This is a genomic window from Paenibacillus zeisoli (assembly GCF_003994465.1).
Lineage (GTDB): Bacteria > Bacillota > Bacilli > Paenibacillales > Paenibacillaceae > Fontibacillus > Fontibacillus zeisoli.
In genome coordinates this window covers 1-57,160 of sequence record NZ_RZNX01000013.1, presented here as the reverse complement: position 1 = coordinate 57,160, position 57,160 = coordinate 1, and the positions used below count along the sequence as shown (strand labels likewise).

The window sequence follows — 57,160 nt, the reverse complement described above, 5'->3', positions numbered from 1 at the left end:
TTCCGCCCAAATCTCTGGGCTGCCGAACGCTAGGGGATCAAATATCCGATCACGGAACTTTGAGGCATAAGGGGTGGACAAGCACACAATCAGCACGGGTGCACCCGAGAAGGCCGTGGCATAAGGGCCGAATGATTTAACCAGGAGTTTGGCTTCACGTCCAAGCCCTTGCTTCTCAGCTTCGGCCGCTTTTAAATGCAGCTGCTCCCATGTAAACTCTTCGATTTGTTTGATCTTGTCCCGATTGACAACGGCAATAAATTCCCAGGTCTGAGAGTTGGTGTCGCTAGGTGCGAATCTGGCACAGTCAATAATTTCTTCAATATCCTGGGTTGAAACGTTGTCTTCTGTAAAATCGCGTATGCTGCGACGGGTTTGGATAATCTCCATAAACTCCTTGAATTCCATTGGTTTCCCACCTTTTTAGGACTAGGTACTATTCTTCTTGATTTCTCTATTATAGCGGATTCAATCTCTCTTTGGATAGCTCGGGTCCTTTTAGATGCTTTTGCCTACATCTTTACGGCCGGAAATCCGGTTCAGATATTTGCTCGCAAACCCTAGAAACGCAACGAGGCTGAAGGTCATGGCAACCAGGTAGAAGTCCTTGCGGCCGAGATGCTCATAAATGACACCGCCAAATGTACCGCTGATGAGACCTGATGCACTGGACCACATTACAGTGAACAAGGCAAGCCCGGTAGCCCTGTAGTGATCAGGAATCAGCCTGGTCAAGTATCGGACAGCAGTTACAAAGAAGATTCCGAAGGTGACACTATGCAGAGTCTGAATTGCAATGACACTGGCAGCCGAATCGGTAAGGCTCATTAACAGGAACCGAAGTGCGAACATCAAGCAGGCGAATAAGAGAAGCGGGAGCTCCTTGAGTCGGTCCCCATAGATGCTTAACAGGAAGAAGACAGGGATCTCCGAGAGGGAAGAGGCAAGCACACCCCAGCCTACCAGATTATCACTGGATCCCATTTCTTTCATCGCAATCGTAAGGAAGGCGTCATTCATGCGGTGGCCAATGGCCAGGCAGAAGACGCAGCCGAAGAACCAGAGCAATTCCTTTTGCCGAAGTATTTTCCATAGTCCAGAAGTATCCATCTTATTCGCAGAAGACGACTGGTCACGAATGAAGAAAGTCAGGAATAAAGCAATCAGGGTAAGTATGATGCTAATCCGTATGGTCCAGGAAGTACCGAGCGCGGTCAGGACATAACCTATCACTATCGCAAATGTGGCAAAACCAAGAGAACCAAAAATCCGGATAACCGTGAAGCTCTTGCCATACTCTTTGGCCGTGTTTATAGCCATCGTATCTGCAAGCGGGTAGATCGGGTAATAAAAGAAATAGAACATCATGATAACGATCAGGATGCCGAGGAAAGACCCGGAGACCGACAATATCATGGAGAGTACTAGCTGGCCAATTAAGAGTAGAATAAGGATCCGCTTTATCGTTCGGTAACGGTCGCTGATCATACTCCACAGCAGATTGGAGAATAGGGAGATCATCGGCCCGATAGCGTAGAGATAACCAATCTGTGCATTGCTAAATCCCAGGCTTCTATAGAAGAGGGGAAAGAAAGAGAAGACAAGAACACTGATACCGTACACAGTAAATGTAAAAGCCCGAAGCCAGTTAACGTCCCGCTGGATCTGATGTTGAGTATTCATGCTTAGGAGGCTCCAATCGGTAGTTTTTGATTAAAATTCATTAAACAGCCATCGTTAGTATAGCATAACGAGACACCAAGTTATCGGATTTCCGCTATAATATGGGGTATCTAATACCTCTGGGAGGGATTGAAATGGACGTTTTTGTATATGATAGCCGGCTGGGAATCAAGGTTCCCGAATTTGAGACTCCGTTCGAGGAGCTGCCTTTGATGGAGAGACGGGGGATTATCGAGACCTGGGAAGACATCCGCGGGCAAATCCCTACCCGGGTTATGCAGCTGGAGAAGGTTATCGTTACCAAGCTGGGAGAGCTGGGTGAAGAGAATAACTTTGCAATTTCATGCAAGATTAACAGTGATATTGCAGAACTTGCGAGTATTATTAATGATCTTCATATATGGTATAGAGTATCGGCTGAAGAGTCAGACGGGAAGAGACATTCCTGAGCTGTCTATGATATTGTTTATTTGTAGAAAGAAGCGGATCATACTATAATAAAGAATGGTTCAAACCAGTGATTGATGACTACCATGTGGAGGCAAGCCTTTGATTGATCTTGAAGAACGCCCATATCAGATACCCCGTGATCCGATCAGGCTGATGAGCCGGGTATATAAGTTTTTATTGCCAGACGTGCGTTCCGAGCTGGACCAATGGAGGGTAAGGGCCGAAGCCATACCGGATCCTGAGCTTAGACGGCAAGCCCTTGCCAGTATTGCTACCAAGGAATTTCATTGTCAGGGAGGCTCAGTCTACGCGGCTGCCCGCCTGGACCAGAGACACGTGCTGATTCCGTTAATCGTAGCCTTTCAGACCATAAGCGATTACCTGGATAATTTGTGTGATCGAAGCACTTCAATGGATGCGGATGATTTCCGTCTGCTGCATCAATCCATGCTGGATGCTGTTGATCCGGATGCACCCTTGCACGACTATTACGAACTACGCGACGAGAAGGAGGATGGGGGGTATCTGCACCGCCTTGTCGCCACGTGCCGTAACTGTATCGCTAAGCTTCCCGGATATGAAGCGGCTAAGCCGCAGATTCTGATGCTGGTTAAGCTGTATACAGATTTGCAAGTGTACAAGCACATTAAGCCCGAGCTGCGCGAGCCGGCCCTGCTTCAGTGGCACGCGGAGCATCAAGACCTGGCACCAGGGCTTGAATGGAATGAATTCGCTGCCGCTACCGGATCTACTCTGGGGGTATTCATGCTTTTCCTGGCAGCAAGCCATAGGGATCTTGATCAGACAAGCGCAGAGGTAATCAGACATGCTTATTTCCCGCATGTATGCGGATTACATATTATGCTTGATTATTTAATTGATCAGGATGAAGACCGGATCGGCGGCGATCTGAATTTCTGCAATTATTACGATAATACAGAGATGATGCTGAACCGGATATCCCTGATTGTTCAGTCTGCTAGGCAGGATGTTACTGTACTGCCTGCGGCTTCTTTTCACCGGATGATTATTGAGGGTCTGCTTGCCTTGTATTTATCTGATCCCAAAGTAAGCCAGCAGCAGGAAATTCGCAGCGTATCCAGGAAATTAATGAAGAAGAGTCCTCTGACGAGGTTATTCTTCTTTGTGAACAGCCGCTGGATCCGAAAGCATATTTAAGCAACCATTTTGAGGAGGCAAACATTATGACACAAGTTAAAAAAATTGCCGTATTAACCAGCGGTGGAGATTCTCAAGGAATGAACGCAGCAGTGCGTGCCGTTGTGCGAAGCGGCCTATACTATGGACTTGAGGTCTACGGCATACAGCGCGGTTACCAAGGCCTGCTGAATAATGATATTTTTGCGATGGATATCCGCAGTGTGGGAGATATTATCCAGCGTGGGGGAACCATTCTCCAGTCTGCACGCTGCCTTGAGTTCAAGACTTTGGAAGGTCAGCAGAAAGGTGCTCAAATCCTGCGGGATCGCGGCATTGACGGCCTGGTTGTAATCGGCGGAGACGGGTCCTACCAGGGTGCTGAGAAGCTGAGCCGTCTAGGGATCAAGACAATGGGACTTCCAGGAACGATCGATAATGATATTTCCTTTACGGATTATACAATTGGCTTTGATACGGCTGTTAACGTGGTCGTGGAAGCCGTGAATAAGCTTCGTGATACCATGTCATCACACGAGCGTTCTTCAGTAGTAGAGGTTATGGGACGTCACTGCGGAGATATTGCTCTTCATGCAGGTCTAGCTTCCGGAGCCGAGACGATTCTCGTGCCTGAAGTATCCTACGATCTGAATGAAGTTGCTGACCGGATGAAGGCGAACTTTGACCATGGTAAGAGACATAGTATCGTTATCGTTGCTGAAGGAGTAGGCAAAGGCGAAGATGTGGCTACAGCTTTGAAAGAGCGTTATCCTTCCATTGATCCGCGTGTTACGGTACTTGGACACATTCAGCGTGGTGGATCCCCAACTCCATTCGACCGGAACTTGGCGAGCCGTTTGGGTGACTTCGCAGTACGTAAACTGATCGAAGGCGAATCGAACAAAGGCTGCGGCGTTCTCAAGGGTGAGCTTGTGCTTACGGATATTGAGAAAGTAGTCAATACCAAGAAGCCGTTCAATATGGAATTGTACGAGCTCGCTTCACGGTTGTCTCAATAATTGTTATAAATTAGCTGCAAAAAAGGAATCCTGCCGGTAATGGCTGTGGATTCCTTTTTCTTATGCACTGGATTTCCGTTATCCGGAAATCCGCTTGAGTACATTCATGATTTCCTCGGTTGGCCTTAGACCTTTTTCCGCAAATGCGATCCTGCCTTCCAGATCGATCACAATGACCACGCGCTGCTGCGTCAAGAATCCGAGTGTCTTCCCGATCTCGTACTGGCTGCGGATCTCTCCGTTCGTATCCACAACAAGCGGGAAATCATAGCCATGCTTGGCCGCAAATTTCTCATGGCTTTCCTTCGATCCGGGATTCACACCGAGCACGAGAGCATTGAAGCCGGAATACGAAGGTTCTGCATCTCTAACTGCACAAAGCTGTTTGGTACATCCAGGTGTATCATCCATGGGATAGAAAATAAGTACAATAGGCCGTGTGCCTACATACTCAGCTAAATCAATCAACCCTTGTGTGCTTTCGGCGCGAAACAGCGGCGCCTTCGTTCCTTTGCTGAGCATTGAACAGTCACGCTCCTAATTTATCAAGTCATATGATGGCAAATGCCTGCGTTCACGTCTATTGTAGTACGTTGAGTTAATGGTTGCAAAGTGGGTATGGACAATATTACCAATTAAGTTTACTATTATACATAGATTAACTATGCATAGAATTAAGATGTATATGTGTAGAGTTCTTGAGCGAGGAAGGAGGCTGGGTCATGAAGATTAGCAAAGAAATGATTAAAGGAAGCACTGGCACATTAATATTAACGCTATTATCGCGGGAGCCTTTGTACGGGTATGAGATTATCAAGCAGCTGGATGCAGGTTCAGGGGGGATTTTTACGCTGAAAGAAGGCACCTTGTATCCGCTGCTTCATAGCATGGAGAGCGAGAAATGGGTGGAATCCTTCTGGACCGAGACCGGGGGCAGGAAACGGAAGTATTACCGCATCACAGATAGCGGGCTTAAGCAGCTTGAAGAGAAGAGGACAGAGTGGAGAGTATTCCGGCAGGCCGTTGATACAGTACTTGGGGAAGGAGGGGGGAACTGAGCATGGATGATCAAAGACGTTTTTTTCTGGATAGAGTATGTACACAGGTAAAGGCCAAGGAAGTACATCCTTCGGTTCGGGAGGAGCTGGACAACCATCTGGAGGAACTGATTGAGGCTAGGTTAGACCAAGGATATGAGGCAGATGAGGCCGTCAATTGGGCGGTAGCCCAGATGGGCGATCCTGATGTGCTCGGTAAGCAGCTTCATCAGGTACATAGACCGCGGATTAACTTCGGACTCATCTTGATTGTGCTGTTTTTTGCAGCAGTCAGTATCATTTCGATGTGGTCGGTGGTGGAGAGTTATACAGCTAACGCGAGTAAATTTGCTTCCGCAGGGATCTTGGAGAAACAGGTGTTTTTCTTGCTACTCGGCATTGCTGTAATGATAGGGGTATATTTTTTGGATTACCGCAAGTTGTATAAGGCAGCTTGGTACTTGTATGGTTTTGTTATGTTGGGGTTTATTTTTACGTTTAACAGTCCATTTATGGCTGGTCAGCACAGGTATATTATCCTGGGTTCTCTAGCTTGGGATTGGGCTAACATTAGTACTTACTTTCTATTAATTGCCATAGCGGGGATCTTACAGCAATTGTCAAAGTTTAAGAAAGGATTAATGAAGCGTAAATTTGCCGAGTTAATCATCGTAGGGATACCGATTCTCATATTTATACGCCTTCCAGCCCTTGCAGAGCTTGGATTCTATCTAATTGGATGTACAGGATTGTACGCTTGGATGTATCGCCGAAAAATTAGTGTAGCTGTAGGAATTGGGATTGGAGCTTTGATTAGCCTGGCGAGTGGATATCTTTATCTTAGTAATGGCCGATTTATTCATATGCGAGATACAATTGCAGGAGCATTTAATCCTTACATTGATCCCAATGGCTACGGGTATGTCTATGTCCATACCCGAGAAGCTGTTCAATCCGCAGGCTGGTGGGGCAGAGGACTGGGCGCACCGCTTAAAGAACTTCCTTTCCTTCAGTCAGATTCCATTGTGACCTATCTGCTGTACAGCTTTGGCTGGGGTGCTGGAATCATTCTGGCGATAGCTGTTCTGATGCTGATTCATCGTATGATAGCTGCCTACAAAAGGGTTGATGACAAGTATGGCAAATCATTGATCCTGGTCATAATAATGATGCTTGGAGCCCGGCTTGTGTACGGGCTGGGCATGTCCATAGGTTATGCTCCTATTATAGGGGTGACCTTCCCATTAGTAGGCTATGGCGGTTCTCATCTGCTGATTGAGTTCGCGGCTGTAGGATTATTGCTGTCTATTTATCGGAGAAAAGATATCATTAGAGCAGCTTCATCCTCAGTCTCGACCTCGTAAGGAGCCGGCTTATACTGTTCACAGATTAAAGAACGCCGCCATATCCTTGTTGGATATGGTGGCGTTCTTTAATCTATATAAGTTGAATTTAAGAAATACTTATAGGCAAGAGTGTGAAATGATGAAAATTATTAAAGAAGTCTGAGAACAACAGCGATCGTAGGAACATTTCACACGGCAGCCTACCATGTAAATCATTAGTTCAACTTATATAATTATTGCGAAGGCAGGCCCAAGTCCTTGGCATACTTTTTCTGCATATAGGCCAGCCGCAGGAATAGCGATACGGCGGCAACCGCCAGACCGCTGATCAATCCCAGCCAATAGCCGTAAGGTCCCTGGCTGGTGTAATTAGCCAGCACATATCCCAGCGGGAGGCCGATGACCCAGTAAGCTACAAAAGCAAGAAGGAACGGTGAATTTACATCCTTATATCCTCGAAGGGCTCCCTGAATCGGAGCGGCAATCGCATCCGAGAGCTGGAAGAAGATGGCGTAGATCAGGAAGTGCTTGGTAAGCTCAATCACAGCAGGTTCATCGGAGTACAGGGAAGCCACACCGTTCTGGAAGACCAACAATATGATGGCAGTAATTATCGACATGCCAGCTGCAGTACCGATTCCAAGCCTTGCATACTGCTTGGCGTCCCTGAGTCTGGCTGCTCCGGCCTCGAAGCCTACCAGAATCGTCAAAGCAAGACAGATACTAAGCGGGATCATATACAAGGTTGAGGCAAAGTTTAGCGCGGATTGATGTGCTGCAATGGTCTTTGTATCATACCTGCTCATGAACAAAGTTACGGCTGCAAAGACGGCTGTCTCGAAGAAGATGGCGAAGCCGATCGGAACGCCGATCTTGAGCAGCTCCTTCCACTTAGCGAAGGAGATCTTATACCATTTTCGCAGCATTTGGTACTTCGTGAATGCCTCGCTTTTACGGACAATGACAAAAGCTAATATGAATATGCACCAGTATGTGAAGGCGGAAGCGACGCCCGATCCAATCCCCCCAAGCCGTGGAAAGCCCATTTTCCCGAAAATAAGCAGGTAATTCACAAGTACATTAATCGGCAGGGACAAGAGGGTAATCGTCATCGATATCCGGGTCTGTCCAATAGAATCAATGAAAGAACGCAGTACAGTATAACCGAACATAGGAATGATGCCGGTTCCGATGGCAACCAGGAAGTAGTGGGCAACATGCTGGACCTTTGGCTCAAGTCCCATGCCGTCAAGGATAGGATCAAGCGCAATACCCCCTCCTACAATAACCACGATAGATACCGTAAGAGACAGCAGCAAAGCTTGCATTACATTAAAGTCAACCTGGTCCCGCTCACCCCGGCCGACAAGATGGGAGACAATGGGAACGATGCCCATGAGAATACCGCTTAGCCCGGTCTGGACAGGAAGCCAGAGACTTGATCCAATTGCCGCTCCCGCAAGATCAGCTGGACTTGAATGCCCTGACATCACGGTATCGAAGAAGGTCATGAGGGATAATGTGATCTGCGTGACCAGGATTGGAATAAGGATATGAATAAACTGGATATATTTCTGTTTCAAGCTGAATGTCTGCTTCATTTCAAATCTCCGTTTCAGTAGCTTTACTTTGAGCGGTAAGCCGCTTCACACAAAGAAAAAGCCCATTAATGGGCTTTTCTTGGTCCACACTAAATACTTATTTGTAATCTACACCGGCTGTATACCGATTATTCGCATTCCAGAGCAGGTATTCGTCAACCTTCATATCCCTCAGTGCTCGAATCTGCTCTTCAACTTCGTGTTTGCCATATTTCGAATAATGTCCGCTTCCAAGCCAACTTGCCGTGAAATCCTGTATCCACGGGCGAATAATAGGCTTCTTATCACCCAGGGGGTCAAGTTTCTTGTGTGTATCGGCCATTGAACCCTTGATGGTCTGGTAAGGAGCTTTATCCGGATCCTTGGTACCGAACCAGCCTGTTGTGTAATGGCTTGGATAGATCATGGGTGAGATCACGTTCACGTTCTTGGAAATCTTCGTGAAATCTTGCCCGATTCCCTCTGCTGCAGGAACTGAAGCGGCATAGCCAAAAATATCTACGGACACGCGTACGCCGAGCGGCTCAAGTTCCTTGCGCGCATAATCAACAAAGGAGGATACCGCATCAACACGGCTTTTATCATCCTTGATGTATTTCAAGGTATTTGCCCGTTTCTCAAATCCTTCGGGGAACCGTACATAATCGAATTGAATTTCTTTGAACCCGAGAGCTGCCGCGTCTTTGGCTATAGCAACGTTATATTCCCACACATCTTTGCTGTAAGGATTGACGAAGCTGTCTCCTTTGCCGTTGCTCCATACTGTGCCATTACTTTGGCGGAAGGATAGCTCAGGATGCTTCTTCGCAAGCACAGTGTCTTTAAAGACTACAACCCGGGCGATCGGATATACTTTGTGCTTCTTTAACCGCTCCATCAATGCATGAATATCACGGATAAAGGACTGCGGCTTGCCGTATTTAAGAAGTTCCTGATTCGTCGTCGGGTAGGTTATGTAACCGGAATCGTCTTTAATATCAATGACCATGGCATTCAGGTCTGTAGTGTCCGTCAATTTGAGCAGCTGCTCCATTCTAGATCCGCCTGCACTGTAGGCCGTAACATAAATCCCTTTTACCTTGGGAGCCTCTTCCTGTGGATCTGACTTAACCGGTGAAGTTGAAGTGGATTCAGTGGGTGTCTTGCCATTAGCAGCCTTCTGGGTATAGGTAGCGATAGATTGATAGGATGATTTCAGTATACCAGCAAGGCTTCCTTTCTGAGGTTGATCCGTCTGATGGCCAGAGGAAGTACTCACAGCCAGCATTAGCAGTGTCCATAAGATGTTCATGTGAAATTTCTCTCCCTTGTTTGCACTCTCTATAATTATATCGGATAAGATAAATGCCTGAAAGAACAGGATTGTCATTTCTGATGGCAGTTGTTGGGTATATACCGATGTAACCTCTTTAAACTTAAAAATATGTGGTTAAACGTCCATTAATTAGTAATTTCAGAAATTTAACAAATGTCTATATAAAAACTATAAGCCGCTTCTTAGACAAGAAGCGGCTTAAGGTGTTCTTGATTAATGTAAAAGCGCGGAACTTTGGTGTTCGCAAATGCTGTAGTGAATAATCTCTAATGCATCCTCGGGTTCCAGAACAGTAAAGCCATCCCGAAGCAGAATTCTGGAATTCAACTCCTCGGTATTGAAGAATGGCATCATATCGGGGAACCATTTCATGACGATTTGAGAAAGTTTTACCGTTTCCATATCCACAATAATCATCCTTTCCTCCGGAATCATTCATTTAAAGAATCATTCATCGTACCGGAAAAGCTATTAACCTGTGAAGATAAAGGGTAAAGCTCCATTCTGCATAAAAATCATGAATTTGGCAAAGATCCGTGCTTCAATATCATAACATATTACCCCTGGAGGTGCACCAGAGGTAATTAACTACGTCGGAACGAACCCATGACGCCAACCGTTTCGACAATATTGACGAAGGCCGCAGGGTCAGTTGATTTGATAATCTCTCTAAGCTCAGCCAGTTCGTACTTGGTAGTAACGGTCATGAGCATGTCTTTTTCCTTATGGGAGAAGGCTCCCTCGGTTTTGATCAGCGTTACCCCACGTGGCAGACCCAGCAGCTTCTCAAGCATGGCATCTGTCTGGTTCGTAATGATGAATAGTGTGACTTTAACGTGGCTGATGTGAATATAATCGACGACCTTGCCGCTTAAATAAATGGACACCATGGAAGCCAGGGCCAGGTTCCATTCTCCATTTAAGTACCCCATCGCCAGAACGACCAAGGTGTTCAGGACGACGAGGACACTCCCGACAGGAAAGTCGCGATACTTGGTGACAATGGAGCCCAGAATATCGAACCCGCCGGACGAGCCTCCTGCCCTGAAGGAGATTCCTGCGCCAAGGCCTACAAGAACCCCTCCGAATACGGAGGCAAGTAGAGCGTCTTGGGCTAGCATTTTGGCAGGTACCGGGATCAAGGCGATGAACCAGGTTGTTGTGACAACCGAAAGAATGCTGAGACCGATGAATCTTTTACCTAGCAGGAACAGACCTGCAATCAGTAACGGAATATTATACACCAGATACATCGTACTGATGCTGAAGCTGGTGAAGTATCCTGTCAGCATGGATAGACCGGACACCCCGCCGCTCAGGAGCTTGTGAGGAATCAAGAAGAGATTGAAACCGGCGGCAATAAGAACAGCTCCGAAGATAACCGCCAGGCTGCGACTAACAAGTTTGTACAAAGGTTTCACCTCGCGTAAATGGGTTCTTGGTATGTAACTGGTGTTTCAAGAATGTTTTGTGCTATAATGTTTGAGATATTCTTGAGTAGGGATGGATTTCCATTTGAATGAATATATGTGTTACTGTTACATGGTTCAAAAGAAACGGTAAAGTTTAGATAACCCAAGGTTTATTTTCCAGCTTTACCCTACCCCCTGTAATGAAACATTTTTGCAGGATGGGACAGCCTAATAAACGTTTACCGCTACTTAAGAATAACGTCAAGATTGTGGATTTGTCCACCATATCCACCATATAGAAGGAGCATGAATAAATTTGAGTACATTTACAGAATTCGGCCTTGAGCCAAAGGTTTTACAAGCGATTACGGAGCTTGGCTTCGAAGAGGCAACCCCGATTCAAGCAAAATCCATTCCATTTGCAATGGAAGGAAGAGACTTGATTGGACAGGCGCAGACAGGTACAGGTAAAACTGCTGCTTTCGGCCTCCCGCTAATCAACAAAATTCAAAGAGAAGAAGAGCGTATCGTTGCTTTGATCATGGCTCCAACTCGTGAGCTGGCCATCCAGGTAGCTGAGGAGATCAGCAAGCTTTCCCGCTTCAAAGGAATCCGTTCTCTCCCGATTTACGGCGGTCAAGATATCGTTCGCCAAATTCGCGCTTTGAAGAAGAAGCCACAGATCATTATCGGAACCCCGGGTCGTCTCCTTGACCACATTAACCGCAAGACAATCAAGCTGGACGATGTACAGACAGTCATTCTTGATGAAGCGGATGAAATGCTCGATATGGGCTTTATGGATGATATTCAATCCATTCTGAAGCTTGTCCCCGAAGAGCGCCAAACAATGCTATTCTCTGCAACTATGCCAACGAATATCCAAAAGCTGGCTCAACAATTCTTGAAGAATCCAGAACATGTCTCCGTGATCCCGAAACAAGTTAGCGCTCCACTTATCGACCAAGCTTATATCGAAGTTCATGAACGTCAGAAGTTCGATGCTCTTACACGCCTGCTTGATATGGAATCTCCTGAGCTGGCTATCGTCTTCGGTCGTACGAAGCGCCGGGTTGATGAGCTTGCTGAAGCCTTGTCCAAGCGTGGATACTCGGCTGATGGACTCCACGGTGACTTGTCACAGAATCAACGTGATACCGTGATGCGCAAATTCCGTGACGGCAGCATCGATGTGTTGGTTGCAACTGACGTGGCTGCGCGTGGTCTGGACGTATCCGGTGTTACACACGTAGTTAACTTTGACCTTCCGCAGGACCCTGAAAGCTATGTTCACCGTATTGGACGTACGGGACGTGCCGGAAAGGAAGGCGCTGCATACTCTTTCGTAACGCCGCGTGAGCTCGATCATTTGCACTTTATTGAGCGTGTAACTCGTCATCGCATTTCCAAAAAGCCGCTTCCAAGTATCGCTGAAGCGATTGAAGGCAAACAACGGATTACAGCTGAACGCCTGATTGAGCTTGTAGAGAATGGTGAATTGAACGAGTACAAAGGTATTGCAATTCAACTTCTAGAGCAGTATGATTCCGTGAATCTTCTCTCCGCAGCGATCAAGCTGGTAACTGGGGACAAGAAAGAAACTGGAAACATCGAATTGACTCCGGAAGAGCCTATCCGCGTGAAACGCCGCAAGCCGGACATTCGTTCTAACGGACGTAAGCCATCCGGTGGTTATGGCAACCGCAGTGGCGGTCGTGACGGTGGAGGATCTTACCGTGGAAACCGTGAAGGTGGCGGTAACCGCAGTTATGGAAGCAGCAGCTACGGAAGTGGCAAAGGCGGATATAGCAGTGGCAGCAGAGAAGGCGGGCGCGATAATTCTTCCCGTTCTTATTCTGACCGTAAGCCGCGCTCTACTGGTGGCGAACGTCGTCCTTCGACACGCAGCGATAACGAATAAATATTTCGTACTTCAAGAAGACGAAGCGGCTCGCCGCTTCGTCTTCTTTAGTTAGTTCATGTACCATTATATTTAGATAAAGGTACGGCTAACGATGACAAGCAAAATAAACAATACCAGAATTGTGCCAGTAGAAGTAAAAATGTTGCTGTATCCACCTACTTGGGACATGGTCGGGTACCCTCCTTTAATAATGAAAAGTTTAGGCTTACAAGGTATCATATGGCATCAACCTTGGTCATGATAAAGACATTAACCCATGTGAGGTAAAATAGGCGCTGGAATGCGGATTACTGATAGAGTATAGTAATAATTACAGATACTCGTATTTATAGAGGGGGAGAAGGATTGGAAACAAGAGGAGTAATGGGTGGATTATATAAGATTACAGAGTGGATCACACGAATTGCGGCAAGCAATTTATTATGGCTGTTATGTTCGATCCCATTCTTTTTCGTCGTAGTTAATAAGATCTTGCTGCTTCAGACTATGCCGAATCAGCCCGAAACCTTGACCTATTGGTTAATGGCTGTATTGGCACCGGTTACATTGTTCCCGGCTACGTCGGCGTTATTCTCGGTTACGCGCAAATGGATCATGGGAGAAGCGGATGTGTCGGTGTGGCGTACGTTTTTTAGAGGTTATAAAGAGAACTATAAGCAAAGTCTTCTCGGGGGCATCTTCTATACACTGCTTTGCGTGATTATGATTGTGGATTATAAAGTCTATATGAATCAGATCCCGGGTGCGCAGACGATCGGTTATGTAATGCTGATTTTCCTGTTTATCCTGTTTATTTCCTTGTTTAACTTTTTCTCCATGGTTGTACATTATCATATGGGAATCAAGCAGATTATCAAGAACTCGGTTCTCTTAACGATGGTACGTCCGCTGCGCATGCTTTCCACCTTAATTTGTGCGGCAGCTTTAGTCGTGATTACTTATAAGTTTCCTTTCCTGATCCTGTTTGGATTTGGAAGCTTAATGGCTTATGTCGCATTCTTCAACTTCTACGGTACCTATACGAAAATGCAGCAAATGGCCGAGAAGCAGCAGCCCGAAGAAGACAAGCTGGATGAAGAGACAGATTCACTGCTCTCTGAAGAAGTGAAGACAGATAAATAACTGTACAAGTGGCTTAGGGTACTCCGGGGAAAATTACCAAATATTTTGCTTGCCCGATGAGTTTACTTTTCGGATGTAAGCGTCTATAATAGCAATACATCCTGCGATGTGCGTTTCGATTATACTTTGTTTTGAACCAATGAAGATGTCTTGGGAGATCAATATTGCAGCGCAGCTGATAAGCCCTATCTATATGATTAGGGGACTTCAAAAACGCTTCTGAGGTCACCCACCTGCCAATGCAGGTTCTAAGACAATGTGATCGGACGGCATAAGCGGGATTCCTAATGTTCCTAAATGAGCATCTCCTATTCGAATGAATAGAGGGGTGCTTTTTTGTGCGATCCCTAGTGTGCTCAAATGACTTTTGTTTGCTGACTAACAATGTTAAACTATAGAGAGCGTATACAAATTTCAGATTTGATCCGCACGGACTGAAGGAGGAAATCTATTGTCACTCAAGAGAACGCTGGCAGGGCTGCTGCGAAGCCAGGAAGGAAGCAGCGATCGAGCGAAACTGCCTGAACTAAAAACACGCTATTATCAATTATCCAAAGAAAAAGCATGGGAAGAAATATCCTCTACCATTAAGAAAATTCCAGGGTACAAGCTGCTTCATGAGGTTCCTTCAGTAGGGGAAATTCTGCTTGAGAAGCGCAGCCCGTTCGGACGCATGACGGATATTACCATATCCGTAATCCAGACAGGGCCGATGAGAGCTGCTGTTGATATTTACTCAGCTTCACGCGGATCTATGGGGGATCTTGGATCCAATTACCGGAATATCGTTCAAATATTCGAGGTGCTTGACAAGAAACTTAGTAAATACAAGACTACGGGTGGATAAATGTGAACAAAAAAACGGGCCAAGGATAAGCATTCCTTGTGCCCGTTTTATTTAGATCAGTTCTTTGACAGCCGCCAGGGCTTTGTCATAATCCGGATGCTCGGTCATCTCGTTCAGATACTCGACATAACGTATCTTGTTGTCTGCATCTACCACGAAGATGGCGCGATAATCGATTGCGAATTCCTTGATCAATACGCCGTAAGCTTTGCCAAAGGAATTGTCCTTGTAGTCGGACAATGTAATTACACCCTCAATACCTGAGGCACCGCACCAGCGGGCTTGAGCGAAAGGGAGATCTGCACTTACTGTAAGGATAACAACGTTATCTCCCAGGCTGTCAGCTTCCTGGTTGAAGCGGCGGGTCTGGGCGTCGCATACGCCTGTATCAAGTGAAGGGACAACACTGATCAGCTTGATTTTGCCAGCATAATCTTGCAGAGAAGCTGTCTCCACTAGGTTCTTGTTCAATGTGAAATCCGGTGCTGTATCGCCGACTTTCAGCTCTGGACCTACCAAAGTGATCGGATTGCCTTTGAATGTAGCCGTTTGACGTTCTTGTGCCAAATAAATCTCCTCCTTAATTGGTTTTACATGCCAAAATACATTATAATCTTTTTAAAAAGCGCTTGTCCAATGTTAGGATATTAATTAGGCAAAGGGTGATATAAGTGATCTTCATCCGCTACGAGAACTTAAAGAGTTATTTGCGCTATTATCCCGTGACTTCCTTAATTTTATTGATAAATATCGTTATGTTCCTCCTCGTGGCCTTTAATGGGAATGATCTGCTTAGATTCGGGGCGCTTACTAATGATGTGTCATATGAGCATGAGAAGTGGCGTTATCTAACGGCCATATTTTTGCATGATGGCTTCGATCATATCCTGTTCAACAGCTTCGCCCTTATGGTATTTGCTCCTCCGATGGAAAGGCTGCTCGGTTCCTGGAAATATGCCGTGCTCTATGTAGGGAGTGGTCTGCTTGCCAATGCGCTGAGTATGGCCTATTACAATTATCAAATGGAACCCACCCTCACGGTCGGTGCATCAGGAGCGATCTATGGGGTGTATGGAGCGTTTCTATATGTTGCCTTGTTTCAGAGGCAGTTTATGGATGATGCCTCCCGCAAGACGCTCTATGCTATTCTAATGGTAGGTCTTGTTTTCTCGGTCATTGTAGATAACATCAACTGGACGGCTCATTTGGGTGGGCTGATTACGGGGTTCTTCATCTATGGGATTCTAATTCGGCTATCAAGAAGTCGTTGAACCTGTCTCAGAGTCCGTGGTAGAGTAAGTCTGAATTAGGATGTTTTATTTAGTGGATTGCGTAAAGAGCAGAATGGAGAGGTTAGGGAAGTGGAGTTAAGACAACTGCTGTACTTTGTGAAGGTAGCCCAGAAGGAGCATGTTACGAAGGCGGCGGAAGAGCTGCACGTGGCTCAATCTGCAGTTAGCAGGCAAATTCATCAGCTTGAACAGGAGCTGGGTGTAGATTTATTTATACAAAAGGGGAGAAATGTCCACCTGACTGCGGTGGGTCAATTATTTTGCAGCAGGGTTGAGGCGATCATCAAGGACCTGGAGCTTGCTGTGAATGAAGTACATGAATTTCTGGATCCAGAGCAGGGCGAAATCAGACTGGGGTTTCCGCATAGCCTCGGCATTCACTTAATACCCAGCATTGTAGCTGAATTTCGCAAATTGTATCCCAATGTGAAGTTCAGGTTCAAACAGGGCATGTTCCCATCTCTGATACGAGATGTGACCATGGCTGAGGTAGACCTTGCCTTCATCTCGCCATTTCCGGAGAGTCATGATCAGGTTGTGGGCAATCTTGTCCTAACTGAAGAACTGGTAGCTATTCTACCGCCTAGTCATCCGCTCGCACAAGAGGAGACGATCCATCTGAGTCAACTCAAAGAGGATAAGTTCATCTTGTTCAGCAAGGGCTACTCACTTAGGCCGATTGTCTGGCAAGCTTGCCTGGAGGCGGGGTTCTCGCCCAAGATCGCTTTTGAGGGAGAAGAGACGGATACCATCCGCGGCCTGGTTGCTGCGGGTATGGGAGTCAGTCTTTTGCCTGAAATGGCCTTGTTCCAGACCAACTTGCTGCAACCCGCAAGAGTAAGGATCTCGAACCCGAGGGTGACGCGCACCATTGGACTGATCCATCGGTCAGATGACAAGCTGCCGCTTGTGGCTCAGTCGTTCCGCAAATTTTTGCTGGAGTATTTTGCGTCAGCTTCCAAGTAGAATATACACAAAAGAACCTCCCCGTAGGGAGGTTCTTTTGTGTGTCTATGGTTAATCGCGATTGCTGGTGAAGATAAGAATGTAACGAATCAACTCAAGCAGAGCAACAAGGGCGGCAGCTACATAGGTAAGTGCAGCTGCGTTGAGGACCTTAGCGACGCCGCGTTCTTCTTCATTTGTAATATATCCTTGTGATACCATGACTTCGCGTGCCCGGTTGCTGGCATTGAATTCAACAGGCAGAGTGACGAGCTGGAAAGCTACCGCTGCCGAGAAGAAGATAATGCCTAGACCGACCAGATTCATGAATCCGAAGATAACTCCCGCCAGAAGCAGGATTGGAGCGAATCCGGAAGCGAAGTTGACGACCGGAAACATTTTGTGGCGAATAACCAGCATAGGGTAATGAACTTTGTGCTGTATAGCGTGACCTACCTCATGACAGGCAACGGATACAGCGGAAATGGATCTTTCGTAATAAACGGGCTCAGACAGGCGGACAACCCGTGCGATTGGATCATAATGGTCTGTGAGCGATCCTCTTACGGGTTCTACAGGAACATCGTAAAGTCCGTTGGAGTCAAGCATGTGTCTGGCTGCCTCCTGGCCGGTCATCCCACGTAAGTTAGGAACCTCAGCCCATTTCTTGAAGGTCCCGGATACCCGGAATTGAGCCCATAAGGAGAATATAAAAGCAATAATAATAAGAATATACATACCGTCAAAATACATTGTTCATTCCTCCAACCGTGAAATTAGGTAAATGGTCCATGATTAAGCAGAATACGGATGGCTTCTATACAGGCCATGCTTTGAGGCATTAAATGAGTAAACGCGCGGTTGAGCTGATTAGGCTGAAGCTGGGAGATAATAGGCTCCAGTTCTTTGACTTCACGCTCAAGCTGCTGCATATGGATCTCCAGCGCGGTTAGCTTCTCGGTAACCTCTTCCTCACTGCTGATATGATTCCACAGATCCAGCTTCGCCCGTATTTCTTCCAACGTATATTTCTCCTGTTTCATTTGGTTAATACGCTCAAGTCGGACCAAAGTTTCATGATTATAGAGACGGTAGTTCTTAAGTGTGCGTGACTCCGGTGTAATGAGTCCAATCTTTGTATAGTAGTCAATCGTTCTTTCACTCACATTGGCCTGTTTGGCCAATTCTCCTATGCGGTAAAGCTTCATATCTCCAATAGAATCACTCCCTAAATTCTCATATCCAATTCCTCTATATAGATTGTTCTTTCTGCAAAAAAATGATGGAATGAACGATCCTCGTATAAAAATATAATACACGATTCAAAAGTATACAGTCAAACGTTACGCTTTCGAAAAAGTCAGCAAAAAATGATAAACTTAACACATATATAACATGATAAGTTATACATTACTTATTTTTTAGCCTAATTTAATATTTTTTATTGTATTTTTTGTATAGTTAGCTTTATAATCACATTAATAAATGAAAACATGTTAGATAACATGACATTAAGGAGTGGTCTTCGATGAAGAGGAAGTGGATCGTTGGTTTAATTACAGCAATTATGATTATGGCATTTCCGGTATCTGCTTTTGCAGCGGATGAAGTTACAGCACCGGTACTGGAGATCGGCCTTAATACGATGTTTGTATTCTTGGCTGCCCTGCTTGTATTCTTCATGCAAGCTGGCTTTGCCTTATTGGAAGCCGGCTCGGTAAGGATGAAGAATGCAGGTCACGTTGCCGGTAAAACCGTACTCACTCTTGGTATATCCGTCATCGCCTTCTGGGCGGCAGGCTTCGCATTTGGATTCGGGAACGGGAACAGCTTCTGGGGAACAACCGGGTTTCTATTCAGCGGAGATAGTGCTGCAGGATCATTCGCATCTCTGGCAGCTTCGGATGTCTCCTTGAACGTGAAGTTCCTATTCCAGCTGTCATTTGCAGCTGTCTCTCTTGCTATCGCGTGCGGCGGGATGGCAGAACGTGCGAAATTAAGCGTATATATTATTTTCGGAACATTGTTCATGATTCTTATTTATCCTGTAGTGGCTCACTGGGTGTGGGGCGGCGGATGGCTGGGAAGCTTGGGAATGCAAGATTACGCGGGATCTACAGTAGTCCACTTGACAGGTGCAACGGCGGCGCTGGCTGCGACATTCCTGCTTAAACCGCGTCTCGGTAAATACAACAAAGAAGGTAAACCTAACGTAATTCAAGGACATAATCAAGTGTTGACCGTGCTCGGTGTTATTATTATTTGGATCGGGTGGTTCGGCTTTAATCCTGGTAGTGCTCTTACACCGCTGGCTGATGGATTCTTCGGTTATGTAGCTCTTACCACCAATATTGCAGCAGCTGCAGGAGCCATCGCAGCATTATTCATCTCCTGGGTATTTGCAGGCAAGTCAGACATTCCAAGTATGCTTAATGGAGTACTTGCTGCATTTGTAGCTATCACCGGATCTTGTGCATTTGTAGATGCATGGGCAGCGGTAGTGATTGGTGCTGTAGCAGGAATTATTGGATTCTTGTCTGGAAAATGGTTGGAGCGTGCAGGCCTTGATGATCCCATCTCGGCAGTATCGGTGCACGGTATCGCCGGCGTTTGGGGAGCGGTCTCCACGGGCTTATTCGCTACACCAGAGCTGGTAGCGGCGACTGGCGTGGGCAAACCCGGCTTGTTCTATGGCGGTGGATTCGATCAACTCGGAGTGCAGATTCTTGGAGTAGCTGGAACCTTCGCTTTTGTACTCGTAGCTTCATTCCTGGTGTTGGCCGGTATGAAATGGCTGATCGGTATTCGGGTTACTGAGGAAGAGGAAATGATGGGCCTCGATATTAGTGAACATGGCTCGTATGGTTACCCTGAGCAAATGCAAGCTATTGCAGGAGATACAGGTAAAGAGCCTGCATTAACCCGCAGCACATCGGAGCTTGGATCAATTAGTGTAATTAAATAAGGATACTATTAGGGAGAGGGAGTGGGGCAGATGTCAGAAGCGCTGGCCTATGAGAATAACTATGCGGGCATACGTGCAGCTTCCTCCCCCCGTACATTACGGGCAGAGAGAATTAAAGAACAAAGCCGTCTGCTAGAGGGCTTTAGCACCCTGCCTACACCGGATTGGAACCGTGCCGTCAATCGAATGCATGATGAAGTGATGATTCGTTCTGCCTATCTGGCCGAGCGGGTGATGGAGGCTGAGGGAATTGGCGCGCCGCCAGTCCCTTATGCTTTTGTTGCATTCGGCAGTGGAGGACGCGCTGAGCAGACGCTGTGGAGTGATCAGGATAATGGCCTGATTATCGGTGAAGGCGGGGGAGAGCGAAGCGAGATTTACTATAAATATTTTGCCGCCACATTATCTAAGATATTGGAAAAGGTCGGTTATCCGCCGTGTCCGGGTAATGTTATGCTCTCTAACCCGGTATGGCGTCACACCTTGGGTGGGTGGGAGAGACAGCTGCAGGGTTGGCGTGATGAGCTTCAATGGGAGCAAATGAGGTATTTGAACATTGCCTCGGATATGAGATTTATAGCAGGAAGCAGCGGGCTTGTAAGTGAGTGGAAGAGAATCTTTCAAGAAATAATGGAACCCGGTGATCGGCTGTCGGCTGCATTGCTTCGCGGGACAGTTAGGCATAAGGCAGGATTGAACGTTCTGGGGCAGGTCATCACCGAGCCTTTTGGGGAGCATGCCGGAAGCTTCGATATTAAGTATGGACTTTACATGCCGCTCGTGAACGGACTTCGCTGTATAGCACTTCAATATGGCATTCAAGAGACGTCTACGATGGAGAGACTGCGCATATTAATTCAGCTGGAAGCAATCCCTGGCCAATGGCTTGAAGCCTGCCGCCAATCTTTTCATACCACGCTGAAGTTAAGGTCCCTGACCTCCTATTCGGTCTATGAAGGCATGCTTCAAGGAAGTTCATATTTGAGTCCTTCCTTAATGAAACAGAAAGATGTCTTGCGGGAGCTTAGAGAGAGCCTTGGTACGGTAAAACTGCTGTACAGAACTCTACAGAGACAGCTGCGGTTCTCGGAAAGGAAAGGTCTATGAGAGAGCCTGTGAAGAAAAGCGGAGGCTTCTGGGATGCACTGAGAACTCGCACAGTCCCAACGTCGACGGCATCAATGATAGGGACCCACAGTGCTCAGCAGATTGCTTTTATCAGATCCCTCACCAAAGGACAGCGGAGGCCAGAGACGCTGCATATCCCGCTAACTGAGCTCAAGACAGCTGTATTTGATCTGGAAACTTCAGGTTTCCACACCCGGTATGGGGATGAAATCCTATCTTTCGGGGCTGTGAAAATGGAAGGTGACCGAGTTACCAACGAGACGTTTCATGCACTCAGCAGATCTACTCAGCCCATTTCTAAATCAATTATCGATCTAACCGGTATTACCCAGGAAATGTCTGACCAGGCCCCTCCGCTTGTTGATTCTCTTCATGACTTCATGACTTTCATTGATGACAGAGTTCTTATTGCCCACGGGAGCGCGCATGACAAGTCATTCCTTGACAATGCGCTCTGGAGAACGACAAGGACGCATCTGGGACACCGGGTTCTGGACACGATGATGATCGCAGGCAAACTCGAGCCGGGCAGGGGGATCACAAGTCTAGATGATTGGTTAAATGTCTACGGTATCGAGATTACTGTACGCCATCATGCATTAGAAGACTCCAAGATGACCGCCGCCTTATGGGCGGCGCTTATCCCGAGACTGAGATATAAGAATATACTAACTCTAGGCGACTTATATGTTTTTCTAAGCAAGGGTTAGGGGTTCCAAAGTGAATAATCCATTAGGTTGACGGTGAACGGTGTAGGCGCCAATTTGGGCATCCGGTTCACCGTCTATTGTTGTTCTCGAAGCAATCAGGTAAAGCGGCACCATTTCTCCAAAAAGCTGCAGCTGTAACAAGTCCTCCGCAGAAGGCTCTGGAGATGAGGTAGGATGGGTATGAAATATTCCAAGCAGCCTTGGATTGAAACTGGAAGTAATCCATCCAGTCGGATCCAGAGTGAATTTATGCTGCGGATTGCTTGCGGTGTTGCGGATCGGCTGGAAATGATCAATGATCCATCCATCTTCCGTACGACTTCCAAGCAGTGCCCCGCAGCCCTCCTCAGGAAAGACACGGTATAAATGAGTGACTAATAAGCGGCGTGTTTCTGGGGTAATGACACATTGCTGTTTGGATTGAAGATGCATGGTATTCGCTCCTTTTGAATCTTTATGGAATGAACTGAAGAATTGAACGTTTGGATTCTGGTAACCGTCTGTTTGACAAGGAAATTGGCCACGCAGTCTTTAGTTCAATCCATCTATCTATAGGATATCTGTAACAAATTGCGCTTTAAGGGTACAATAATAGATATGTAACCATATACCCCAATGCAAAGGAAAGAGATCAATGAGACGAAATGGCCTAATCCTGCTGGGAATTGCTCTGCTTCTCGGTGTGGCTCTATATCAAAATTCGGACAATGGAACCCTGTCCTGGTTCAGCTCTTCAGACAAACAGCAGCCCTCTCTAAGTGCTACAGCATTAGCCAAGAGCGGCCTAGAGCCGGGTGCGGAAGCTCCTTCATTCACATTAACAGGCCTTGACGGGAAGACCTATCATGTAGGCGGGAAACGAGATAAGCCGCTGCTTGTCAACTTCTGGGCGTCATGGTGTGATCCCTGCAAGGAGGAAGCGCCTGATCTCGTCAGGATGGCTGACAAGTACAGCCAGAGCCTGGATGTTTATAGTGTAAATGTTACCATGTACGACAAGCTTTCTAAAGCTAAGGAGTTTGTCCAGCAGTACAAGATGACCTTCCCGGTCCTTCTCGATGAGAAGGAAGCCGCTTATCGTAAGTATAACGGGGTGGCATTCCCCACAAATGTATTAATTGACCGAAACGGTGTCATTCAGGATATAATTATTGGCACATTATCTGCAGAACAACTGGAACAAAAAATAAAGGATTTGGTTAAATTGTAATAAAATGTAACGCGATTTGTAAAGAAGGCCCGACTTTTCCTTAGAGAGGATTAGCCGGGCCTTTGATGTCAGTTATACATTTTATATGATGTCCCCATCCCAAATCAATGGTTCACTAGGCCGCCTCGCTGAGATGAGACTTCCTGGTTCTCAAGTTGGGTCTCCCCAAGAAGAGCATAGCGAATACTATCAACAAGAGCTTCCCAGCTGGCTTCGATCACGTTCCCGGATACGCCGACTGTGTTCCAGGAGGTTGAGAGGTCTCTCGACTCGATAAGAACCCGTACCTTGGAAGCTGTAGCATCCATTTCATCCAATACACGGACTTTATAGTCGGACAGATGCATTTCGTTCAGGCGCGGGAAGTAAGTGACCAATGCTTTACGCAGGGCGTTGTCCAGTGCGTTAACAGGTCCGTTACCTTCTGCAGCCGTATAAACGCTGGAGCCGCCAATGTTGATTTTGACGAAGGCTTCCGATACAACGGGTCTGCCTGCCGTCTTCTCTACTAGCATTTTGAAAGATTCGAACACGAACAACTCTGTCAATTCTCCGTTGGCCTGTCTGAGCAGCAGCTCAAGAGAAGCATCGGCTGCCTCGAACTGGTAGCCCTGATGTTCAAGGTTCTTGATCCGGTTAATCACTTCTTTGGTATCCTCATTGTTTGGATCAAAGTCAATGCCCATATCTTGAGCTTTGGAGAGGATGTTGCTCTGCCCCGCAAGCTCAGAGACTAGTACCCGCTGTTTGTTCCCGACCGTCTCAGGCTCAACATGCTCATAAGTGCGGGAATCCCTGAGGATAGCTGATACATGGATGCCGCCTTTGTGAGCAAAGGCCGAGGTTCCAACGTATGGCTGATTATTGGGCATATGCACATTGGCAATCTCGCTGACATAGCGGGCCGTATTCGTAAGCTGGGCCAACTTGGCAGGTGTAAGCACCTCATAACCCATCTTAAGTTGAAGATTGGGGATGATGCTGCACAGATTCGCATTGCCGCACCGCTCGCCATATCCGTTCATCGTTCCCTGGATTTGCCGAGCGCCTGCCTGAACTGCACTAAGCGAGTTGGCTACGGCCAATTCGCAGTCATTGTGGGTATGTATACCCAGCGAAGAATTTGCAGCATGTCCTGCGAGAACGGATACAATACTGTGGACTTCATGCGGCAGGGTACCGCCATTCGTGTCGCACATGACGAGCCAGTCAGCTCCGGCTTCCTCAGCTTTCTTCATGACAGACAGCGCGTATTCCGGGTTGTTCTTATATCCGTCGAAGAAATGCTCGGCATCAAAGATAACTTCGAGTCCTTTCTGCTTCAAATAAGCGATCGAATCATAGATCATAGCCAGATTCTCTTCAAGCGAGGTCTGGAGGGCTGTATGGACATGGAAATCCCAGGATTTCCCGACCAATGTTGCTGCTTGGGCACCGGACTCAATGATGCGATTCAGGTTCGCGTCCTGATCCGCGATGCTGTCTTTACGGCGGGTGCTGCCGAATGCAGCAATCTTGGCGTTCAGCCCCAGGCTTTTAACCCGTTTGAAGAATTCGATATCTTTATTATTGCTCCCCGGAATGCCGCCTTCAATATAATGCACGCCCAGCTGATCGAGCTTCGTGGCGATCTTTAATTTGTCGTCCGCAGACAAACTGATTCCTTCGCCCTGTGTGCCGTCGCGCAAGGTCGTGTCGAAGATGGATAAGGCCTTTGACATAGTGGAGAGTCCCCCTTTAAAAGTCATGAAAAAATATCGGTAATTTTGGTATAATGAAATATTATATCACTTGTTTTTTTAAATGTAACACGGATTCGAATTTTTTGCATAAAACCGTTATATTTTCTGAAATGAGGGATTCCGGTGAGGAACGTGGAGGATTATTATCCCGCTAAAGGCCGGGTCATATTTCATATTGATATGAATGCTTTCTATTGTTCTGTACATGAAGCCGAAGAGCCGCATAAGTATAAAAATAAACCTACGGCAGTCGCCGGGAGCGTAGAGCTTCGTAAAGGTGTCATTGTGACCTGTTCCTATGCTGCGCGTCAGCTTGGAATCTCAACAGGCATGCTGGTGAGTCAGGCACTTAAAATTTGTCCTGATTTGATTGTTATCGCACCGAACTTTCATTTGTACCGACAGTATTCCAAAGCCTTCATGAACATCGCTTATGGATATACTCCCCTTCTTCAAGCAGTGTCTATTGATGAATGTTATCTGGATATAACGGGTTCGAAGCAGTTTGGCACTCCGCTGGAGATCGCGAAGGAGATCCAGGAGAGAATCATGACAGAGCTTGGGCTTCCATGCTCGATCGGCATCGCTCCGAATAAGCTGCTGGCCAAGATGGGCTCCGATATGAAGAAGCCGAACGGGATTACAGTTGTTCGGATTAGAGATGTACCGAAGCTCTTATGGGATAGACCGTGCGGTGAAATGTACGGAATTGGCAGGAAGACAGCAGAGAAGCTTCAGAAGATGGGAATTTATACACTGGGCCAATTAGCCGGGACGGATGAACGTGTGTTATCTGAAAGATTTGGAGTGATGGGGCTCTGGATGAAGCAGGCCGCTTACGGGCTCGATGATTCCCCTGTCAAGGAAGAGCAGGGCAAGAACAAATCCGTTGGCCATACAACGACGCTACCGAGAGACATCAGCAGCATGGAGGATGTCTCACGGGTCATGCTGAACCTGGCCGATCAGGTAGCAAGGCGGCTGCGAAGACAGCAAATGATGGCACAGACTATCCAGATTACGATCAGAACCCCGGACATGAAGACAATTACCCGCTCACAGACTTTGGACCGGGTAACTGAGAATATGGATGACATCTACCGGGAAGCCTGTAAATTGTACCGTAGGCATTGGAAAGAAGATCGACCTGTGCGGCTTCTTGGAATTACACTACAGAATCTGGTCCCCAAAGAGGAGTCGGCGCTTCAGCTCGATCTGTTCGATTATGAGAAGCAGCCGAAGAAAGAACAGCTTACCAAGGCCATGGATATGCTGAGGGACAAGTTTGGAGAGAATGCCGTACTTACTGCAGGCATGCTTGGCGATGACCCCTCCACGCTGATTCGAAATCACAAGATTCGGGGCACCTCATTGCAGACGGATTTTCTGCGTGAGAAAAGGGAAGAATGATAATGATTATCAGCGGTTTGCCCGCTGAAATCATTTGAAATTGTGGTTATATTATATTATATTGTACATGGTGGAACGCACCGGACTTGTACCGTCTTATATTAGGAGGCAGATTAATATGGCGAAATATACTTGGGTGGAGAAAGACACATGCATCGCGTGCGGCGCATGCGGCGCAACAGCTCCAGATATTTATGATTACGATGATGAAGGTTTGGCAGAAGTTATCTATAAGGATGACGCCAACCATGGTAACACGGAAATTGGTGAAGATCTGTATGATGATCTGCAGGACGCTTGTGACGGCTGCCCTACGGATTCCATCAAGATTGCTGATACTCCATTTAACAAAGAGGGTTAAGCCCTTCTATAGCAGTTCTTGCTGACCAGGAGACATCTTCCGCTGACCATGTGGGGGGTGTCTCTTTGTTATTGCCACAGTGGCTGTCTATTGAAGTTTCGATTATGGGTCGCAAGTCTTGTCTTTCTCATCTGTTTCTTTAGACTCTGATATGCTTGGGAAAGTCTGCCGATAAATAGATAGAATTATACATAATTAAGTGGAAAATAATGGGTTACCTTTATGGGTTCAGCTCAATAAATAGGGAGGTTGCGATGAGTCCATCATACCTCAAGAAATACGTTCAAATGCATCCGGATAACAAGATGGCGTGGTATTTGCTTGGAAAAGAATATGAAAGAGGCGGCCAGACAGGGAAAGCCAATTACTGCTTCAATAAGGCTGGTCAGATCTACGAGGCGTTCGAAAGCAGCAAGGTACCGGCGGAAGTATGGAAAGAATATGAAGCAAGACTTATGGAAGCTTCTGCCCAAAAGGAAAAGCGGGGCAGGCGCAGACGCAGACGCAGACTGCTGGTCACACTGATGTTCCTGCTGCTATTATTCATCCCGAGTATGGACGATACGGATGTTCACACGGACGCTGTAAGTTCGGATTATGACCCATCCGTGGAAGACTTGTATACCCTGTCTGAGGTGTCAGTGAACGATGTAACTCCTGCGGGGCGTCAGGAGGCCTCATTGACGTTCACAGCAAGTTCTCTTAGAGATGCTTCCAGAAGGGGAGCGGCAATTGATGAACTGCTGAGCAGTTCGAAGCCCAAGGCTCGTCTGACGGCGGTACTTGGCATGGAGCAGAAGGGACGCTGGCTGCTGTGGAAGCGGAATATGCCTGTAATGTTCACGGTTGAGCGCGATGCGGCCAGCGGTAGATCCGCTGTGCAGGCTTTCGATGCGAAGAGCTGTGACTGCAAACCGCCGGATGCCGGTCCGCTTCAGAAGAAGGCGCGGCAGTGGACGAAGGAGCAGGAGGCCTATGCGGTGGTGTCTTCAGCGATTGGCCATTTTACTAATAAGAACAGACAACTCCCAAAGGGGCTAAGCGAGCTTATCCAGCCCTATCCGAACAATTGGATTGCCGGCACCAGCCCGGAGCTTGAACAAGCCTTCAAGCAGGCGCTTCAGCTTGCTAAGCAGGAGATTGATGCCCAGAAGAGCTATAGACCTTCCGGCGCTGCATCAGGAGGCAGTGCCAATCCAAGTCAAAGCAAGGCAGCCGCCGCAGGACCTGTACCCTTCTTGGTTCAGCCTTTGGAAATCCTAGTAGACAAGAGCAGCCATGAGCTTGCCTTGGTCAGCGGGAATGTGGTTGTGAGAAGCTATACGGTTGGGCTTGGAGGTGATCGAACCCCTGAAGGAACCTTCATGATCACGGAGAAAGTCATTAATCCGAACGGAAAATCCAACGGGGAGTTCGGCAGCCGCGGAATGCAGCTTTCGGATACGAATTATGCCATCCATGGAACGAATGAGCCGGACAGTGTAGGGAAGGATGAATCGAAGGGCTGTATCAGAATGAGCAAGGCGGATGTGGAGGAGCTGTTCGATCTGGCTCCCGCGGGAACCAAGGTGACGATTGGAAAGGGGATTGCACCTGAGCTAGCCGGGCGCACAGAGGAACGTTTTGTTGTCCCGGTTAGACAGAATCAGACCAATCCCCGTAAGACATATCATTGGTTGAACTAACTCTTGCTCCAGATCAGGAGTACGGTAAATACAATTATGATGGCAATTAATATAGAACCGCTCCAGATTAACGCCTTTTTGTTAACTTCTTCTTTCTTCTGATGAAGTGTTGGCGGCTTGCGTTTGGTTGACATAGAGCTCATACCCCTTTCATTTCATAACTTTCCTACATATCTTGTAATAATGAAGAGCCTTCTAATGCTATTGTAATGGCTTTCATTCTGAATATCTATATGGTTTGTCCTTGAAAATATGGACCTTTGTCCAAGACTTTTCTTTTCACATAGAAAACGCTAAACTGAGAAATAGGGCAGAATGTCCACCGAGAGAGGAACGGAGTGAGTGAACAGTGTTATATCGCAACGTGGGGAAACCCGTATTCTTCCGAATAGATCCCGAGAAAGCGCACCATTTAGTGATCGGCGGGTTACATAAAACGGCCAAGATGCCGGGAGGCATATCGCTTCTTAATAAAATATACGGTGTGCAGGAAACACCGGATTTGGCAGTTGATTTGTTCGGCATTCATTTCCCGACACCGGTCGGGCTGGCTGCTGGTTTGGATAAGAACGCTGAAGCGGTAGAGGGCTTCTCCTCGATTGGCTTCGGATTTATGGAGGTAGGGACCGTAACCCCTGTAGGTCAGCCCGGCAATGATCAGCCGAGGTTGTTCCGTCTCCCTCCCGATGAGGCACTGGTCAACAGAATGGGGTTCAATAACAAGGGTGCAGAAGCCATGGCAAGTACTTTGGCTGCTCTTCCTGCCCGGCGCGTTCCTATTGCCGTGAATATTGGGAAGAACAAAGTGACCCCGAATGAAGAAGCGCATCAGGATTACGAGAAATGTATTTCTGCGCTATATCCGCATGCTGACTTTTTTGTAGTTAATATCAGCTCGCCCAATACACCGGATCTTCGCGCGCTACAGCACGGGAGTGAGCTTGCCTCTTTGCTGTCTGCGGTGATGCAGGAGATGAAGGTTCATAATGAGAGATCAGGCAAATCCAAAGCTGTACTGGTCAAAATAGCTCCGGACGTGAGTGATGAGGAGCTTGAGTATATGGTTAATACCATTACAGCCAGCGGCGTATCGGGGATTATCGCGACGAATACAACCATTTCCCGCGAAGGTCTTACCCATACGAACGCGAAGGAGACCGGAGGACTTAGTGGACGACCGCTGAAGCAGCGCTCTACTGAGATTATTTCAAGAATATACCGTCAGACCGAAGGCCGGCTGCCGATCATCGGATCAGGGGGCATCTTCGATAGTCAGGACGCCTATGAGAAAATTCGTGCCGGCGCAAGTCTGGTGGAGATATACACCGCGCTCATATATGAAGGCCCGGAGATTAATCGCCGGATTCACCGCGGATTGCGTGAACTGCTTGCGCGTGACGGGTTCACCCATATATCCGAAGCGGTTGGAGCCGACCACCGATAAGCGGCGCCGGGAGCTAGAGAGGAGCACACACAATGGATGGCAGAGATTGGGGAACATTTTTGCTTCCGTATGAACAGGCCGTAGAAGAATTGAAAGTCAAATTCAAGACGATGCGATCCGAGCTTAAGAAACGGGAAGAGTACGCACCGATTGAATTCGTGACCGGACGGGTTAAGAAATTATCCAGTATTCTGGATAAAGCCAAGCGCCTTAATGTATCTATGGATCAACTGGAGACCGGAATTGAAGATATTGCAGGTATACGGATCATGTGTCAGTTCGCTGAGGATATTCGAAGAGTAGCTGAATATATTCGTAATCGCAAAGACCTAAAGGTCTTGTATGAGAAAGATTATATTACTAATTATAAAGACAGCGGCTACCGCAGCTTCCATATGATTGTGGAGTATCCGGTACAGACAGCTCTAGAACAGAAGATGGTGCTGGCCGAAATTCAGATTCGCACACTGGCTATGAATTTCTGGGCTACGATCGAGCACTCGCTGAATTATAAATACCGGGATAGCCTGCCCGAAGACATGCGTGAGCGTCTGAAGAAGGCGGCCGAGGCTGCTTTTGTCCTTGATAATGAGATGTCCAGCATTCGTCAGGAGATCCTTGATGCACAGAAATCCTTCGAGGATGATTCAAGTCTGGTGGCCCAAGCTTTGAATTCCATTCATCAGCTGTATTTCTATCACCTCGTCAACGAAGCGATTGATGCTCAGCGGCGGTTCAATGAGCTATGGGAAGCGAAGGACCTGGCGTCCATGAAAGAGCTGGTCGATGAAGTGAAATCTCTTCTGAAGGCTGCGCGCAGAGCGGAGCGACCGGATGAAGTATGATCCGCTTTATGTAGCGTATCTGATTTATTTTAACCGCGATCGTGATTTTTTTGAATGCCATGAGGTTCTCGAAGAATTGTGGCTTGCCAGAAATCGTGAACCTCTGTATAAAGGGCTGCTGCAGGTAGCGGTAGGGTTATTTCATTTCCGTAGAGGAAATATTAAAGGCAGCTATAAGATGCTTCAGTCTGCGGCGGATAAGCTTCGGAGTTATCCGGATGATAGCCTGGGAATTGATTTGGGCAAAGTGAAAGAAGATGTCAAGCAGATGGTCGGCAAGCTGGATCCTCATTCAGGCGAGCCGACTCCTTATTACGATATCACTATTCAAATTATAGATTCTAAACTTGAGCGTGCTGTGAATCTCGCATCTTCGGAACTTATGCCGAATATACCGATTCAAATTCATCCTAAGCGAGGAGAGAAGCATGCGCTGCGGGATCAGAAATTTAACGACAAATAATCACACGGCCCGCTGCTTGTAATCTGGCAGCGGGCCGCTTGCGAGTTAGAGAGGGTGTCTGTATGGCTGTTCAACTGCCTTCTGCGTTCTTGGAACGGATGGAGAAGTTACTTGGAGATGAATATCCGGCATTTCTTGATTCCTATGATGCGCCGCATTTTGCCGGTGTACGGGCGAATCTACTGAAGATTAATCAAGCAGAGTTCGAACAAATGGTTCCTTTTCCGGTAAGGCCTATTCCTTGGTGCAGCACCGGCTATTATACGGAGGAAGGGCTGAAGCCAGGGAAGCATCCATATTATCACGCTGGACTCTACTACATTCAGGAACCAAGCGCCATGGCCCCCGTCGAGGCATTGGGAATTCAGCCGGGTGACCGGGTGCTTGATCTGTGTGCAGCACCAGGTGGCAAATCTACTCAAATTGCTGGGAAGCTTCAAGGTACTGGAATCTTGGTAACCAATGATATCAGCGCGGAACGAACAAAAGCATTGGCCAAGAATATAGAACTTTACGGAGTAAGGAATGCCGTGGTGCTGAATGAGACACCGGATCGGATCGCTAAGGCATTCTCACACTTCTTTAACCGGATATTGATCGATGCTCCGTGTTCTGGCGAAGGCATGTTCCGTAAGGATGCAGATATGGCCCGTCAATGGGAGAAGCATTCGGTTGAGAAATGCGAAGCCATGCAGAAGGATATATTGAAAAGTGCGGCGGAGCTGCTGGCTCCAGGCGGAACCATTGTGTACTCTACCTGTACATTTGCGCCCGAAGAGAATGAGGGCATGATTGCTGCCTTTATCAGCAGACATCCCGAATTTAGCATCGTGCCCATTCCCGAGGAATGGGGGATCTCGAAGGGCCGTCCCGAATGGCTGAAGCAAGCTGGCGTATCCGAGAAAGATCAAGAATATACGGCAGAAGCGGCATGCGAGACTTCGAATTGCGGCAGACTGTGGCCTCACCTCATCGAAGGAGAAGGTCATTTTGTGGCTGTGCTCCGCCATAATGGTGATGCAGCGGAGATGGAAGTGATGGATGCTCATATACCCGCATCGGAGAAAATGAATATTAGCCAGCATCGGCGCCCCGCGGGGGACAAGCTGTCACGCCGTAAGAAGAACGGACCGCCGGAGAGATCGGAGCCTACTGAGCAGGAGCTGCTGGGCAGCTGGAACAGCTTCGCAGCGTCCAACTTGAAGCTTAAGAGCGAGGGCGAGCCAATTATGTTCGGGGGCAATGTATATTTGTCCCCGCTTACCAAGGACCGGCTGAATGGGCTCAAGACGGTAAGACCGGGGTGGTATGTGGGCACGGTGAAGAATGGAAGATTCACACCGGGCCACCCCCTGGCTGCTGCGCTGCGCCCCGAAGAAGCCCTGCGCACGCTATCTTTATCCTCCGAAGACGGAGAAGCGGTCCGTTATTTGAAGGGAGAGACGCTGGCTATCTCCGCCGATCGAATACAGCGCATCGAAGGCGCTGAACCCAAGGGTTATGTGCTCGTCTGTATAGACGGATATTCTGCGGGATGGGGCAAGTGGCTGGATGGAATGCTTAAGAACGAATATCCTGCAGGCTGGAGGTGGACTTAGATCCATGGATAAAGGAAAAAAGACGCAGCGGGTAGACAAGATTCTGGGACATCTGGGGATGGGCTCCAGAGCCGATCTCAAAAAGATGGTCAAACAGGGCAGAGTCTCGCTTAACGGACAGATATTGAAAGATAGTGGAGCCCAAGCGGACCCCTATCATGATCGGATCGAAGTGGATGGGGAGCCTGTGCTGTACCGGGAGTTCATCTATATCATGCTGCATAAGCCTGCCGGAGTAATCTCCGCAACTGAGGATAACAGAGACAGAACCGTGATTGATCTGCTTCCGGCTAAATATAAGGTATTCTCTCCATTTCCGGTAGGCCGGCTTGATAAGGATACGGAAGGGCTGCTGCTGCTCACCAATGATGGGCAGCTCGCCCATGATTTGCTGTCCCCGCGCAAGCACGTCCCCAAAACCTATTATGCTGACGTACGCGGCCTGATTGGGCAGGAGGAAGTGCTGCGATTTGAACAGGGAGTTGAACTGGACGACGGCTATATGACACTCCCGGCCAAGCTGGTTGTTACCGGGCAAGATCACGATGAGGAGGGGCCGGTCAGCCGGATTTTGCTGACGATCTCGGAGGGCAAGTTCCACCAGGTGAAGAGAATGTTTGAAGCTGTAGGTTCTAAAGTGATTTATTTAAAGAGAATATCGATGGGCCGTCTTGTTCTGGATGAGGCTTTGCCCAAGGGGGCTTTCCGTGAACTGACGGAAGATGAACTAGCCCTGCTTCGCTGAATTAGGCGGTCAGCAGAAATATGTTATATAATTAATTATACATAGAGAGGGTGGAGATCATTGAAATACAAGCTGATTGCATTAGATGTGGATGGAACGCTACTGGACGATAATCATGTGCTTACGCCAGCCACGGCTGAGACCATCAAGAGAGTAGCGGCGCAGGGAACAGAAATTGTGCTGTGCACAGGAAGAGCTCCCCTTAGCTGTATTCCTTTTATGGAATCGATGGGCCTTGGCGGTTATGTGATCACACATAACGGGGCGGCGACCGTGGACGTAAATACCCGGGAGATTGTGCATGAATTTGCAGTCGAACCTTCTGCGCTTGAACCTTATATTGATTACTGCCGCAAGAATGGCGTTCATTTTGATGTGAATACTACCTACGGCATTTATGTCGACAAGCTGGATGAGATTGGACCTGAGGTCCTGGATATGTATCACAAGTTTTTGATTGAACCGCTTAATTTACCTGCATGGGTTGATTTTACGGAACCCATTGTTAAAATGACGGCATCCGGGCTAACCGATGCGATGAACAAGGTCGAAGCAGATTGGAATCTTTGGACTCATGAACTCAATATGCTGCGCAGCGGCGATTATTTCATAGACCTGATGCATCCCGAGGCATCGAAAGGCAATGCCCTTAAGAAGCTTGCCGAGCAGCGCGGGATTCCTGCTGAACAGGTGATGGCGATCGGCAACTTCTATAACGATATTACGATGCTTACGTTCGCAGGGCTGGGGATCGCGATGGATAACTCACCGCTTGAGGTGAAGGCGGCTGCACAGGATGTGACCGCTTCGAACAATGAGGAAGGCGTACGATTGGCTTTGGAGAAATACTGTCTGTAAAATAGTAAAGTCTGCTGAGGATTTCTGATCTCAGCAGACTTTTTTAATTAAAACGGCCCATCGTGATGGTTAGCCAGGCCCTTATGGATTGGATTCGGACGTAGTGCCTCGGTTAAAGTTGAATTCTCAGCCCTTTGGGCAGATGGTTCTTCAGCTGTCCCCCGCTGGCTTTGCCGAACCCGAGCGGGTATCCGGATACGGTAACCAGAGTCCATCCCTTCAGGGAGTCCGGAACAGGGAGGGTCTCCCCGCGCAAATAGGCGGCTGCCTCAGGCGACGTGGGCTCCAGATCCCAAGTCCGGGCTGCCTCCTTGGCGGAGGAAGCCATAGCCAGCGCATGGCTGGGCTGGAATCTTCCTTTCCTCAGCTCGCCGAGGTGCAGACCGGCCCGGGGCACCTTAAGTCCACTCAGCTGGCTCATCTGCAGAGACAGTCCGCTGCTTCGCGGCAGCCAGTAGAGAGCTTCACCGAATAGCTCGGGGCTACCATCCGCCGGGATGTAACCCGGTAGGTCCTCATCTGCCCAGGTCTGGAAGGCTTGCCAGGCTGCCAGTGTTTCTTTCGAAGAACCAGCGGCTTTGCCGGCCTTTGCTTTTCGCCCGCCTTTGGCTCCGCTTTCAGCCTGAAGCCTGCCTCTTATAGGCTTCACATCAGCCCCGATTATGCCGAGCTTTTCCTCCGCAGTACCGCCCCTCTGCAAGAGTGCCACATAGTGGCCTTCGCCCTCCTGCTTGTGAGGCCATATACGCTTTTCGGTGATCAGCTCCATGAAGGGATAGGTCTCAAGCAGGCGGGCGATGGTCTCCTCGTTCTCTTGGCGGTTGAAAGTACAGGTAGAGTAGGCCAGTCGGCCGCCAGGTTTAAGCATCTTGATGGCATCATGAATGATGTCCCACTGCCTTGCCGCGCAAGCCTCTACCGAACGCTCGGACCATTCTTTTACCGCCTCGGGATCTTTGCGGAACATGCCTTCCCCCGAACAGGGGGCATCAAGCATAATCCGGTCAAAGGTTAGCGGGAATCTAGAAGAGAGCCCTTCGGGGGCGGACTGGGTAACCACCGTGTTGCGAATTCCCCAGCGTTCAACGTTCTCGGCCAGAATCTTGGCACGCTGGGGGTGAATTTCGTTGGCAATAAGCAGGCCCTCGCCCTTCATTCTAGCGGCGATTTGGGTTGTCTTGCCACCAGGTGCCCCTGCAAGATCCAGAATAGTCTCCCCTGGTTCAGGAGCGAGAAGCTCGACCGCTGACATTGCCGATGGCTCCTGAATATAATAAAGTCCGGCTGCGTGGTAAGGGTGCTTACCAGGACGTGAACTTTCCTCATAATAGAATCCATTCTGACACCAAGGAACTTCCCTTAAATGAAACTGATTCTTCATAACCTCCATTACCGGAGACGAAGGAGTCATCTTAAGAGTATTTAATCTGAGCCCGTATGCTCTTGGCTTACCATAGCTCTTTAGAAACTGCTCGCCTTCCTCGGCCCCAAGCAGGTTAGTCATGTTCTTAACATAGTCTGCGGGCAGCGCCTGTTGCTCCATCATGGATTTTGCTCCTTCCGTTATCCGTTCCTTCTATGAAACTACAAAGTATTAGCAGTTTATCATAAAGGATTTTGATTCACAAAAGGGAAATGGATGTTCCTTCTTACCTATGGCATAATGGAGAAACAGACGACGCTGACAGGCGTTATAGAACAGAGAAAGGGGCAACCCTATGAAATTATTGCAGGCATTATTCTTCCCGCCTGAACAGCCTGGCGGCGTATCATCCATGATTCCTTATTTGCAGGAAAGATTTAATCCGCCCCACTGGGAAATGGATATATTCTCGATACCCAAGCGAATTCGCAGCAAGGGTACGGATCAAGTGAAGTTTCATACATTCGATTGGACGGAGTATGGAGACAGTCCCGTTGTTCAAAAGTATATACAGACGTACCGGGATTACCTGTGGTGGACTAAGCTGAGAATACAGCGTCCCTATGATTTGATCCACGCTCATCATCCGATCGCGGGTCTGGCCATGAAGGAGATATTTCCGGATACGCCAGTCATTCAGACGATTCACTCCAGTTATGAGCGGGAGCTTCTTCTTAACGGAACCATTCAGAAAGGGGGGCCGGAACAGAGGTTTCTGACCTCCCTATATAGAGAACTTGAGCACCAGACGGACCAAATGCTAACCGTCTCAAGATCCTTTCTTGATTATTTATCTCCGCACGTGGAGCGTCCGGAAGATATCGGCGTTATTTCGAACGGATTCGATGAGAAGAGGTTCAAGCCGATTCCGCATGATAACGAGGTAGCTCAGCTTGTAACGGTCTGCCGGCTTGTCCCGGCCAAAGGCCTCGATATTCTGCTAGAGGCCTGTGCAAAGCTCAAACGAAAGGGACACCCTTATGTCCTGCATATTATTGGGGATGGACCTATTCGTCCGGAGCTTGAACAAATGGCACAGGAGCTTGGAATCTACGAAGAGACGATCTTTTACGGGTACACACTTCATCCGGAAGAATTCATGCCTTTCTTTGATATATTTGTTCTTCCGTCTCGCGCCGAGGCATTCGGATCCGTATTTGCAGAGGCAGCCTTATGCTGTCTCACACTGGTGGGTACGGAGGTTGGAGGAATCGCAGAACAGATTGAGCATGGGGTTGGAGGACTGCTTGTTCCGTCTGAAGATTCGAATGCGCTGGCTTCAGCTCTGGAAACCGTCATCCTGGACCCTTCATACCGATATGGCTTGGCACGCACAGGTTGGGAGAAAGCGAAGCGTGAGTATTCCATCGCCCGGGCTGTTCATGAGCTGAAGAAAGTATATTTGCAATATCAATCCTAAGTGACAGACGACTCCGTGTTTTTAGGCTTCTCTTTTACTTGGGTGCAGCACCAGCATAATGATCCAGATCAGACTAAATAGACCGAATAGCGGATACAGTACGGAGAGCAGAGAACTGAATCCGAATTGACTGGTAAGGTAACATACGAACAGCAGAATCAGTGACAGCAGCTTGGGTCCGATCCGGAGATGCTGTTTGAGCTGTAAAGCTACTCCATAGACATCGGCAACGAAAGTACTGAAGATTTCAAGGAAGATTAGAATCACATATACAATTCTTACAACTGTTCCTAAATCGTTGGCGATATGACCCATGGGAATCTCAAATTGTGTAATCCCCGGCATGTGGGCAGATAGAGCAAAGTGTCCTGCCAGAAGCAGAAAGCCAACGCCAACCCCGCCCACGATGCCTCCCCAGATAATTACTTTTCGGTTCCGGGTGTGACTCCCGACAGGAACGAGTACCGCCTGGGCCATTCCCAGATTAAAGGCCGTATACATTAGCGGGGAAGCCCATGCTGCGCCCAAGCTTGCATCGGTCGTATAAGTCAGGAAGCGGGAAGCATCAGGCATACCTGCCGTGTTGCTAATAATAATGACCGACAGGATGAGCATGAGAGGAACAACAATAGAGTTCAGCTGGAGAATAGCTTGTATACCGCGATGAAGCAGCAGGTAAGTCCCGATCAACGTAATCCATAGTCCGGTCTGATAATGAAGCCCGAGATGCTCCATGAAGACAGAGCCTGCGCCGGCGAGCATAACACTGTTCACACCCATGAGGACAACTAAAGTAAAGATACTGATTATTCCTCCGGCCTTCGGACCGAACAGACGGCGGTTCAAATCCTCATAAGAGGAGGCACCTATATCATGAGCAAGAAGCATCATCTTGGTACCGAGCCAAATAAACAGGACAGTTGCCAGCAAAATGGTGAGTGCGCCCCATTTGCCGTATTGCGTGAAGAATTTGATAATCTCCTGACCTGTGGCAAAACCGGCCCCAACGATGGTGCCGATATAGGTGAAGCCGATTTGTAAGACTTTAACGGCATTTTTCATCTTTTTCCTCCTTACCGTTTCGGTGTGCTGCCTGTGGGTAACTATGGAAGTACATGGCTTCCGAACGTTTCGAATCTGTGCTATATATAGTACAAGGTATGTGGAACGGGAACGGGACATGACTGCAACATGTCCATTCTTGAGCAGAGCCCTGCGCTGTATCTTTAGAAAGGTGAGATATATCTTGAGTGTAATTATGTCTTATATCGCCCAATATGGTTATTTGGCTATGTTCGGACTACTGGCGTTGGGCTTTATGGGCATTCCTGTACCCGATGAAACACTGGTTGTGACATTCGGAGGTCTGACGGCAGAGGGGCACTTTGTGTTCTGGATTGCACTGCTCATGACCTTTCTAGGAAGCATGACGGGGATGATTCTGAGCTACACGCTGGGAAGAGTGGTGGGAACACCTCTGCTTCACAAATTCGGAAAATGGATATTCATTACTCCGAGCAGACTGGCCACAACGGAGAAATGGTTCGCGCGTTATGGTAACTGGAGTGTGCTGTTTGGTTATTTCGTCCCGGGTCTGCGTCAACTAACCTCATATTTGTCGGGAGTATACCGCCTTCCGCTCTATTTGTATCTGATCTACGCAAGTATTGGTGCGGCTATATGGTGTACAACTTTTATGGCTCTTGGAGCTACGGTAGGCCACCACTGGAGAAAAATGGCTTACTTTGTTCATCATCACATGTGGCGTATGGCCCTTCTGGTTATCGTACTTTCATTGATCGGAGTAATTATTTACTTGTTCATACGGAATTTGAAGGCAAGCAGATTAAGCAAGACCGAGCGCGGACAAGCTAACAAGTCCAGCCAATCAGAGAATGCAGATTAGATGATATCCTTAGGAGGAGAAAACCATGGAAGCATTAAAACAAAGAATCCTGGAAGAAGGGATTGTTATCTCAGACCAGGTACTTAAGCTCGACGGCCTTCTTAATCACCAAGTAGATCCAGAGCTAACGATGCAAATGGGCAAGGAATTTGCAGCAAGATTTCGTGAAGAGGGAGTTACCCGTGTAGTTACTGTAGAATCATCCGGGATTCCTGCGGCCTTTGCTACTGCTTATGAGCTTGGAGTGCCACTCGTATTCGCCCGCCGGAAGAAGACGCTTCTGGCCGATCCGGATGCGCTGTGCGAACGGGTTCCTTCATTTACGAAAGGGATTGTAACGGATATTCTCATCTCAAGACAGTACATCTCCGAGAACGACCGTATCCTGTTCATTGATGATATTATTGCCAATGGTGATGCCGCACGTGGTGTAGTTAAGATTATTCAGCGTTCTGGTGCTGAGCTGGTTGGCGTCGGCATTGTCGTAGAGAAGAGCTTTCAAGCTGGGGGCAGGGCGATTCGTGAGCAGGGAATCCGTCTCGAATCACTGGTGCGAATTATGTCTCTAAATGACGGAAAGGTCACATTTGAGGACTAGGCAAAACGGCATCAATTTCACAAGAGTCCTTTGCACAGCCTTTCTTTTCAGTTATAATAAGAGATAAGTAGGGAGAGGAGGCAACTACATGGGGGAACAACAACCAGTAGTAAATGCAGAATATTTTGTTACGAAGTTAAGTGAAGCTAAGGTTACCTTTGAGCGAGCTCTTGATTGCAAACATACAGAATTTGATGACCTTTATCCCTATATGCTTGAACACCCGCAGTTCTTTTGGTACAAACGGTACGTAGCCTGGTCACAGCTGCTAACCATTGCGGGTATGTGTGAGGATCTTTCTTTTCCTTGGAGAGAAGAATTCAGCCCTCAGCAGGTAGCATACATTGAAGAGCGTGTGATGTCCGCTAAAGTGCTTGATTTCTGGTTTGAGAAGAACGATAGCAAAGAACACGCACAAAGATAAATAGGGAGCAATACCTTTTGATATACGCGGTTACTACGGGGTAGCCGTTGTTGAGACAGGTCGTTTGCCGGTGGATACCGGTGGATGACCTGTTTTTGTGTTCGGATTTGATGCTTTGATATAATGTGATATATTAAAGCCGATGTCCACGTCTATCCATAAGGAGGTACTGACAATAACATGATTAGTGATGAAGAATTAGATGCATTTCGCTTATCCGGAGAGAAAGTCCGGGTCATTCGGGATGCGATTCCAGAGAATGACGTCAGAGGAATTGTCGTGGCCTGGAGCGATACACAGGTCATGATCCGGCGGCCAAACCGTAATATTGTCAAGCTGGACAGAAATTATACATTTCAACCTGCCAAGGAACCGCGTATTTCTTTTGAAGTGTAGAGCATATTATGGCTGTACCTCGGACAATGTAATAGAGAGCGGCTGAATAAGCTTATCTATACAGGAAGAGGTGCTGACGATGTCTCAGAAGAACGATAAAGTAAGAGCATATAAAGATGGAATTCAAGCCTTTGGTGAGTCTATGCCAGGTGTGGCCGAAGCCTATCATGATTTTACCGGAAAGTCTCTGGCAGCAGGAGAACTGGATGCCAAGACGAAGCAGTTGATTGCACTCGGAATCAGCCTGTTCGCCAACAATGAGGTGTGTACGTTCTATCATACGGAAGAGGCCAGATCCAAGGGTGCTACCGACGCTGAGATTCGTGAGGCTGCGGCGGCCGCGGCCGCGGTCAGCTCAGGACATATCCTGTCACAGGGTGCCACAAGAGTGGAGCAGGCATTGACCCAGTAAGAAGTATGCAGCATGAGTCTGATATCATATGATAATACCCTTTGACAAAAGTTCAAAGGGTATTTGTCTTACCGTTAGTTAGGCAGTGATCAGAACTAGATAGGGCTCAGCTGTTCGTTCAGTGTGCTCGGCTGTACGCCCAGATAAGCTCTCATCCGGCTGGGCATTTCACTTCGTAATGCGGACCAGAGAATGCGCATTTCGCCGCGGCTGCCGCGGCAAAGATACTTGGCTTCGATGCCTTGCTGACTCTGATTAACCTCATAAATTTTGATCTTGCTTTTCGTGAAATCATTCTGTATTTCTTTCATAACTACGGCAACACGGTCTGCACCACTAGCAATCATATCCACATAGACGTCAGGGCTTTTGAGAACACCACTGCTCATTAGAATTCGAGAGTCGCGTTCGAAGACTTTGCGTATAAATACAAGCATCAGCCAGCTCTTGATCAAGCTAAGCTCATCTGTACTTATATTGGGAACAGCCATGGAATTCACCACCTTAATACGAACTTATGTTCTTATTTTAACCATTTTATTTGCTAAATATCAATGGAAAATAAAAAAATAAAAAGGTTGTTGACTTGGTTAGAGTTCCATGATAAGATATATCTTGTCGCCGCAGAGAACACCTTATGCAAGAGACAATGAGCGGTCGTGGCGGAATTGGCAGACGCGCACGGTTCAGGTCCGTGTGGGCTAACCCCCCGTGGAGGTTCGAGTCCTCTCGACCGCATTAATTTTAAGTAGAACAGGCCCTTAAATTACTAAGTAATTTAAGGGCCTGTTCTTTTACTGTGCAATTGTGTGAACGTGCCAATCAGACATATCTTCCTGCGGCCTGATTTTTAATTAACTGCTTGCAATTAGAAGAAAAAGCCATTATATTACTCATAGTTAGATAATCTAATCATTGTAGGTGACTAAATGAGAAAGAAAATTGAAAAGGAATATTCTGTTGATAAACAGCTGCCTAAATTAGGAATAGAGCCTTACTTGCAGCTTATGGGGAAGACAGCTTCCGAGGAGACCGATCAAGCCTCGGCTCATATTGGTCTGCTGCTGCTGTGGATAGGTGATAATCTGCAGGATAAGATGGATTTGGATCTCTCTGCATATGGAATTACAGAAAGCAAATTAGACCTTCTGCTGCTGCTAATTCTGCATCAAAACCATGGAGAGATCAACCCCTCAGCTATTGCCGAGCGCCTGGGTATCCGCCGAGCTTCGGCGACAGCACTGCTTGATTGGCTTGAGAGTAGGAGCTGGATTCAGCGAAAGGCGGATGAGAATAACCGCCGGATGGTTCATGTGACAATTACCCCTGAAGGACGCGGCTTGGTTGAACAGGTCCTGCCCACATTCTGGTCAGCTTGCGCTTCATTTATCGCTGATTTGGATCAAGGAGAGCAGGCTTTATTACAGAAAGTTTTAACTAAACTAAATGCAAGCGTTGAGAGAAAAATGGGTGTAGGAAGATAAATTTTTTTAACCTAATGATTAGATTATCTAACTATATACAATTGTCGAGAGAGGTGTTTATTATCAAACAGGCGGTAGGTACATTCAGGAATCAACATAGTTACTCCTGGATGACAGCGGTATTATCCTGGTCTGGAATGGCTGTGATGTGCAGTTTATATGTAACTATTCCTCTAATCTCAATTTTTGCGAGTGAATTTGGCATTACGACAACACAAGCAGCGGGAGCGGGCAGTATCTTTTCCCTAGGATTTGCATTGGGATGCCTGGTATATGGGGCACTGTCGGATAGGTATGGTCGAAAGCAAGTCATAACTATGGGGCTAATCGCATTGACTCTGATTTCATTCCTATTAGGAACGGCTCACAACTTAACGATGCTGTTTGTTCTTAGAGGTCTTCAAGGGGCAGCGGCAGCGACCTTCTCTCCCGTAGCCCTGGCTTATGCTGTAGAGATGTTTCCGGCACACAAGCGGGTGACTACGATTGGATTCATCAGTACAGGCTTCCTGGTGGCTGGAATTCTCGGGCAGGTCATTTCTGGCATTGTCAGTCAGGAGTACGGATGGAATATGGTTTTCTATCTGCTTGCTGCTATGTATGCGTGTACCGCTGTATTGATCATCTGGCTTCTGCCTAAAGGGAAGGTTGCCCGGCCTCAGGCTAACATCTGGGAGCCTATCAAGCAGATGAGAAACGTATTTATCCGAAAAAATTTAGTGTTTAGCTATATCGCTGCGCTTGTGCTCCTTATGTCTTTTGTAAGTATGTATTCTGTACTCGGATCTTATCTGAGTGGCCCCGTATTCCGGCTTAACCCGCATGAAATTCTGTATGTGCGATCGATCGGGGTATTAGGTATGCTGGTTGCTCCTTTTGCTGGAAGACTCGCCCGGCGTTATGGTGTTCTTGCTGTACTGCGAGGGGGATTAACTTTAGCTGTACTTGGTCTCAGTTCTCTGGGAATGATCCCGAATCTTCTATTGCTGGTGTTCATGACTCTGGTCTTCGTATCTGGAATTGCCCTCGCGGTTCCCTCCCTGGTGTCACTTATCGGGCAATTGGGCGGAGAAGCGCGAGGTATTGCGGTGTCCGTATATACGTTTATTTTATTTGCTGGAACTAGCTTAGGCCCCATTGTATCGATTCAGTTTATGAAATTAGGCAGCTTCTCGTTCACCTTTATCCTGCTTGCGCTTATCTTGAGTGTGGGGTTGCTCGCGGCTTGCCTGGTTAAGGTGAAGTCGACGCTCGAAGCTGGAGGGAGCTAAACATCCTGAAAGCACCTTTTTTGCCATACATATTTGAATCCCTAAGTTCAAACAATGTAGGGACAATGTGTGTTAAGGCAGGAGGATCAGGTTATGGCGAAGGATAAATCAAAGAACAAGTTAATAGGAGCTGCCCGCAGGCTGTTAACCGGTACAGTGTTATGCGGATTTCTGGCAGGTCCGGTATCCAGTTATGCCCTACCGGAGAATAATCATCATATAGACAGGAAATCAGCCGTTATGGCGAACCCGGACACGAAGCTAGCTAATCCGAAAGCTCACTCGAAGAAAAAACTCGCGGTCATTATTGATGATCTGGGCAACAAGATGGAAGGGACAGATGAGATCTTGTCCATGCCTGTTAAGTTAACGGTGGCCGTTATGCCTTTTCTTCAAACTACGCAGGAGGATGCCAAGCGGGCTCATGAGAAGGGTTATGATGTGCTTCTCCATCTGCCCATGGAACCGAAGCGCGGGAGACCGGAATGGCTTGGGCCAGGGGCTATCTTGACCAAAATGTCGGATCAAGAAGTGCGCAAGGCGGTGGAAGCAGCTATTGATAATGTGCCTTATGCGGTCGGGATCAATAATCACATGGGATCCAAAGTGACAGCGGATGAGCGCATTATGTCTATCGTACTGGATGTCTGCAAGGAGCGGGGATTATTCTTCGTAGACAGCAAAACTAACTACAGATCCATTGTCGGCAAGCTGTGTAAACAAAAAGGACTTCCTGAGGTGTACAATCATATCTTTTTGGATGATGTAGCATCCACCGCGCATATATCCAAGCAGGTCGGGAAGGTGTCTGAATGGTTAAAAAGCCATGACAGCTGCGTCACCATCGGTCACGTGGGTTCACGTGGGAAGAAAACAGCCTCTGTGCTTCGCAATTCGATTCATACGCTTAGGCAGGAGGCTGATTTTGTAGGGGTCAGTGATCTGGCCAGGGAGCAGCGGAAGCTGGATTTTATATTTCCGTGAAATACTCCATAATACCGGCAGCAATTACCTTAGCCACGTCCATCTGGCCTTTTGATCCGGTCAGCATGACCCTGTCTTCAGGGCTGCTGAGAAATCCGGTCTCGACGATGACAGCAGGGTAACCGATATGATTCAATAAGTAAAACGGCTTGCCGAGCGTAGGTAAAGACCGGGTGCCGTACAAAGAATTCAGCGCATTCTGAATGGCCCATGCCAGGAATGCGCTTTTCCCTTCATTTTGGTGCAGAACGAGCGGCCCCCGCTTCTTTTGGCTGTTTGCCCAGTTCACATGAATACTTACCACGATAGAAGTGGTCAGTTCGTCACTTAGCCCTTTTCTCTGGGCAAGATCGCGGAGATGCCGTGAACGGTTCTTCAGCCACTGATTCTCATCACTGAGCGCATAGTCTTCTGAGCGATTTAAGGCAGCCGTATAGCCCTTGCTCTTCAATAGAAGATACAGCTTGCGCGAGATATCCAGGTTGATGTCTTTCTCCAGAATTTCTTGGAAAGAGGTTCCCCCGTCGATTCCGCCATGGCCTGCATCAATGAGCACTACGGGCTCCGGAAATGCATGCCGGGAGAGCCTTTCCATATCATCCGGGCGGGCCTGTGTCACCCTCGGCGATATCCAACCGGTTAAAAGAGGAATGCATAGAAGCATAGGAAGTATTCGCAGCATAATGATCACCTTTATCTTTGGTTTCTTTTACCTTATCATGGTCTAACGAGTTGGAAATGATGCATAGTCCGTAATGGGCAAAAGGCGAAAGATGAAAGTGAACACACAGTGTGAATAAGAAGAATCAATTCGGAGCACAATAAGACCAAGGAGCAGTCAGTAACCTTTTTCTTTAAAGGGAGGGATCGTTATCATGGCTAGCGGCGATGAACTTGTAAAGATCATTACCGAGAGAGTCGTGCACTTTGTGGAGACACCCCGGGAAGTTCGCAGGCTGGAACATCAGCACCAACGTGAGCCGTGGGTACGTAAATGGTTCGGGATGATTCCTTTTGCCATTGAGATGTGGTGGGAGAGTGAACCGGTTCCGCTTATGAAACCGCGCGTACCGAAAGAGTCTTCACGAGAAATCTAGGGATTTCACCTAGAACAGATAAAAGCTGATACCGGTAAAGGGATCAGCTTTTTTGACGTCAGGAACCATTTACAGTATAGAATCCGCCCATTTTCTCCAAAGATGCTAAGGAGATCCATCGGATCGATCCACCGGATTTGGACAATACATATAGACTGTCGGTCTCAGAATGGGTCCAGCGCTGAAACCCGTTAACGGGAAGAGAAAGGGAATAAGTGCGGCCTGAACCTCGGGAGGCAAAGACAAGTTTCTTCTTAAGCTGAAGCTGCTTGATGATAGAGGCTTCATTCATCTTAAGTGGCTTTTGAGTCATCCACGAAATGTTCTCATAAGTATTAAATGCTTGTGCAGTGACTACAGTCTTCATTGGAGTCATGCCCCGGCTATAACTTTGGATCAAGCTTGGGTCTGGCGATGCCGTGTAGTCCACCTGCTTCGTCCAGCTCATATCCGTCTCGGGCAGAAGCTCACCGCTTACTGCGTCAAAATATCTGCTCTCCTCTGTTGAACCCTTGGCGCTAATCTTCCATTCGGCTAGGGCGGGACCAGCATACAGCTTCTGGATCAAGAGGTCACGCTCTTCTCCCAAGTCTCTAATCAGGGCTATCGCGTGCTCCAACGACTTCGCAGAGAATAAAGGTCCTGATCCACGGCCATATTCGATCAATGCATAACCGCCACCCGGTTTGGCGCCAATTATCAGATAACCTTCTTCGCTTTGGGAGGCGCCAGGACGAATCGTAATGAACCAGGCATGGGTGCCTGGTCCAAGAGGCTCAGCTGTAAATTCGGCTTGCTTCCAATCCTCAAAAGGTTCCTGCTCCGATAAGCTGCCGAGGATATTTCGAACAAAGAGAGTCAACTCAGATTCTGCCTCTTTGGTTGTTTGGGCAATCTGAATCTCAGAAGCTGCTTCAACGTAAGAGCCGGACAGGCTCTGAATTCCTCCAAAAACCAGTACCATACATACACTGGTACGAAAGAGCTTAATCAGACCTCTCTGCATAAATGACAACACCTGCCTAAGTTTGGTTTGTGTCTAGCATTCCTGTAATTTGAAGTTCAGTGTACCCATTGTAGTGAAATGGCTGGCAAAAGACTGTTACAACCTGTCGGGACAAGCTTGTCACTGGTCTTCTAGTTTTGCGGGGTTTTATCGATAATGGTCACTTCATCCGGGAAGTCTCCTGTCTAAGATGAAAGATACCGCAGTTTATAGCAGATACTAGGATTCTCGGTTCATATTGCCACCGAATCTCCTTGCGTCTAGCTTCATACTGTTCGTGGGCCGATGTGCGTTTCTCTTCATCCTCTTCGAGCAGAAGGTCATTATAATAGGCATCAATCAATTCAAGCTCCTCTTGTAGACGTTCTGACGCCTCCGTTGCCCAGCCCGGGTCAATTTCACGCAGCTTGTCCTGAAGTGAAGATTCAAGAGCATCTCTTCCTTCAGCAAGGGTAATGGATGAGGGCTCTATGTGTACATTTTCAGGCAATCTGGGCCGGAGGGATCGTCCGTTCAGCCGATTATGGAATTGAAAGTCTATCTTTCGGCTTACCAGAGATATTCCCATGAAGTGAAGCTCTTCCCGCTTCATATCACAGGCAAATTCGACTTTGAAATTAACGCCGAGCCACGGCTCGTAAGCTGCAGGAAACAGGGTTGAGCGCTGTCTAGGTCCTGGATCCTCGAACAAGTACACACAGCTGCCTCCACGACGGGCTGCCTCGAAAATTTGCTTCAGACGCGGGCTTCCAAAATGCAAATGCTCCCGGTGTATTCGGCCAGGTCCGACATTCGGAAGCGGGCGTACAACACCGAAGTATCTTCCAAGAATGCTGTCCTCCGTTTGGGAGGGAGATGGGGTGACGGTTCCTTCCCCGGCTGAGATAACAGGCTGATTCAGCTGGGCATGAAGCGCGGCCCTCCGTGCATCATTCGCTTGGGCTGTCTTGGCGATTTCGGCCTCCTCGTATTTCTCGGGGTCAAAGACGAACAAGAATGACATCGTCTCTGGTTCTGCGTTCGTCCGTTCAATAAAGCTCCAATAGTAAGGGCGGCCAGTAAGCTCTTTATCGGCCTCAGGAGACAGCTTGACCGTCACGTGGTAAGGAGACTGTTCGATTACATTGCATTCCATGCTCTCCAGGTAGGTCAGGACATATTTGTGGATCTGTTCTGTCGTCATACTCATTCATAGTCAACCTCCCAAGAGCTGCTCTAAATTACCTTCATTGTTGTCTATAATAGTGTCATTCAAAGTAACTTCCTGCTTAATGGAATCCAGTGAGCTTCCAAGTGACTCGACCTGCTTCTTAAGATCTTCCTCATTCTCCGATTCAAGCATGATTCTATACAGGCTCTTCTCCAGCGAATGATTCTTCTCGAACCGTTCCAGAATCACATCGAGGCTGCCAATTACCGTCTCAAACATATTAATTTTCTCGTGCAGCAGGCTCAAAATGTGTTCCTCGATCGTTCCATTCGTAGATAAATTGAATATTTTCACATCATTCTGCTGCCCCAGCCTGTGAACGCGCCCAATTCGCTGTTCTACACGCATCGGATTCCAGGGCAGATCGAAATTGATCATGTTATGACAGAATTGAAGATTAATGCCCTCGCCGCCTGCTTCGGTGGCAATCATAACTTCAGCACGGCCGCGGAACAAATCCATCATCCAGTCTTTCTTGCCGCGGTTCATCCCGCCCCGGTAAGGCACGGCCGTCAGACCGTGGTCCCTGAAGTAATTAAGCAGATACTCCTGGGTTGCCCGGTATTCCGTGAAGACGATCACTTTCTCATTCATTTCCCGAATGAGCTCTATGGTTTTCTCAGCCTTTGTGTTCTCCTTGATCGCTTTAATCGCATGCACGAGTTCCCAAATTTGGTCTCTGACCGGTGAATCGGGAGCCAGCTTCTTGGACAAATTGACGAGGGTGACGAACACCGCATCCCGGCTGCTGCATACTTCCCTTTGTAAGGTAACCAGTGAGAGCATGCTGCTGAAATTTCCGCCGGAAGCCTGGTATTGATTTTTGACAAAAGAGGTCACTCCGTCATACAGCGCCTTCTCATCTGGTGACAGCTCCAGTGGGACGTTCCGTACAATTCGCTTGGTGAAATTTAATTGACCCTCACCGCGGCGATTACGGATCATAACCTTGGAGAGCTCACCCTTAAGCTGATCCTCATTCTTGGCAACGCGCTTATCAAGCACAAAGTTAGCCGAGAAGTCACCTTGCCGCCCAAGCTGACCTGGTTTGAGCAGGTTAATGAGATTGAACAGCTCGTCCAGATTATTCTGTACGGGCGTTGCAGTTAGAAGCAGACAGTATTTCTTGCGGAGCTTCAGCATGAACTGATAGTTGGTTGTCTTCTTATTCTTGAGCTTATGTGCTTCATCCACGATGACAAGGTCATATTCCTGTCCCAGCAAAATCTCACGGTGTGGATCGCGCTTGGCGGTATCCATCGAAGCTACCACAATGTCGGAATCCCAAGAGTGAACTTTCTTCTGGGCCGTGGCCGAGATTCCAAACTTGGCATTCAGCTCTCTGACCCACTGAAGAACAAGCGAGGCAGGAACCAGTATAAGAACCTTGCGGACGAGCCCGCGGATTAAATATTCTTTGAGTATAAGTCCGGCTTCTATCGTCTTCCCAAGTCCGACCTCATCCGCCAGAATGGCACGGCCCCGCATCTCGAACAAAACTTTCCTGGCTGTATCCGTCTGGTGAGGAAGCGGCTCAAGTCCATGCAGATGCTTCAAACACTGCATTTCCTCAAATTCTGTGACAAGTCCCGCTTCTTCTGATTCTATGGCCAGGGAGAATAAGCTCCAGTTGTCCCAGGGACCTCCTCGGTCAAGTCTCGATTCCAACTGCTCAAACCAGGTTCGGTCAAACTGGATGCTTGGATGAAGATCAGGTCCGGGTTGTATTCTCATAGGCTCGAGTCTTCCTTTCTCAGCTGTTGATTCTGGATCGTGATCTTGTTGGGAATGAGTTGAATTGAAGATTGCGCAGCAAATTTCTTGAAGTTCATTCCTTCTGGAACAGATGATGTAGAGTTAGTATGGACGAAAATAGGACTGTTCATAACTTGGGATACTTGAGAGATAAACCAGATCAATTGAAGAAGGGGCGTGGGATGGAACTGGGCGGATTAGAGATATGATGGAAATCACAATAGTCCGATATGTTGTATAGTATGATGATGATTATGCACAATATGTTGTGGTATGTACATATTTGGGTAGAAAAGTTATATAGTTCTCATTAAGTTTCTAGGAGGTCATTCTTCATGAATACACAGAATCAGAAGCGGCTTGAAGGATTGAGTGAAAAAATATTTTTGGATCGTTATGCTTGGAAGAATGCGGATCCCAGCGAAGCGAAGATTGGAGATACGGTCCTTGTACTGACCAAGGATGATCCCAAATTTCCTGCCAAGGAAGTAGGAGAAATAACGGCCAGACAGGGGAATAGGGTAACCGTAAAGACCCGAAGTGGCGAAACGGTGGATACCGATGTCGAGAAACTTACCCTTAATATAGAGAAGACACCTGAGGAAATGTGGGATCGCTTGGCCAAAGCGATGGCATCCGTAGAAGCGTCACCTGAGCTTCAGCTGGAATGGGAGGGCAAGTTCCGCTCCATTCTTGATGATTGGAAGCTGGTTCCGGGCGGCAGAATTGCAGCGGGGGCCGGGGCGAGCGAAGAGCTCACCTTGTTCAACTGTTACGTTATTCCTTCTCCTAAGGACAGCCGCGGCGGAATTATGGAGACCCTGTCGGAGATGACCGAGATTATGGCCAGGGGCGGCGGCGTGGGCATTAACCTCAGCTCCCTCAGACCGAGAAGAGCGGTAGTTAAAGGGGTTAACGGCTCATCCAGCGGAGCGGTCTCCTGGGGAGGCTTGTTCAGTTATACTACCGGACTCATTGAGCAGGGCGGAAGCCGCCGGGGAGCGCTGATGCTGATGATCAATGACTGGCATCCGGATATTCTGGATTTCATTACGGTGAAACAGACCATGGGTCAGGTGACGAATGCGAATTTGTCGGTATGCATAAGTAACGCCTTCATGCAGGCGGTTAAGCAGGATCTGGATTGGGAGCTTGTCTTCCCTGATACAACTAGCGATAAGTACAATGACGAATGGGATGGCAACCTGGATACCTGGAAAGCCGCCGGCGGAAAAGTTGTCCATTACCGTACAGTAAAAGCTCGTGAGATTTGGGAGATTATTATGGAATCCGCGTGGAAATCGGCCGAGCCAGGGGTCGTCTTCATGGAGTATTATAATCAGATGTCCAACAGCTGGTACTTTAATCCGATTATATGTACTAACCCATGCGGTGAGCAGGGACTTCCCGGCTGGGGAGTATGCAATCTATCTGCGCTGAATCTGTCTAAATTTTATGACGAGTCAAGCGAAGATGTTGCCTGGGACGAGCTGGCTAGGGCAACACGCTATTCGGTGCGTTTTCTGGATAACGTAATTAATAAGACGCCATACCATTTCAGAGAGAATGAGGAGAATCAGAAGAACGAGCGCCGGGTTGGACTTGGCACCATGGGGCTAGCCGAGTTAATGATTAAGCTTAAGATCCGTTATGGAAGTGCGGAGTCCCTTGAATTCCTGGATCGGTTGTACGGCTTCATTGCCAGAGAATCCTACCTCGCTTCAGCAGATATTGCGGAGGAGAAAGGGGCATTTCCGGCATTTGATGCAGATAAATACTTACAAAGCGGATTCATGAAGGAAATGGTGAAAGAATTCCCTGAGGTTGGCGAATCCGTACGCGCGAAGGGTATTCGGAATGTAACGATCATTACCCAGGCCCCAACGGGCAGCACGGGAACAATGGTAGGAACTTCTACAGGGATTGAGCCTTACTTTGCCTTTAAGTATTACAGACAGAGCCGGCTGGGCTTTGACGAGCAGTTCGTGCCTATTGCCCAAGATTGGATTGATGAGCATCCGGGAGAGGAACTGCCAGACTATTTCGTCACAGCAATGGACTTGTCCGCAGAAGATCACATCCGCACCCAGGCTGCGATTCAGCGATGGGTGGATAGTTCCATCTCCAAGACGGCGAACTGTCCGGCTGATTTTACGGTAGAAGATACGAAGCGGTTGTATGAATTAGCTTTCGATCTTGGCTGTAAAGGAGTAACCATCTACAGGGATGGAAGCCGGGACATTCAGGTGCTGCAGACTGAGAAAAAGCAGGACAAATCGGATGAACAGGCAGCTGAGAAGGAACTGGAGCAGAAGATTGCTCAGCGGGCCGCTGAGGTGACCTCTGAAACTTCGGACCGTTTGGTTCAGCTGGAAGGCCAAGAAGTTGAAGATTTATTGAAGCAGAATCTAGCAGCCAAGAACAGTGTTCCCTTGTCTGATAACAAGGTGGTGGATAAGCAGTATAAGCGCAGACCTCAAATATTAAGAGGGGCCACCTATAAGATGAATACCCCGTTCGGTATGGCTTATATTACGATCAATGACCTGGATGGAATCCCGGCAGAAATTTTCTTGAATGTCGGAAAAGCGGGGTCCGATGTGTTCGCCATGGCTGAAGCCTTGGGACGTGTGTGCTCCTTATTTCTGCGATACGGGGACCATGGGCACAAAGTTGAACTGCTGATTAAGCATCTAAAAGGAATTGGTGGCTCAGGTGCCATAGGATTTGGCGCGAACAGGGTAGAATCCATTGCAGATGCGGTAGCGAAGGCTCTAGAAACCCATGTTCAGCAGGAGATGCTTGAGGAGAAGAGCAAGTTCTCAGCGGATCCGGCTGCACTGGTAGAGGAACTGTTCAATGAATATGAGAAGGAAGTGGGAGCAACATCTCACACATCAAGCTTCTCGGAAGGCTCCCGAGATCTGTGCCCTTCCTGCGGATCAGCTTCGCTGATTAACTTGGAGGGCTGCCGAACCTGCAGCAATTGTGGATACAGCAGATGTTCTTGATGGTTTGATCCATATCTATAAGGTATAGCTATTGTTGAAAGTGTACGTGGAGCAGATTGCCTTGTTGGCAGCTGCTCCATTTTTTCTGATGCCAGTTCCCCTAGTGAAAATAGTTCCGCTGCTGCATATCATTTATAGCCATTTAAGGATGAGAATTTCCGATTAAACAGGGCTTTTATGCGGCTTGTTTTACCCTAAACGATCGGGTATATTAGGTGAAAATAAGTCAGTTGAATACGAGGTAGTTATGTCGACAATTAATGATGTTGCTCTAAAAGCAGGTGTGTCAGTTACCACGGTATCCCGGGTGCTTAACAACCGGGGATACATCAGTGAGGCGACAAGGGCGAAAGTATACAAGACCATGGAAGAGCTTAATTATCAGCCAAATGAGCTCGCCCGTTCTCTTTTACGTAAGCAATCCAATCTTATCGGTCTTATTATTCCCAGTGTAGCCCATCCCTTTTTCGGTGAGCTGACCAACCATATCGAGTATTATGCTTATCAGAATGGATTCAAGGTGCTGCTCTGCAGCTCTCATATGGATCCTGCCAAAGAAAAAGATTACATCGCTATGCTCAAACGCAATAGAGTTGATGGGATTATTATGGGCAGTCATACGCTTGAGGTAGAGGAATACCGAAATCTTAATTCACCTATTGTTACTTTTGACCGGCAGATAGACAACGAGATTCCCTTCATTTCTTCGGACAATTACCAGGGTGGAGTACTTGCGACTGAGCTGCTGATTAGTAAAGGCTGCCGGTATATCGTACATATTTGCGGTAACCTCGAGCTTAAGATGCTCTCAAATTACCGGAACGACGGTTTCAAAGACACAGCGGAAAAGCATGGTGTTCGGCATATCACTATTCAAACGGATATGAACGTGTTCGATCAACAACAGTACGAACAAATCATTCAGCGGATGCTCGAGACATACCCCGATGTGGACGGTATATTTGCAAGCAGTGATATCATTGCCGGTTTTGCTGTGAGAGAGTGCTTAGGCAAAGGGAAGAGAGTGCCTCAAGATATTCGTATAGTAGGTTATGATGATGTGAATATGGCATCCTGGTTTATCCCGGGGATTACTACGATCAAACAACCTACTGAAGCGATTGGACGTCTGGCTGTAGAGTTAATTCAGCAACAGTTAAATGGCGAGTCCTTTGAACCGGACAATATACTTCCAGTTGAACTGATAGAGCGGTCTACTTCTTGAATTTAAGTAACTTCTGAATTTGATGAACCCCTCAGATAAAGGGACACTTTATTTAATATGTAGCTGTTTCTTACAATCAATATGTCAAAGGCTTGACATATAATAAAAGGGTAACCTATACTTCGAAATGTAAGCGTTTTAACGATGAATTCTGATCCTATTCTTGTTAATTAACGCCTTTTAGAAAAGTACTTGGGTAGGAGGATGACCTATTACACAGATGAGTGAATATACCAAGAGCAAGGCAGATGAGTACATCAAGGAATCTAAGCACTTGCTTCGGACAGACTATAGACTGAATTATCATCTGATGGCGGAATACGGATGGATGAACGATCCTAACGGTTTTATTCAATATAAAGGGCAGTACCATCTCTTTTATCAGCATTATCCCTACAAGCCTGTGTGGGGACCGATGCACTGGGGACATGCAGTAAGCAGGGACTTGATTAGGTGGGATTATCTCCCGGTAGCTTTAGCTCCTGACGGGGAGTTTGATCGGGACGGTTGTTTTTCCGGGAGCGCAATTGAGAAAGATGGCCACCTGATGCTTTTATATACAGGCCATGTAGTGACGGGACCAGACAAAGATCGGGATTACAAGCAGTCCCAGGGCCTTGCTGTTTCGGAGGATGGAGTGAACTTTGAGAAGTGGCATGGCAACCCCATTATTGGATACGATGAGATTCCAGCAGGAGTAAGTCAGAAGGATTTTCGTGATCCCAAAGTATTCATGAAGAATGGGCAGTATAATGTGGTTCTCGGTTCAAATGATGGCAAGGGGAATGGACTGGTTCTTCTATATAAATCTGATGATCTGTACAAATGGACATTTGTGAATGTGCTGGCATCGAGTGATGGGCGCTTCGGCGATAACTGGGAGTGTCCGGACTTGTTCCAGCTCGAAAATAAAGACATCTTCATGCTCTCCCCGCAGCGGATGCCGGCTCAAGGAGAAGAATACCGGAACCTTCATTCCACCATGTATTGTGTTGGGGAGTTCGATTCCGGGACGGGTAAGTTTCATAGTGAAGCTTTTGCCCAGGTTGATCACGGATTTGACTTCTACGCACCTCAATCCATGCTGGATGACCGAGGCCGCAGAATTATAGTCGGATGGATGGATATGTGGGAGAGCGATATGCCTTCGCAGGAAGGGCATGGATGGGCGGGTGCTATGAGTCTGCCTCGCAAGGCAGAGCTGCAAGGGAACCGAATACTGTTTAGCCCTGTTGAAGAAATCGAGAATTACCGGAGTAATCTTTTTGAATTGCACGATGTAATACTTGATCAGGTTATCGACATTCAGACTTCTGGCGACAGCTATGAGCTCATGACCGAGTTCGAAGCAGGTGATTCAGTGGAGTTTGGATTGAAATTACGAGTTGGAGCCGAGGAGGAGACGGTGTTGTCCTATCGTCCCGGTGAGCGAGTATTCAGCTTGAATAGAGATCACTCAGGAGTGGGTCCTGGTGGTGAGCGGCGCGTTCACGTCCGTCTTCATGAAGGACACCTGAAGCTGCGTATATTTGTTGATAAATCCTCGGTTGAGGTTTTCATCGGCGATGGAGAACACGTAGTAACAGCACGTATCTATCCTGGACCCCATTCGCTAGGGATTCAGGCATTTGCCAAGGGGACTGCCAAGCTTGCCTCCCTTTATAAATGGGAAATTCAATAAGGAGGAACAAACATGCCGACCGTATTCACCATGGGAGAAGCACTTATTGATTTTATTCCCCATCAAATAGGAGTGGAGCTAAAGGAAGTAGAGAGCTTTCGTAAAGCAGCGGGAGGAGCACCCGCAAATGTCGCTTGTGCCGTCTCACGTCTTGGCGGTGGAAGTGCCTTCATCGGTAAGCTCGGTGCTGATGCCTTCGGAGATTTCCTCATAGCGACCATGCAGAATGCCGGAGTAGATACCAGCCGTGTAATTCAGACGAAAGAAGCCAATACGGCCCTGGCGTTTGTCAGCTTAAAGGCGGATGGCAACCGGGACTTTTCCTTTTACCGCAGTCCCAGCGCGGATATGCTGCTGAACGAGAACGAGATTGGGGCATGGTTCAATGAGCGGGATATTCTGCATTTCTGCTCTGTCGATCTGATCGAGGCTCCCGTTAAATATGCTCATTTAAAAGCTATATTTCTTGCTAAGGAAGCCGGAGCGTTCATCAGCTTTGATCCTAACGTACGATTGCCGCTCTGGAATGATGCCGAGAGCTGTCGACAGACCATCCTTGAGTTCCTTCCGCTTAGCCATATGATCAAGATCAGTGATGAGGAACTGGAATTTATAACGGGGATACAGGATGAGGATAAAGCCATTGCATCCTTGTTCGTAGGAGACGTGCAACATATTATATATACGCGAGGAGCTAAAGGGGCGGTATGGTATACGCGCAGCTTCGAGGTGTCTGAGCCTGGTGTGAAAGTAGATGTTATTGATACTACAGGGGCAGGGGACGCATTTATTGGAGCACTTCTGTACCAAATAAGTGAGATGCATGATTTCGATGAAAGCATTAAGCCTGAGGCAGCTTCGAGAATGTTAGCCTTTGCTAACAAGGCTGCGGCCATTACGACTACCCGTACAGGAGCAATACCGGGCCTGCCGACACTGAAGGAAGTAGAGTCAGGTTAAGCTTAAGCTTGACCCCTGGAAATTTAGATTTCCAGGGGTCTTTTGATTAACAAAACGACATGTTATTCACTTGTTACAGAGTTAACAGTCTCATCCGCTCTTAACTAGCTCTTCCACAAAATACGCCGCCCAAGCGTCAAGGCCAGAAGCAGCATCACCATTCCGGTTATGGCCGGGAACCCGTACAGCTCGAACCAGTCCAGTTAGGAAGGCCACGACGTCATCCAGGCGTAGATCCCACCTCCAGCTAACGGACCAATTAACGAGGTTAATCCGGTCAGTGTAGAGTACATAGCAATAAACATCGGGCGTTCGCTTTTTGGGGTGTTGCCAATCGTAAAGTTGAAAGCAAGCTGGTTTAAGCCGCCAACACGTTTATATAAGGTTGCTGAACTTGATGAAATGGAAGTATTCACCTGTTGTAGAAACGTTGGCAGGTGTGTTATATTCTTATTCCGGCCCGATAAAGTATCACATTAGGCTCGAGAAAAATTTCTGATTTTTATTAACTTTCGGATTTTCATTCCGAATTGGTAAAAATTAAGAGTTGCCAACATGGTTGCTAACATGATATATTATAAG

58 protein-coding genes, 1 tRNA gene and 1 other RNA gene (1 of these 60 cut by a window edge) are annotated in these 57,160 nt (G+C 47.6%); 39 read left to right on the top strand and 21 right to left on the bottom strand.

Features of this window, described 5'->3' with window-relative positions:
- Positions 1-408, bottom strand: the 5' portion of a protein-coding gene (locus tag EJP77_RS19165) for a nitroreductase family protein (protein WP_127200874.1). 240 nt of this gene lie to the left of the window's left edge; 408 of the gene's 648 nt are visible here — the first part of the coding sequence; the start codon lies at positions 406-408; the stop codon falls past the left edge of the window.
- A 90-nt stretch (positions 409-498) separates the two neighbouring features.
- Positions 499-1,683, bottom strand: coding sequence for an MFS transporter (locus EJP77_RS19160; RefSeq protein ID WP_127200873.1), 1,185 nt, complete (start codon positions 1,681-1,683; stop codon positions 499-501).
- Between the two features lie 134 nt (positions 1,684-1,817).
- On the opposite strand from EJP77_RS19160, the gene EJP77_RS19155 reads away from it, so the two are divergent.
- The 3 genes from EJP77_RS19155 to pfkA all read left to right on the top strand — a co-directional run bounded on the left by EJP77_RS19155 (position 1,818) and on the right by pfkA (position 4,310).
- Positions 1,818-2,132, top strand: coding sequence for a hypothetical protein (locus tag EJP77_RS19155; RefSeq protein WP_127200872.1), 315 nt, complete (start codon positions 1,818-1,820; stop codon positions 2,130-2,132).
- A 154-nt stretch (positions 2,133-2,286) separates the two neighbouring features.
- Complete coding sequence (locus EJP77_RS19150; RefSeq protein WP_425464266.1) at positions 2,287-3,312, top strand: tetraprenyl-beta-curcumene synthase family protein; 1,026 nt, start codon at positions 2,287-2,289, stop codon at positions 3,310-3,312.
- Between the two features lie 26 nt (positions 3,313-3,338).
- A complete protein-coding gene (gene pfkA, locus EJP77_RS19145) occupies positions 3,339-4,310 on the top strand; it encodes a 6-phosphofructokinase (RefSeq protein ID WP_127200870.1) in 972 nt (323 codons plus the stop codon).
- A gap of 78 nt (positions 4,311-4,388) precedes the next feature.
- Here pfkA and EJP77_RS19140 read toward each other — a convergent pair whose 3' ends face one another.
- Positions 4,389-4,832, bottom strand: coding sequence for a peroxiredoxin (locus tag EJP77_RS19140; RefSeq protein ID WP_127200869.1), 444 nt, complete (start codon positions 4,830-4,832; stop codon positions 4,389-4,391).
- A gap of 200 nt (positions 4,833-5,032) precedes the next feature.
- Here EJP77_RS19140 and EJP77_RS19135 point away from each other — a divergent pair, with 200 nt between their 5' ends.
- Both EJP77_RS19135 and EJP77_RS19130 read left to right on the top strand, forming a co-directional pair.
- Positions 5,033-5,368, top strand: coding sequence for a PadR family transcriptional regulator (locus EJP77_RS19135; RefSeq protein WP_127200868.1), 336 nt, complete (start codon positions 5,033-5,035; stop codon positions 5,366-5,368).
- Between the two features lie 2 nt (positions 5,369-5,370).
- Positions 5,371-6,711 carry an FtsW/RodA/SpoVE family cell cycle protein gene (locus EJP77_RS19130; RefSeq protein WP_127200867.1) on the top strand — a complete coding sequence of 447 codons (1,341 nt, stop codon included), beginning with the start codon at positions 5,371-5,373 and terminating at the stop codon, positions 6,709-6,711.
- A 215-nt stretch (positions 6,712-6,926) separates the two neighbouring features.
- On the opposite strand, the gene EJP77_RS19125 is transcribed toward EJP77_RS19130, so the two are convergent.
- From EJP77_RS19125 to EJP77_RS19110, 4 genes are all read right to left on the bottom strand, one after another.
- Entirely contained in the window at positions 6,927-8,294 is a 1,368-nt protein-coding gene (locus EJP77_RS19125) for an MATE family efflux transporter (protein ID WP_127200866.1), read from the bottom strand.
- A gap of 97 nt (positions 8,295-8,391) precedes the next feature.
- A complete protein-coding gene (locus EJP77_RS19120; protein WP_127200865.1) occupies positions 8,392-9,585 on the bottom strand; it encodes a putative glycoside hydrolase in 1,194 nt (397 codons plus the stop codon).
- 237 nt (positions 9,586-9,822) lie between these two features.
- Positions 9,823-10,026: a hypothetical protein gene (locus EJP77_RS19115; protein ID WP_185897401.1), complete on the bottom strand. Its 204-nt coding sequence runs from the start codon at positions 10,024-10,026 to the stop codon at positions 9,823-9,825.
- 167 nt (positions 10,027-10,193) lie between these two features.
- On the bottom strand, positions 10,194-11,021 hold the full coding sequence (locus tag EJP77_RS19110; RefSeq protein ID WP_127200864.1) for a YitT family protein: 828 nt from the start codon (positions 11,019-11,021) through the stop codon (positions 10,194-10,196).
- Positions 11,022-11,337: 316 nt separating this feature from the next.
- Here EJP77_RS19110 and cshA point away from each other — a divergent pair, with 316 nt between their 5' ends.
- Entirely contained in the window at positions 11,338-12,942 is a 1,605-nt protein-coding gene (gene cshA, locus EJP77_RS19105) for a degradosome RNA helicase CshA (RefSeq protein WP_127200863.1), read from the top strand.
- Between the two features lie 72 nt (positions 12,943-13,014).
- Here cshA and EJP77_RS19100 read toward each other — a convergent pair whose 3' ends face one another.
- The gene (locus tag EJP77_RS19100; protein ID WP_127200862.1) at positions 13,015-13,113 is read right to left on the bottom strand and encodes a dihydroorotate dehydrogenase; all 99 of its coding nucleotides are present in this window, start codon (positions 13,111-13,113) and stop codon (positions 13,015-13,017) included.
- 177 nt (positions 13,114-13,290) lie between these two features.
- Here EJP77_RS19100 and EJP77_RS19095 point away from each other — a divergent pair, with 177 nt between their 5' ends.
- The 3 genes from EJP77_RS19095 (at position 13,291) to EJP77_RS19085 (ending at position 14,914) form a co-directional block, all read left to right on the top strand.
- Positions 13,291-14,067: a YesL family protein gene (locus tag EJP77_RS19095; RefSeq protein WP_127200861.1), complete on the top strand. Its 777-nt coding sequence runs from the start codon at positions 13,291-13,293 to the stop codon at positions 14,065-14,067.
- A gap of 95 nt (positions 14,068-14,162) precedes the next feature.
- Positions 14,163-14,353: non-coding RNA, 6S RNA (gene ssrS, locus EJP77_RS19090), on the top strand.
- A gap of 165 nt (positions 14,354-14,518) precedes the next feature.
- On the top strand, positions 14,519-14,914 hold the full coding sequence (locus EJP77_RS19085) for a DUF1499 domain-containing protein (RefSeq protein WP_127200860.1): 396 nt from the start codon (positions 14,519-14,521) through the stop codon (positions 14,912-14,914).
- A gap of 51 nt (positions 14,915-14,965) precedes the next feature.
- On the opposite strand, the gene tpx is transcribed toward EJP77_RS19085, so the two are convergent.
- Entirely contained in the window at positions 14,966-15,481 is a 516-nt protein-coding gene (tpx, locus tag EJP77_RS19080; RefSeq protein ID WP_127200859.1) for a thiol peroxidase, read from the bottom strand.
- 104 nt (positions 15,482-15,585) lie between these two features.
- On the opposite strand from tpx, the gene EJP77_RS19075 reads away from it, so the two are divergent.
- Positions 15,586-16,185 (top strand): rhomboid family intramembrane serine protease, encoded by a 600-nt coding sequence (locus EJP77_RS19075; RefSeq protein ID WP_127200858.1) that lies wholly within the window; start codon positions 15,586-15,588, stop codon positions 16,183-16,185.
- A gap of 90 nt (positions 16,186-16,275) precedes the next feature.
- Positions 16,276-17,172, top strand: a complete 897-nt coding sequence (gltC, locus tag EJP77_RS19070; protein ID WP_127200857.1) for a glutamate biosynthesis transcriptional regulator GltC — start codon at positions 16,276-16,278, stop codon at positions 17,170-17,172.
- A gap of 51 nt (positions 17,173-17,223) precedes the next feature.
- Here gltC and EJP77_RS19065 read toward each other — a convergent pair whose 3' ends face one another.
- Both EJP77_RS19065 and EJP77_RS19060 read right to left on the bottom strand, forming a co-directional pair.
- Positions 17,224-17,904 carry a zinc metallopeptidase gene (locus EJP77_RS19065; RefSeq protein ID WP_127200856.1) on the bottom strand — a complete coding sequence of 227 codons (681 nt, stop codon included), beginning with the start codon at positions 17,902-17,904 and terminating at the stop codon, positions 17,224-17,226.
- A 23-nt stretch (positions 17,905-17,927) separates the two neighbouring features.
- Entirely contained in the window at positions 17,928-18,359 is a 432-nt protein-coding gene (locus EJP77_RS19060) for a MerR family transcriptional regulator (RefSeq protein ID WP_127200855.1), read from the bottom strand.
- A 320-nt stretch (positions 18,360-18,679) separates the two neighbouring features.
- Here EJP77_RS19060 and EJP77_RS19055 point away from each other — a divergent pair, with 320 nt between their 5' ends.
- The 3 genes from EJP77_RS19055 to EJP77_RS19045 are packed head-to-tail and all read left to right on the top strand — an operon-like array spanning position 18,680 to position 21,954.
- A complete protein-coding gene (locus EJP77_RS19055) occupies positions 18,680-20,116 on the top strand; it encodes an ammonium transporter (RefSeq protein WP_127200854.1) in 1,437 nt (478 codons plus the stop codon).
- 30 nt (positions 20,117-20,146) lie between these two features.
- Positions 20,147-21,223: a DUF294 nucleotidyltransferase-like domain-containing protein gene (locus tag EJP77_RS19050; RefSeq protein ID WP_127200853.1), complete on the top strand. Its 1,077-nt coding sequence runs from the start codon at positions 20,147-20,149 to the stop codon at positions 21,221-21,223.
- A complete protein-coding gene (locus tag EJP77_RS19045; RefSeq protein WP_127200852.1) occupies positions 21,220-21,954 on the top strand; it encodes an exonuclease domain-containing protein in 735 nt (244 codons plus the stop codon). The genes EJP77_RS19050 and EJP77_RS19045 overlap by 4 nt, the downstream gene beginning before the upstream one ends.
- Here the strand turns inward: EJP77_RS19045 and EJP77_RS19040 are convergent.
- On the bottom strand, positions 21,940-22,386 hold the full coding sequence (locus EJP77_RS19040; protein ID WP_127200851.1) for a M67 family metallopeptidase: 447 nt from the start codon (positions 22,384-22,386) through the stop codon (positions 21,940-21,942). The two genes, EJP77_RS19045 and EJP77_RS19040, sit on opposite strands and share 15 nt — an antisense overlap.
- Positions 22,387-22,588: 202 nt before the next feature.
- Between EJP77_RS19040 and EJP77_RS19035 the strand changes: the two genes are divergently transcribed.
- The gene (locus EJP77_RS19035) at positions 22,589-23,164 is read left to right on the top strand and encodes a TlpA family protein disulfide reductase (protein ID WP_127200850.1); all 576 of its coding nucleotides are present in this window, start codon (positions 22,589-22,591) and stop codon (positions 23,162-23,164) included.
- A gap of 104 nt (positions 23,165-23,268) precedes the next feature.
- Here EJP77_RS19035 and cimA read toward each other — a convergent pair whose 3' ends face one another.
- Positions 23,269-24,885: a citramalate synthase gene (gene cimA, locus EJP77_RS19030; protein ID WP_127200849.1), complete on the bottom strand. Its 1,617-nt coding sequence runs from the start codon at positions 24,883-24,885 to the stop codon at positions 23,269-23,271.
- Between the two features lie 144 nt (positions 24,886-25,029).
- On the opposite strand from cimA, the gene EJP77_RS19025 reads away from it, so the two are divergent.
- The 3 genes from EJP77_RS19025 to EJP77_RS19015 all read left to right on the top strand — a co-directional run bounded on the left by EJP77_RS19025 (position 25,030) and on the right by EJP77_RS19015 (position 28,362).
- Positions 25,030-26,316, top strand: coding sequence for a DNA polymerase IV (locus EJP77_RS19025; protein ID WP_127200848.1), 1,287 nt, complete (start codon positions 25,030-25,032; stop codon positions 26,314-26,316).
- 118 nt (positions 26,317-26,434) lie between these two features.
- Complete coding sequence (locus EJP77_RS19020; protein ID WP_127200847.1) at positions 26,435-26,677, top strand: ferredoxin; 243 nt, start codon at positions 26,435-26,437, stop codon at positions 26,675-26,677.
- A 254-nt stretch (positions 26,678-26,931) separates the two neighbouring features.
- The gene (locus EJP77_RS19015) at positions 26,932-28,362 is read left to right on the top strand and encodes a L,D-transpeptidase (RefSeq protein WP_127200846.1); all 1,431 of its coding nucleotides are present in this window, start codon (positions 26,932-26,934) and stop codon (positions 28,360-28,362) included.
- On the opposite strand, the gene EJP77_RS20740 is transcribed toward EJP77_RS19015, so the two are convergent.
- The gene (locus EJP77_RS20740; protein ID WP_185897400.1) at positions 28,359-28,496 is read right to left on the bottom strand and encodes a hypothetical protein; all 138 of its coding nucleotides are present in this window, start codon (positions 28,494-28,496) and stop codon (positions 28,359-28,361) included. The two genes, EJP77_RS19015 and EJP77_RS20740, sit on opposite strands and share 4 nt — an antisense overlap.
- Positions 28,497-28,711: 215 nt before the next feature.
- On the opposite strand from EJP77_RS20740, the gene EJP77_RS19010 reads away from it, so the two are divergent.
- From EJP77_RS19010 to EJP77_RS18985, 6 genes are all read left to right on the top strand, one after another.
- Positions 28,712-29,806, top strand: coding sequence for a quinone-dependent dihydroorotate dehydrogenase (locus tag EJP77_RS19010; RefSeq protein WP_127200845.1), 1,095 nt, complete (start codon positions 28,712-28,714; stop codon positions 29,804-29,806).
- A gap of 32 nt (positions 29,807-29,838) precedes the next feature.
- Entirely contained in the window at positions 29,839-30,651 is an 813-nt protein-coding gene (gene yjbM, locus EJP77_RS19005) for a GTP diphosphokinase (protein ID WP_127200844.1), read from the top strand.
- Entirely contained in the window at positions 30,641-31,114 is a 474-nt protein-coding gene (locus tag EJP77_RS19000) for a DUF309 domain-containing protein (RefSeq protein WP_127200843.1), read from the top strand. Before yjbM ends, EJP77_RS19000 begins: the two co-directional genes overlap by 11 nt.
- Positions 31,115-31,176: 62 nt before the next feature.
- Entirely contained in the window at positions 31,177-32,712 is a 1,536-nt protein-coding gene (locus EJP77_RS18995; protein WP_127200842.1) for an RsmB/NOP family class I SAM-dependent RNA methyltransferase, read from the top strand.
- 4 nt (positions 32,713-32,716) lie between these two features.
- The gene (locus EJP77_RS18990; RefSeq protein WP_127200841.1) at positions 32,717-33,457 is read left to right on the top strand and encodes a pseudouridine synthase; all 741 of its coding nucleotides are present in this window, start codon (positions 32,717-32,719) and stop codon (positions 33,455-33,457) included.
- A 60-nt stretch (positions 33,458-33,517) separates the two neighbouring features.
- Positions 33,518-34,315, top strand: a complete 798-nt coding sequence (locus EJP77_RS18985) for a Cof-type HAD-IIB family hydrolase (protein ID WP_127200840.1) — start codon at positions 33,518-33,520, stop codon at positions 34,313-34,315.
- Positions 34,316-34,427: 112 nt separating this feature from the next.
- Here EJP77_RS18985 and EJP77_RS18980 read toward each other — a convergent pair whose 3' ends face one another.
- The gene (locus tag EJP77_RS18980) at positions 34,428-35,858 is read right to left on the bottom strand and encodes an RsmB/NOP family class I SAM-dependent RNA methyltransferase (protein ID WP_127200896.1); all 1,431 of its coding nucleotides are present in this window, start codon (positions 35,856-35,858) and stop codon (positions 34,428-34,430) included.
- Between the two features lie 175 nt (positions 35,859-36,033).
- On the opposite strand from EJP77_RS18980, the gene EJP77_RS18975 reads away from it, so the two are divergent.
- Entirely contained in the window at positions 36,034-37,158 is a 1,125-nt protein-coding gene (locus EJP77_RS18975) for a glycosyltransferase family 4 protein (RefSeq protein ID WP_127200839.1), read from the top strand.
- Between the two features lie 21 nt (positions 37,159-37,179).
- On the opposite strand, the gene EJP77_RS18970 is transcribed toward EJP77_RS18975, so the two are convergent.
- Entirely contained in the window at positions 37,180-38,220 is a 1,041-nt protein-coding gene (locus EJP77_RS18970) for a YkvI family membrane protein (RefSeq protein WP_127200838.1), read from the bottom strand.
- A gap of 184 nt (positions 38,221-38,404) precedes the next feature.
- On the opposite strand from EJP77_RS18970, the gene EJP77_RS18965 reads away from it, so the two are divergent.
- The 5 genes from EJP77_RS18965 (at position 38,405) to EJP77_RS18945 (ending at position 40,894) form a co-directional block, all read left to right on the top strand.
- Positions 38,405-39,064, top strand: a complete 660-nt coding sequence (locus tag EJP77_RS18965; RefSeq protein WP_127200837.1) for a DedA family protein — start codon at positions 38,405-38,407, stop codon at positions 39,062-39,064.
- A gap of 25 nt (positions 39,065-39,089) precedes the next feature.
- Positions 39,090-39,662, top strand: a complete 573-nt coding sequence (locus EJP77_RS18960; RefSeq protein ID WP_127200836.1) for a xanthine phosphoribosyltransferase — start codon at positions 39,090-39,092, stop codon at positions 39,660-39,662.
- 88 nt (positions 39,663-39,750) lie between these two features.
- On the top strand, positions 39,751-40,086 hold the full coding sequence (locus tag EJP77_RS18955) for a hypothetical protein (protein ID WP_127200835.1): 336 nt from the start codon (positions 39,751-39,753) through the stop codon (positions 40,084-40,086).
- A 180-nt stretch (positions 40,087-40,266) separates the two neighbouring features.
- A complete protein-coding gene (locus tag EJP77_RS18950; protein WP_127200834.1) occupies positions 40,267-40,482 on the top strand; it encodes a hypothetical protein in 216 nt (71 codons plus the stop codon).
- A gap of 79 nt (positions 40,483-40,561) precedes the next feature.
- A complete protein-coding gene (locus EJP77_RS18945; protein WP_127200833.1) occupies positions 40,562-40,894 on the top strand; it encodes a carboxymuconolactone decarboxylase family protein in 333 nt (110 codons plus the stop codon).
- A gap of 95 nt (positions 40,895-40,989) precedes the next feature.
- Here EJP77_RS18945 and EJP77_RS18940 read toward each other — a convergent pair whose 3' ends face one another.
- A complete protein-coding gene (locus tag EJP77_RS18940; protein WP_127200832.1) occupies positions 40,990-41,385 on the bottom strand; it encodes a YhjD family protein in 396 nt (131 codons plus the stop codon).
- A 162-nt stretch (positions 41,386-41,547) separates the two neighbouring features.
- Here EJP77_RS18940 and EJP77_RS18935 point away from each other — a divergent pair.
- The 4 genes from EJP77_RS18935 (at position 41,548) to EJP77_RS18920 (ending at position 44,633) form a co-directional block, all read left to right on the top strand.
- Positions 41,548-41,632 (top strand) — tRNA-Leu (locus tag EJP77_RS18935).
- Positions 41,633-41,823: 191 nt separating this feature from the next.
- Complete coding sequence (locus tag EJP77_RS18930) at positions 41,824-42,378, top strand: MarR family winged helix-turn-helix transcriptional regulator (protein ID WP_127200831.1); 555 nt, start codon at positions 41,824-41,826, stop codon at positions 42,376-42,378.
- A 110-nt stretch (positions 42,379-42,488) separates the two neighbouring features.
- Complete coding sequence (locus tag EJP77_RS18925) at positions 42,489-43,649, top strand: MFS transporter (protein ID WP_127200895.1); 1,161 nt, start codon at positions 42,489-42,491, stop codon at positions 43,647-43,649.
- Positions 43,650-43,742: 93 nt separating this feature from the next.
- Positions 43,743-44,633, top strand: coding sequence for a divergent polysaccharide deacetylase family protein (locus EJP77_RS18920; RefSeq protein WP_127200830.1), 891 nt, complete (start codon positions 43,743-43,745; stop codon positions 44,631-44,633).
- On the opposite strand, the gene EJP77_RS18915 is transcribed toward EJP77_RS18920, so the two are convergent.
- Positions 44,620-45,252 carry an N-acetylmuramoyl-L-alanine amidase family protein gene (locus EJP77_RS18915; RefSeq protein WP_246021948.1) on the bottom strand — a complete coding sequence of 211 codons (633 nt, stop codon included), beginning with the start codon at positions 45,250-45,252 and terminating at the stop codon, positions 44,620-44,622. The two genes, EJP77_RS18920 and EJP77_RS18915, sit on opposite strands and share 14 nt — an antisense overlap.
- A 256-nt stretch (positions 45,253-45,508) precedes the next feature.
- Here EJP77_RS18915 and EJP77_RS18910 point away from each other — a divergent pair, with 256 nt between their 5' ends.
- Entirely contained in the window at positions 45,509-45,730 is a 222-nt protein-coding gene (locus tag EJP77_RS18910; protein ID WP_127200828.1) for a YqzE family protein, read from the top strand.
- A 58-nt stretch (positions 45,731-45,788) separates the two neighbouring features.
- Here the strand turns inward: EJP77_RS18910 and EJP77_RS18905 are convergent, their stop codons facing one another.
- The 3 genes from EJP77_RS18905 to EJP77_RS18895 form a co-directional block, all read right to left on the bottom strand.
- A complete protein-coding gene (locus EJP77_RS18905; protein ID WP_127200827.1) occupies positions 45,789-46,736 on the bottom strand; it encodes a hypothetical protein in 948 nt (315 codons plus the stop codon).
- 160 nt (positions 46,737-46,896) lie between these two features.
- Entirely contained in the window at positions 46,897-47,925 is a 1,029-nt protein-coding gene (locus EJP77_RS18900) for a YqhG family protein (protein ID WP_127200826.1), read from the bottom strand.
- Between the two features lie 6 nt (positions 47,926-47,931).
- Positions 47,932-49,680: a DEAD/DEAH box helicase gene (locus EJP77_RS18895; RefSeq protein WP_127200825.1), complete on the bottom strand. Its 1,749-nt coding sequence runs from the start codon at positions 49,678-49,680 to the stop codon at positions 47,932-47,934.
- Positions 49,681-50,036: 356 nt separating this feature from the next.
- Between EJP77_RS18895 and EJP77_RS18890 the strand changes: the two genes are divergently transcribed.
- From EJP77_RS18890 to EJP77_RS18875, 4 genes are all read left to right on the top strand, one after another.
- Entirely contained in the window at positions 50,037-52,712 is a 2,676-nt protein-coding gene (locus EJP77_RS18890) for an adenosylcobalamin-dependent ribonucleoside-diphosphate reductase (protein ID WP_127200824.1), read from the top strand.
- 247 nt (positions 52,713-52,959) lie between these two features.
- A complete protein-coding gene (locus EJP77_RS18885; protein WP_127200823.1) occupies positions 52,960-53,937 on the top strand; it encodes a LacI family DNA-binding transcriptional regulator in 978 nt (325 codons plus the stop codon).
- A gap of 220 nt (positions 53,938-54,157) precedes the next feature.
- The gene (locus tag EJP77_RS18880; protein ID WP_127200822.1) at positions 54,158-55,618 is read left to right on the top strand and encodes a glycoside hydrolase family 32 protein; all 1,461 of its coding nucleotides are present in this window, start codon (positions 54,158-54,160) and stop codon (positions 55,616-55,618) included.
- A gap of 12 nt (positions 55,619-55,630) precedes the next feature.
- Complete coding sequence (locus tag EJP77_RS18875; protein WP_127200821.1) at positions 55,631-56,578, top strand: carbohydrate kinase family protein; 948 nt, start codon at positions 55,631-55,633, stop codon at positions 56,576-56,578.
- Positions 56,579-57,160 lie beyond the last annotated feature (582 nt).

What these genes read in the sequence shown, in the direction of transcription:
- EJP77_RS19160 (WP_127200873.1), bottom strand. Translation starts at nt 1,683, where the DNA reads ATGAATACTCAACATCAGATCCAGCGGGACGTTAACTGGCTTCGGGCT.
- EJP77_RS19155 (WP_127200872.1), top strand. Translation starts at nt 1,818, where the DNA reads ATGGACGTTTTTGTATATGATAGCCGGCTGGGAATCAAGGTTCCCGAA.
- EJP77_RS19150 (WP_425464266.1), top strand. Translation starts at nt 2,287, where the DNA reads ATGAGCCGGGTATATAAGTTTTTATTGCCAGACGTGCGTTCCGAGCTG.
- pfkA (WP_127200870.1), top strand. Translation starts at nt 3,339, where the DNA reads ATGACACAAGTTAAAAAAATTGCCGTATTAACCAGCGGTGGAGATTCT.
- EJP77_RS19140 (WP_127200869.1), bottom strand. Translation starts at nt 4,832, where the DNA reads ATGCTCAGCAAAGGAACGAAGGCGCCGCTGTTTCGCGCCGAAAGCACA.
- EJP77_RS19135 (WP_127200868.1), top strand. Translation starts at nt 5,033, where the DNA reads ATGAAGATTAGCAAAGAAATGATTAAAGGAAGCACTGGCACATTAATA.
- EJP77_RS19130 (WP_127200867.1), top strand. Translation starts at nt 5,371, where the DNA reads ATGGATGATCAAAGACGTTTTTTTCTGGATAGAGTATGTACACAGGTA.
- EJP77_RS19125 (WP_127200866.1), bottom strand. Translation starts at nt 8,294, where the DNA reads ATGAAGCAGACATTCAGCTTGAAACAGAAATATATCCAGTTTATTCAT.
- EJP77_RS19120 (WP_127200865.1), bottom strand. Translation starts at nt 9,585, where the DNA reads ATGAACATCTTATGGACACTGCTAATGCTGGCTGTGAGTACTTCCTCT.
- EJP77_RS19115 (WP_185897401.1), bottom strand. Translation starts at nt 10,026, where the DNA reads ATGATTATTGTGGATATGGAAACGGTAAAACTTTCTCAAATCGTCATG.
- EJP77_RS19100 (WP_127200862.1), bottom strand. Translation starts at nt 13,113, where the DNA reads ATGTCCCAAGTAGGTGGATACAGCAACATTTTTACTTCTACTGGCACA.
- EJP77_RS19065 (WP_127200856.1), bottom strand. Translation starts at nt 17,904, where the DNA reads ATGTATTTTGACGGTATGTATATTCTTATTATTATTGCTTTTATATTC.
- EJP77_RS19060 (WP_127200855.1), bottom strand. Translation starts at nt 18,359, where the DNA reads ATGAAGCTTTACCGCATAGGAGAATTGGCCAAACAGGCCAATGTGAGT.
- EJP77_RS19055 (WP_127200854.1), top strand. Translation starts at nt 18,680, where the DNA reads ATGAAGAGGAAGTGGATCGTTGGTTTAATTACAGCAATTATGATTATG.
- EJP77_RS19050 (WP_127200853.1), top strand. Translation starts at nt 20,147, where the DNA reads ATGTCAGAAGCGCTGGCCTATGAGAATAACTATGCGGGCATACGTGCA.
- EJP77_RS19045 (WP_127200852.1), top strand. Translation starts at nt 21,220, where the DNA reads ATGAGAGAGCCTGTGAAGAAAAGCGGAGGCTTCTGGGATGCACTGAGA.
- EJP77_RS19040 (WP_127200851.1), bottom strand. Translation starts at nt 22,386, where the DNA reads ATGCATCTTCAATCCAAACAGCAATGTGTCATTACCCCAGAAACACGC.
- EJP77_RS19035 (WP_127200850.1), top strand. Translation starts at nt 22,589, where the DNA reads ATGAGACGAAATGGCCTAATCCTGCTGGGAATTGCTCTGCTTCTCGGT.
- cimA (WP_127200849.1), bottom strand. Translation starts at nt 24,885, where the DNA reads ATGTCAAAGGCCTTATCCATCTTCGACACGACCTTGCGCGACGGCACA.
- EJP77_RS19020 (WP_127200847.1), top strand. Translation starts at nt 26,435, where the DNA reads ATGGCGAAATATACTTGGGTGGAGAAAGACACATGCATCGCGTGCGGC.
- EJP77_RS19015 (WP_127200846.1), top strand. Translation starts at nt 26,932, where the DNA reads ATGAGTCCATCATACCTCAAGAAATACGTTCAAATGCATCCGGATAAC.
- EJP77_RS20740 (WP_185897400.1), bottom strand. Translation starts at nt 28,496, where the DNA reads ATGTCAACCAAACGCAAGCCGCCAACACTTCATCAGAAGAAAGAAGAA.
- yjbM (WP_127200844.1), top strand. Translation starts at nt 29,839, where the DNA reads ATGGATGGCAGAGATTGGGGAACATTTTTGCTTCCGTATGAACAGGCC.
- EJP77_RS19000 (WP_127200843.1), top strand. Translation starts at nt 30,641, where the DNA reads ATGAAGTATGATCCGCTTTATGTAGCGTATCTGATTTATTTTAACCGC.
- EJP77_RS18995 (WP_127200842.1), top strand. Translation starts at nt 31,177, where the DNA reads ATGGCTGTTCAACTGCCTTCTGCGTTCTTGGAACGGATGGAGAAGTTA.
- EJP77_RS18990 (WP_127200841.1), top strand. Translation starts at nt 32,717, where the DNA reads ATGGATAAAGGAAAAAAGACGCAGCGGGTAGACAAGATTCTGGGACAT.
- EJP77_RS18980 (WP_127200896.1), bottom strand. Translation starts at nt 35,858, where the DNA reads ATGGAGCAACAGGCGCTGCCCGCAGACTATGTTAAGAACATGACTAAC.
- EJP77_RS18975 (WP_127200839.1), top strand. Translation starts at nt 36,034, where the DNA reads ATGAAATTATTGCAGGCATTATTCTTCCCGCCTGAACAGCCTGGCGGC.
- EJP77_RS18970 (WP_127200838.1), bottom strand. Translation starts at nt 38,220, where the DNA reads ATGAAAAATGCCGTTAAAGTCTTACAAATCGGCTTCACCTATATCGGC.
- EJP77_RS18960 (WP_127200836.1), top strand. Translation starts at nt 39,090, where the DNA reads ATGGAAGCATTAAAACAAAGAATCCTGGAAGAAGGGATTGTTATCTCA.
- EJP77_RS18955 (WP_127200835.1), top strand. Translation starts at nt 39,751, where the DNA reads ATGGGGGAACAACAACCAGTAGTAAATGCAGAATATTTTGTTACGAAG.
- EJP77_RS18950 (WP_127200834.1), top strand. Translation starts at nt 40,267, where the DNA reads ATGATTAGTGATGAAGAATTAGATGCATTTCGCTTATCCGGAGAGAAA.
- EJP77_RS18945 (WP_127200833.1), top strand. Translation starts at nt 40,562, where the DNA reads ATGTCTCAGAAGAACGATAAAGTAAGAGCATATAAAGATGGAATTCAA.
- EJP77_RS18940 (WP_127200832.1), bottom strand. Translation starts at nt 41,385, where the DNA reads ATGGCTGTTCCCAATATAAGTACAGATGAGCTTAGCTTGATCAAGAGC.
- EJP77_RS18930 (WP_127200831.1), top strand. Translation starts at nt 41,824, where the DNA reads ATGAGAAAGAAAATTGAAAAGGAATATTCTGTTGATAAACAGCTGCCT.
- EJP77_RS18925 (WP_127200895.1), top strand. Translation starts at nt 42,489, where the DNA reads ATGACAGCGGTATTATCCTGGTCTGGAATGGCTGTGATGTGCAGTTTA.
- EJP77_RS18920 (WP_127200830.1), top strand. Translation starts at nt 43,743, where the DNA reads ATGGCGAAGGATAAATCAAAGAACAAGTTAATAGGAGCTGCCCGCAGG.
- EJP77_RS18910 (WP_127200828.1), top strand. Translation starts at nt 45,509, where the DNA reads ATGGCTAGCGGCGATGAACTTGTAAAGATCATTACCGAGAGAGTCGTG.
- EJP77_RS18905 (WP_127200827.1), bottom strand. Translation starts at nt 46,736, where the DNA reads ATGCAGAGAGGTCTGATTAAGCTCTTTCGTACCAGTGTATGTATGGTA.
- EJP77_RS18900 (WP_127200826.1), bottom strand. Translation starts at nt 47,925, where the DNA reads ATGAGTATGACGACAGAACAGATCCACAAATATGTCCTGACCTACCTG.
- EJP77_RS18895 (WP_127200825.1), bottom strand. Translation starts at nt 49,680, where the DNA reads ATGAGAATACAACCCGGACCTGATCTTCATCCAAGCATCCAGTTTGAC.
- EJP77_RS18890 (WP_127200824.1), top strand. Translation starts at nt 50,037, where the DNA reads ATGAATACACAGAATCAGAAGCGGCTTGAAGGATTGAGTGAAAAAATA.
- EJP77_RS18885 (WP_127200823.1), top strand. Translation starts at nt 52,960, where the DNA reads ATGTCGACAATTAATGATGTTGCTCTAAAAGCAGGTGTGTCAGTTACC.
- EJP77_RS18880 (WP_127200822.1), top strand. Translation starts at nt 54,158, where the DNA reads ATGAGTGAATATACCAAGAGCAAGGCAGATGAGTACATCAAGGAATCT.
- EJP77_RS18875 (WP_127200821.1), top strand. Translation starts at nt 55,631, where the DNA reads ATGCCGACCGTATTCACCATGGGAGAAGCACTTATTGATTTTATTCCC.